Annotated in this window: 56 protein-coding genes and 3 pseudogenes (1 of these 59 running past the window's edge); 28 read left to right on the plus strand and 31 right to left on the minus strand. The window is 70.5% G+C overall.

Annotated elements, in window-relative coordinates; genetic code table 11:
- Both AB0472_RS41480 and AB0472_RS41485 read left to right on the plus strand, forming a co-directional pair.
- Positions 1 to 1,787 (plus strand): alpha/beta fold hydrolase (locus AB0472_RS41480; protein ID WP_366364548.1); only part of this gene is annotated, 1,787 nt, incomplete at its 5' end.
- Between the two features lie 16 nt (positions 1,788 to 1,803).
- The gene (locus tag AB0472_RS41485) at positions 1,804 to 2,409 is read left to right on the plus strand and encodes a class I SAM-dependent methyltransferase (protein WP_366364549.1); all 606 of its coding nucleotides are present in this window, start codon (positions 1,804 to 1,806) and stop codon (positions 2,407 to 2,409) included.
- Positions 2,410 to 2,507: 98 nt separating this feature from the next.
- Here the strand turns inward: AB0472_RS41485 and AB0472_RS41490 are convergent, their stop codons facing one another.
- The 4 genes from AB0472_RS41490 to AB0472_RS41505 all read right to left on the minus strand — a co-directional run bounded on the left by AB0472_RS41490 (position 2,508) and on the right by AB0472_RS41505 (position 6,609).
- Positions 2,508 to 4,289, minus strand: a complete 1,782-nt coding sequence (locus tag AB0472_RS41490; RefSeq protein WP_366364550.1) for an FtsX-like permease family protein — start codon at positions 4,287 to 4,289, stop codon at positions 2,508 to 2,510.
- Positions 4,290 to 4,293: 4 nt separating this feature from the next.
- Positions 4,294 to 5,031 carry an ABC transporter ATP-binding protein gene (locus tag AB0472_RS41495; protein ID WP_366364551.1) on the minus strand — a complete coding sequence of 246 codons (738 nt, stop codon included), beginning with the start codon at positions 5,029 to 5,031 and terminating at the stop codon, positions 4,294 to 4,296.
- Positions 5,028 to 5,552 (minus strand): PadR family transcriptional regulator, encoded by a 525-nt coding sequence (locus AB0472_RS41500; protein ID WP_366364552.1) that lies wholly within the window; start codon positions 5,550 to 5,552, stop codon positions 5,028 to 5,030. Before AB0472_RS41500 ends, AB0472_RS41495 begins: the two co-directional genes overlap by 4 nt.
- Positions 5,553 to 5,733: 181 nt before the next feature.
- Positions 5,734 to 6,609 carry a transcriptional regulator gene (locus AB0472_RS41505; RefSeq protein WP_366364553.1) on the minus strand — a complete coding sequence of 292 codons (876 nt, stop codon included), beginning with the start codon at positions 6,607 to 6,609 and terminating at the stop codon, positions 5,734 to 5,736.
- A gap of 1,002 nt (positions 6,610 to 7,611) precedes the next feature.
- Between AB0472_RS41505 and AB0472_RS41510 the strand changes: the two genes are divergently transcribed.
- The 3 genes from AB0472_RS41510 to AB0472_RS41520 all read left to right on the plus strand — a co-directional run bounded on the left by AB0472_RS41510 (position 7,612) and on the right by AB0472_RS41520 (position 9,436).
- On the plus strand, positions 7,612 to 8,058 hold the full coding sequence (locus AB0472_RS41510; RefSeq protein WP_366364554.1) for a VOC family protein: 447 nt from the start codon (positions 7,612 to 7,614) through the stop codon (positions 8,056 to 8,058).
- 296 nt (positions 8,059 to 8,354) lie between these two features.
- Positions 8,355 to 8,684 (plus strand): oxidoreductase C-terminal domain-containing protein, encoded by a 330-nt coding sequence (locus AB0472_RS41515; protein WP_366364555.1) that lies wholly within the window; start codon positions 8,355 to 8,357, stop codon positions 8,682 to 8,684.
- A gap of 191 nt (positions 8,685 to 8,875) precedes the next feature.
- Positions 8,876 to 9,436: an NAD(P)H-dependent oxidoreductase gene (locus AB0472_RS41520; RefSeq protein WP_366364556.1), complete on the plus strand. Its 561-nt coding sequence runs from the start codon at positions 8,876 to 8,878 to the stop codon at positions 9,434 to 9,436.
- A 157-nt stretch (positions 9,437 to 9,593) separates the two neighbouring features.
- Here AB0472_RS41520 and AB0472_RS41525 read toward each other — a convergent pair whose 3' ends face one another.
- Positions 9,594 to 10,343, minus strand: a complete 750-nt coding sequence (locus AB0472_RS41525) for a TetR/AcrR family transcriptional regulator (protein ID WP_366364557.1) — start codon at positions 10,341 to 10,343, stop codon at positions 9,594 to 9,596.
- Positions 10,344 to 10,434: 91 nt separating this feature from the next.
- On the opposite strand from AB0472_RS41525, the gene AB0472_RS41530 reads away from it, so the two are divergent.
- Both AB0472_RS41530 and AB0472_RS41535 read left to right on the plus strand, forming a co-directional pair.
- Positions 10,435 to 11,943, plus strand: coding sequence for a GMC family oxidoreductase N-terminal domain-containing protein (locus tag AB0472_RS41530; RefSeq protein WP_366364558.1), 1,509 nt, complete (start codon positions 10,435 to 10,437; stop codon positions 11,941 to 11,943).
- An 85-nt stretch (positions 11,944 to 12,028) separates the two neighbouring features.
- A complete protein-coding gene (locus AB0472_RS41535) occupies positions 12,029 to 12,775 on the plus strand; it encodes an alpha/beta hydrolase (protein ID WP_366364559.1) in 747 nt (248 codons plus the stop codon).
- Positions 12,776 to 13,066: 291 nt separating this feature from the next.
- On the opposite strand, the gene AB0472_RS41540 is transcribed toward AB0472_RS41535, so the two are convergent.
- Both AB0472_RS41540 and AB0472_RS41545 read right to left on the minus strand, forming a co-directional pair.
- Positions 13,067 to 14,131 carry a CU044_5270 family protein gene (locus AB0472_RS41540; RefSeq protein ID WP_366364560.1) on the minus strand — a complete coding sequence of 355 codons (1,065 nt, stop codon included), beginning with the start codon at positions 14,129 to 14,131 and terminating at the stop codon, positions 13,067 to 13,069.
- Positions 14,128 to 14,766 carry an RNA polymerase sigma factor gene (locus tag AB0472_RS41545; RefSeq protein ID WP_366364561.1) on the minus strand — a complete coding sequence of 213 codons (639 nt, stop codon included), beginning with the start codon at positions 14,764 to 14,766 and terminating at the stop codon, positions 14,128 to 14,130. Before AB0472_RS41545 ends, AB0472_RS41540 begins: the two co-directional genes overlap by 4 nt.
- A gap of 440 nt (positions 14,767 to 15,206) precedes the next feature.
- On the opposite strand from AB0472_RS41545, the gene AB0472_RS41550 reads away from it, so the two are divergent.
- From AB0472_RS41550 to AB0472_RS41560, 3 genes are all read left to right on the plus strand, one after another.
- Positions 15,207 to 15,401: a hypothetical protein gene (locus tag AB0472_RS41550; protein WP_366364562.1), complete on the plus strand. Its 195-nt coding sequence runs from the start codon at positions 15,207 to 15,209 to the stop codon at positions 15,399 to 15,401.
- A 434-nt stretch (positions 15,402 to 15,835) separates the two neighbouring features.
- Positions 15,836 to 16,417 (plus strand): ester cyclase, encoded by a 582-nt coding sequence (locus AB0472_RS41555; RefSeq protein WP_366364563.1) that lies wholly within the window; start codon positions 15,836 to 15,838, stop codon positions 16,415 to 16,417.
- Positions 16,418 to 16,639: 222 nt separating this feature from the next.
- Positions 16,640 to 17,827, plus strand: a complete 1,188-nt coding sequence (locus tag AB0472_RS41560; RefSeq protein WP_366364564.1) for a glycosyltransferase — start codon at positions 16,640 to 16,642, stop codon at positions 17,825 to 17,827.
- A 42-nt stretch (positions 17,828 to 17,869) separates the two neighbouring features.
- On the opposite strand, the gene AB0472_RS41565 is transcribed toward AB0472_RS41560, so the two are convergent.
- Positions 17,870 to 18,325 (minus strand): MarR family transcriptional regulator, encoded by a 456-nt coding sequence (locus AB0472_RS41565; RefSeq protein WP_366364565.1) that lies wholly within the window; start codon positions 18,323 to 18,325, stop codon positions 17,870 to 17,872.
- Between the two features lie 185 nt (positions 18,326 to 18,510).
- Entirely contained in the window at positions 18,511 to 19,116 is a 606-nt protein-coding gene (locus AB0472_RS41570) for a hypothetical protein (RefSeq protein WP_366364566.1), read from the minus strand.
- Between the two features lie 408 nt (positions 19,117 to 19,524).
- On the opposite strand from AB0472_RS41570, the gene AB0472_RS41575 reads away from it, so the two are divergent.
- On the plus strand, positions 19,525 to 19,923 hold the full coding sequence (locus tag AB0472_RS41575) for a 6-carboxytetrahydropterin synthase (protein ID WP_366364567.1): 399 nt from the start codon (positions 19,525 to 19,527) through the stop codon (positions 19,921 to 19,923).
- Positions 19,924 to 20,061: 138 nt separating this feature from the next.
- Entirely contained in the window at positions 20,062 to 21,093 is a 1,032-nt protein-coding gene (locus tag AB0472_RS41580) for a nitronate monooxygenase (RefSeq protein WP_366364568.1), read from the plus strand.
- A gap of 54 nt (positions 21,094 to 21,147) precedes the next feature.
- On the opposite strand, the gene AB0472_RS41585 is transcribed toward AB0472_RS41580, so the two are convergent.
- The gene (locus AB0472_RS41585; protein WP_366364569.1) at positions 21,148 to 21,861 is read right to left on the minus strand and encodes an SDR family NAD(P)-dependent oxidoreductase; all 714 of its coding nucleotides are present in this window, start codon (positions 21,859 to 21,861) and stop codon (positions 21,148 to 21,150) included.
- Between the two features lie 421 nt (positions 21,862 to 22,282).
- Here AB0472_RS41585 and AB0472_RS41590 point away from each other — a divergent pair, with 421 nt between their 5' ends.
- Positions 22,283 to 22,576, plus strand: coding sequence for a muconolactone Delta-isomerase family protein (locus tag AB0472_RS41590; RefSeq protein WP_366364570.1), 294 nt, complete (start codon positions 22,283 to 22,285; stop codon positions 22,574 to 22,576).
- Positions 22,577 to 22,680: 104 nt separating this feature from the next.
- On the opposite strand, the gene AB0472_RS41595 is transcribed toward AB0472_RS41590, so the two are convergent.
- Positions 22,681 to 23,244 carry a CGNR zinc finger domain-containing protein gene (locus AB0472_RS41595; protein ID WP_366364571.1) on the minus strand — a complete coding sequence of 188 codons (564 nt, stop codon included), beginning with the start codon at positions 23,242 to 23,244 and terminating at the stop codon, positions 22,681 to 22,683.
- 405 nt (positions 23,245 to 23,649) lie between these two features.
- Between AB0472_RS41595 and AB0472_RS41600 the strand changes: the two genes are divergently transcribed.
- Both AB0472_RS41600 and AB0472_RS41605 read left to right on the plus strand, forming a co-directional pair.
- On the plus strand, positions 23,650 to 24,372 hold the full coding sequence (locus AB0472_RS41600; RefSeq protein ID WP_366364572.1) for a molybdopterin-dependent oxidoreductase: 723 nt from the start codon (positions 23,650 to 23,652) through the stop codon (positions 24,370 to 24,372).
- Positions 24,320 to 24,997: a cytochrome b/b6 domain-containing protein gene (locus tag AB0472_RS41605; protein WP_366364573.1), complete on the plus strand. Its 678-nt coding sequence runs from the start codon at positions 24,320 to 24,322 to the stop codon at positions 24,995 to 24,997. The genes AB0472_RS41600 and AB0472_RS41605 overlap by 53 nt, the downstream gene beginning before the upstream one ends.
- A gap of 2 nt (positions 24,998 to 24,999) precedes the next feature.
- On the opposite strand, the gene AB0472_RS41610 is transcribed toward AB0472_RS41605, so the two are convergent.
- The 3 genes from AB0472_RS41610 to AB0472_RS41620 form a co-directional block, all read right to left on the minus strand.
- Positions 25,000 to 26,067, minus strand: a complete 1,068-nt coding sequence (locus AB0472_RS41610; protein ID WP_366364574.1) for an alpha/beta hydrolase — start codon at positions 26,065 to 26,067, stop codon at positions 25,000 to 25,002.
- Positions 26,068 to 26,331: 264 nt separating this feature from the next.
- Entirely contained in the window at positions 26,332 to 26,496 is a 165-nt protein-coding gene (locus AB0472_RS41615) for a hypothetical protein (protein WP_366364575.1), read from the minus strand.
- 54 nt (positions 26,497 to 26,550) lie between these two features.
- Positions 26,551 to 27,168: a TetR/AcrR family transcriptional regulator gene (locus tag AB0472_RS41620; protein ID WP_366364576.1), complete on the minus strand. Its 618-nt coding sequence runs from the start codon at positions 27,166 to 27,168 to the stop codon at positions 26,551 to 26,553.
- A 323-nt stretch (positions 27,169 to 27,491) separates the two neighbouring features.
- Here AB0472_RS41620 and AB0472_RS41625 point away from each other — a divergent pair, with 323 nt between their 5' ends.
- From AB0472_RS41625 to AB0472_RS41640, 4 genes and pseudogenes are all read left to right on the plus strand, one after another.
- Positions 27,492 to 28,670, plus strand: a complete 1,179-nt coding sequence (locus AB0472_RS41625; protein WP_366364602.1) for a YbfB/YjiJ family MFS transporter — start codon at positions 27,492 to 27,494, stop codon at positions 28,668 to 28,670.
- 170 nt (positions 28,671 to 28,840) lie between these two features.
- Positions 28,841 to 29,188, plus strand: a pseudogene (locus AB0472_RS41630) (hypothetical protein); the annotation flags it as partial.
- 28 nt (positions 29,189 to 29,216) lie between these two features.
- Positions 29,217 to 29,993: a nucleotide disphospho-sugar-binding domain-containing protein gene (locus tag AB0472_RS41635; RefSeq protein ID WP_366364577.1), complete on the plus strand. Its 777-nt coding sequence runs from the start codon at positions 29,217 to 29,219 to the stop codon at positions 29,991 to 29,993.
- 98 nt (positions 29,994 to 30,091) lie between these two features.
- On the plus strand, positions 30,092 to 30,643 hold the full coding sequence (locus AB0472_RS41640) for a YbhB/YbcL family Raf kinase inhibitor-like protein (protein WP_366364578.1): 552 nt from the start codon (positions 30,092 to 30,094) through the stop codon (positions 30,641 to 30,643).
- 69 nt (positions 30,644 to 30,712) lie between these two features.
- Here the strand turns inward: AB0472_RS41640 and AB0472_RS41645 are convergent, their stop codons facing one another.
- Positions 30,713 to 31,366 (minus strand): DsbA family protein, encoded by a 654-nt coding sequence (locus AB0472_RS41645; RefSeq protein WP_366364579.1) that lies wholly within the window; start codon positions 31,364 to 31,366, stop codon positions 30,713 to 30,715.
- Positions 31,367 to 31,772: 406 nt separating this feature from the next.
- Here AB0472_RS41645 and AB0472_RS41650 point away from each other — a divergent pair, with 406 nt between their 5' ends.
- Both AB0472_RS41650 and AB0472_RS41655 read left to right on the plus strand, forming a co-directional pair.
- Entirely contained in the window at positions 31,773 to 32,468 is a 696-nt protein-coding gene (locus AB0472_RS41650) for a type 1 glutamine amidotransferase domain-containing protein (RefSeq protein WP_366364580.1), read from the plus strand.
- 147 nt (positions 32,469 to 32,615) lie between these two features.
- Positions 32,616 to 33,251, plus strand: coding sequence for a DsbA family oxidoreductase (locus tag AB0472_RS41655; RefSeq protein WP_366364603.1), 636 nt, complete (start codon positions 32,616 to 32,618; stop codon positions 33,249 to 33,251).
- Between the two features lie 219 nt (positions 33,252 to 33,470).
- Here the strand turns inward: AB0472_RS41655 and AB0472_RS41660 are convergent, their stop codons facing one another.
- A complete protein-coding gene (locus AB0472_RS41660) occupies positions 33,471 to 34,391 on the minus strand; it encodes a helix-turn-helix transcriptional regulator (protein ID WP_366364581.1) in 921 nt (306 codons plus the stop codon).
- 214 nt (positions 34,392 to 34,605) lie between these two features.
- Here AB0472_RS41660 and AB0472_RS41665 point away from each other — a divergent pair, with 214 nt between their 5' ends.
- Entirely contained in the window at positions 34,606 to 35,580 is a 975-nt protein-coding gene (locus tag AB0472_RS41665) for an aldo/keto reductase (protein WP_366364582.1), read from the plus strand.
- 157 nt (positions 35,581 to 35,737) lie between these two features.
- Here the strand turns inward: AB0472_RS41665 and AB0472_RS41670 are convergent, their stop codons facing one another.
- Positions 35,738 to 37,132 (minus strand): MFS transporter, encoded by a 1,395-nt coding sequence (locus AB0472_RS41670; protein WP_366364583.1) that lies wholly within the window; start codon positions 37,130 to 37,132, stop codon positions 35,738 to 35,740.
- Positions 37,133 to 37,428: 296 nt separating this feature from the next.
- Between AB0472_RS41670 and AB0472_RS41675 the strand changes: the two genes are divergently transcribed.
- The gene (locus AB0472_RS41675; RefSeq protein WP_366364584.1) at positions 37,429 to 38,178 is read left to right on the plus strand and encodes a lysophospholipid acyltransferase family protein; all 750 of its coding nucleotides are present in this window, start codon (positions 37,429 to 37,431) and stop codon (positions 38,176 to 38,178) included.
- Positions 38,179 to 38,214: 36 nt separating this feature from the next.
- Here AB0472_RS41675 and AB0472_RS41680 read toward each other — a convergent pair whose 3' ends face one another.
- Positions 38,215 to 38,973, minus strand: a complete 759-nt coding sequence (locus AB0472_RS41680) for a hypothetical protein (protein WP_366364585.1) — start codon at positions 38,971 to 38,973, stop codon at positions 38,215 to 38,217.
- Positions 38,970 to 40,619: a serine/threonine-protein kinase gene (locus tag AB0472_RS41685; RefSeq protein ID WP_366364586.1), complete on the minus strand. Its 1,650-nt coding sequence runs from the start codon at positions 40,617 to 40,619 to the stop codon at positions 38,970 to 38,972. Before AB0472_RS41685 ends, AB0472_RS41680 begins: the two co-directional genes overlap by 4 nt.
- A 275-nt stretch (positions 40,620 to 40,894) precedes the next feature.
- On the opposite strand from AB0472_RS41685, the gene AB0472_RS41690 reads away from it, so the two are divergent.
- Positions 40,895 to 41,911, plus strand: coding sequence for a helix-turn-helix domain-containing protein (locus tag AB0472_RS41690; RefSeq protein WP_366364587.1), 1,017 nt, complete (start codon positions 40,895 to 40,897; stop codon positions 41,909 to 41,911).
- 38 nt (positions 41,912 to 41,949) lie between these two features.
- Here the strand turns inward: AB0472_RS41690 and AB0472_RS41695 are convergent, their stop codons facing one another.
- A complete protein-coding gene (locus AB0472_RS41695; RefSeq protein WP_366364588.1) occupies positions 41,950 to 42,435 on the minus strand; it encodes a hypothetical protein in 486 nt (161 codons plus the stop codon).
- A gap of 380 nt (positions 42,436 to 42,815) precedes the next feature.
- On the opposite strand from AB0472_RS41695, the gene AB0472_RS41700 reads away from it, so the two are divergent.
- Entirely contained in the window at positions 42,816 to 43,265 is a 450-nt protein-coding gene (locus AB0472_RS41700; protein ID WP_366364589.1) for a hypothetical protein, read from the plus strand.
- Between the two features lie 219 nt (positions 43,266 to 43,484).
- Here the strand turns inward: AB0472_RS41700 and AB0472_RS41705 are convergent, their stop codons facing one another.
- From AB0472_RS41705 to AB0472_RS41715, 3 genes are all read right to left on the minus strand, one after another.
- Complete coding sequence (locus AB0472_RS41705) at positions 43,485 to 43,706, minus strand: hypothetical protein (protein ID WP_366364590.1); 222 nt, start codon at positions 43,704 to 43,706, stop codon at positions 43,485 to 43,487.
- A gap of 254 nt (positions 43,707 to 43,960) precedes the next feature.
- Entirely contained in the window at positions 43,961 to 44,371 is a 411-nt protein-coding gene (locus AB0472_RS41710; RefSeq protein WP_366364591.1) for a hypothetical protein, read from the minus strand.
- 135 nt (positions 44,372 to 44,506) lie between these two features.
- On the minus strand, positions 44,507 to 44,770 hold the full coding sequence (locus AB0472_RS41715) for a hypothetical protein (RefSeq protein ID WP_366364592.1): 264 nt from the start codon (positions 44,768 to 44,770) through the stop codon (positions 44,507 to 44,509).
- A 100-nt stretch (positions 44,771 to 44,870) separates the two neighbouring features.
- Between AB0472_RS41715 and AB0472_RS41720 the strand changes: the two are divergent.
- Positions 44,871 to 45,541 (plus strand): annotated as a pseudogene (locus tag AB0472_RS41720) (alpha-L-rhamnosidase N-terminal domain-containing protein); the annotation flags it as partial.
- Positions 45,542 to 45,643: 102 nt separating this feature from the next.
- Here the strand turns inward: AB0472_RS41720 and AB0472_RS41725 are convergent.
- From AB0472_RS41725 to AB0472_RS41735, 3 genes are read right to left on the minus strand one after another with little or no spacing between them, the layout of a single operon-like run.
- Complete coding sequence (locus AB0472_RS41725) at positions 45,644 to 46,216, minus strand: hypothetical protein (protein ID WP_366364593.1); 573 nt, start codon at positions 46,214 to 46,216, stop codon at positions 45,644 to 45,646.
- Positions 46,213 to 47,610 carry a hypothetical protein gene (locus tag AB0472_RS41730; RefSeq protein ID WP_366364594.1) on the minus strand — a complete coding sequence of 466 codons (1,398 nt, stop codon included), beginning with the start codon at positions 47,608 to 47,610 and terminating at the stop codon, positions 46,213 to 46,215. Before AB0472_RS41730 ends, AB0472_RS41725 begins: the two co-directional genes overlap by 4 nt.
- Positions 47,607 to 48,404 carry an ABC transporter ATP-binding protein gene (locus AB0472_RS41735; RefSeq protein ID WP_366364595.1) on the minus strand — a complete coding sequence of 266 codons (798 nt, stop codon included), beginning with the start codon at positions 48,402 to 48,404 and terminating at the stop codon, positions 47,607 to 47,609. Before AB0472_RS41735 ends, AB0472_RS41730 begins: the two co-directional genes overlap by 4 nt.
- A 390-nt stretch (positions 48,405 to 48,794) precedes the next feature.
- On the opposite strand from AB0472_RS41735, the pseudogene AB0472_RS41740 reads away from it, so the two are divergent.
- Both AB0472_RS41740 and AB0472_RS41745 read left to right on the plus strand, forming a co-directional pair.
- Positions 48,795 to 48,923, plus strand: a pseudogene (locus tag AB0472_RS41740) (IS256 family transposase); the annotation flags it as partial.
- 434 nt (positions 48,924 to 49,357) lie between these two features.
- The gene (locus tag AB0472_RS41745; RefSeq protein ID WP_366364604.1) at positions 49,358 to 49,906 is read left to right on the plus strand and encodes an IS5 family transposase; all 549 of its coding nucleotides are present in this window, start codon (positions 49,358 to 49,360) and stop codon (positions 49,904 to 49,906) included.
- Between the two features lie 36 nt (positions 49,907 to 49,942).
- Here the strand turns inward: AB0472_RS41745 and AB0472_RS41750 are convergent, their stop codons facing one another.
- From AB0472_RS41750 to AB0472_RS41770, 5 genes are all read right to left on the minus strand, one after another.
- A complete protein-coding gene (locus tag AB0472_RS41750; RefSeq protein WP_054228305.1) occupies positions 49,943 to 50,320 on the minus strand; it encodes a VOC family protein in 378 nt (125 codons plus the stop codon).
- 215 nt (positions 50,321 to 50,535) lie between these two features.
- Positions 50,536 to 51,648 carry a GlxA family transcriptional regulator gene (locus AB0472_RS41755; RefSeq protein ID WP_366364596.1) on the minus strand — a complete coding sequence of 371 codons (1,113 nt, stop codon included), beginning with the start codon at positions 51,646 to 51,648 and terminating at the stop codon, positions 50,536 to 50,538.
- A gap of 354 nt (positions 51,649 to 52,002) precedes the next feature.
- The gene (locus AB0472_RS41760) at positions 52,003 to 52,581 is read right to left on the minus strand and encodes a carbonic anhydrase (RefSeq protein WP_366364597.1); all 579 of its coding nucleotides are present in this window, start codon (positions 52,579 to 52,581) and stop codon (positions 52,003 to 52,005) included.
- Positions 52,582 to 52,864: 283 nt separating this feature from the next.
- The gene (locus AB0472_RS41765) at positions 52,865 to 53,488 is read right to left on the minus strand and encodes an HD domain-containing protein (RefSeq protein WP_366364598.1); all 624 of its coding nucleotides are present in this window, start codon (positions 53,486 to 53,488) and stop codon (positions 52,865 to 52,867) included.
- An 819-nt stretch (positions 53,489 to 54,307) separates the two neighbouring features.
- Positions 54,308 to 54,875, minus strand: partial view of a TetR/AcrR family transcriptional regulator gene (locus tag AB0472_RS41770; protein WP_366364599.1) — the 3' portion only. The gene runs 32 nt beyond the window's last position; the window shows 568 of its 600 coding nt (coding positions 33–600); its start codon lies off the right edge, out of view; the stop codon is at positions 54,308 to 54,310.

The following is a 54,875-nucleotide window of genomic DNA, read 5'->3' on the forward strand; positions in this document are numbered from 1 at the left end:
TGGGGGGTGCGGGGGTGACGCATGTGACGTTGCCGCCGGCGGTGTTGGCGGTGGTGGATGAGGGGAGTGTGGGTTCGGGTGTGGTGGTGATTGCGGCGGGTGAGGAGTGTTCGCGTGAGGTGATGGTGCGGTGGTCGGCGGGGCGGGTGATGTTCAATTCGTATGGGCCTGCGGAGACGACGGTGGATGTGTCGTTGTGGCGGTGTGTGGGGTCTGCCGGGCGGGTGTTGGTGGGTGGTCCGGTGGTGGGGACGCGGGTGTTTGTGCTGGATGGGGGGTTGGGGTTGGTGGCTCCGGGTGTGGTGGGGGAGTTGTATGTGGCGGGTGTGGGGTTGGCGCGGGGGTATCGGGGGCGTGGGGGGTTGACGGGGGAGCGGTTTGTGGCGTGTCCGTTCGGGGGTCCGGGTGAGCGGATGTATCGGACGGGGGATCTGGTGCGGTGGACGGTTGAGGGTGAGTTGGTGTTTGTGGGGCGGGCTGATGATCAGGTGAAGGTGCGGGGGCGTCGGATCGAGCCGGGTGAGGTGGAGGCGGTGGTGGGTGCGTGTGCGGGGGTGGCGCGGGCGGTGGTGGTGGTGCGGGAGGATGTGCCGGGGGAGAAGCGGTTGGTGGCGTATGTGGTGGGGTCGGGGGAGGTGGGTGGTGATCTGCCGGGTGAGGTGCGGGCTGTTGCTGCGAGGCGGTTGCCGGAGTACATGGTGCCGTCGGCGGTCGTGGTCCTGGACGAGCTTCCCCTGACCCCGAACGGCAAGACCGACCGCACCGCACTGCCCGCACCGGGATACGGAACCGCCGACAGCGGCCGCGTGCCGGGGACGGCGGCCGAGGAGGCCATGTGCGAGGCCTTCGCGGAGGTCCTCGGTGTCGACCGCGTCAACCCGGACGACAGCTTCTTCGACCTCGGCGGGCACTCGCTCCGCGCGGTGGCGCTGACACAACGACTGCGCCTGCACGGTCTCGACCTCTCGGTGCGAGCGGTGTTCGAGGCGCCGACCCCCGCCGAACTCGTCACCCGGCTCGATCTGCCCTACGAAGGCAACGAATTCGACGTCCTCTTCCCGATCCGGCCTTCCGGGAGCAAGCCGCCACTCTTCTGCGTGCACCCGGCAGGCGGCCTCAGCTGGTGCTACATACCGCTGACCCGCTACGTACCCGACGACATCCCGCTCTACGGGCTGCAGGCCCGTGGAGTGAACGACACGGGCGAACTGGCGGCTTCCGTGGGAGAGATGGCCGCCGACTACATCAGGCAGATGCGGTCGGTCCAGGAATCCGGTCCCTACCACCTGCTGGGCTGGTCGTTCGGCGGCATCATCGCCCACGAGATCGCGGTGCAGTTGCGGGCGGCGGGCCACGAGGTCGGTGCGCTGATCTCCATGGACGCGGTGCCGTTCAAGAAGGCGGATCCGGAACGCGACGGCGAGGCCTCCGAGGCCGAGGAGGCACCGGAGCCCGATCGGGCCGAGGCCGACTTCGACAGGGAGGAAGGCAGGCACAGGCCCGGCGCCCTGCGCATGCTCCGCAACGCCGCGACGCTGAGCTTCGAGCACGAGATCGGCATCTTCGACGGAAACATGCTGCTCGTGACCGCGACCGAGGACAAGGCTGAGGACGCTTCGAGTGCGGCCGCGTGGAAGCCGCATGTCTCCGGCGAGGTGGCGGAGTCCTTCCTCGCCTGCAAGCACACGGATATGGCTCGTCCTGAAGTGCTGGCCCAGGTCTGGGCCGGCGCTTCGGACTGGCTCGGCCTCGCCGGCACCGCCGGCGCAGAAGAACCGGGCCGCTAGCGAAGGGGGTCGGCACATGGCGACACGGTCCGCGGACTGGGACTCGATATACCGGGCCACCGAACAGGCACCCTGGGAGGCCGGGCGACCACAGGAGGCGCTCGTGCGCCTCGCCGAGAGCGGCCTGCTGTCCGGACGCGTCCTCGACGCGGGCTGCGGCACCGGGGACCACGCACTGCTGGCGGCCGAGCACGGCGGCGACGTCACGGGGATCGACTGCTCGGCGACGGCCATCGCGAGAGCCCGCCGGAAAGCGGCCGAACGCGGACTGAAGGTCCGCTTCGAGACCGGTGACGTGCTCGATCTCGCCCAGCTCGGAACGACCTTCGACACGGTGGTCGATGTGGGGATGTTCCATGTGCTCGACGACGAGGAGCGCCGGCTGTACGTCAGGAGCCTCACGTCCGTGACGGAGCCGGGCGGCACCTGCCACCTGATGTGCTTCAGCGACCGCCAGCCCGGTGCGCTGGGCCCACGGCGGATCACACAGGCCGAGCTGCGCGAGGCGTTCGCCGACGGGTGGGAGATGCTCGGCATCGCCCCGGAGACCTTCGCCGTCGCCCCGCAGTTCGGCAGGAAGGGCCACGCCTGGCTGGCCGCCATCCGCCGGACGGCGCCCTGAACCGCGGGTACCGGAGCCGGTGCCGTCGGCCCCGGTTCCGGGAGCCCGGCGCCGAACGGGTCCGTCCGGCGGACCCACCGGACGGACCCGAGGGACGATCACGTCGTTTCGGCGCTGAGGGTCAGCGCGACGGACCGCCGGGCCGCCACGCGGGCGGGCAGGGCGGTGAGCGCGGCGGTGGCCATCACGACCGCGAGCGCGGCGGCGAACAGCCACCACGCCGGCGGGTAGATTGTGTTCGCCGCGCTGAAGGGCCAGCAGAACGCGATGCCCAGGGGGATGCCGACGAGAGCGCCGGGCACGGTGGGCAGGAGTTGCGCGGCGGACAGACCGGCCGTGACCTGTCCGGGAGTGGCACCGAGCGTGCGTGCGACGGCCATCGTGTGCCGCGCCTCCAGCGCCGTCGTCCACGTGGTCGTCAGGGTGTTCACCGCGGCGAGGACCCCCAGCGCGGTGGCGACGGCGGTGATCATGTGCCGGCTCTGCGCGTCCTTGAGATTGCCCAGGTGCGGCGAGCTGATCCCGTAACTCACCTGGTGCTGCACGTAGATGATCAGCAGTGCCGTCAGGGTGATGACGGTGGCCGTGATGCTGCACGCCTGCAGGAACGCGCGGCCGGGCCGCCGGGCGATCAGGCGGATCCCGAGCAGGACCGGTACCGGCAGCATGGCGGACAGCCGTGTCAGACGGGCCCGGTGGTCGGGTTGCCGGGCGGTGTCCGCGAGTGCCGCGACGGTCTCGGTGCGCAGGGCCCGCAGGGTCGGCCCGAGGGTGGTGAGGACGGCCACGGCCAGTGCGACGACGGTGGTGAACACGATGGTGCCGCCGCTCGGCCCGTCCGAGGTGGTCAGCAGGCTGGCGGTGGGGTTGGCGATGGCGGGCTGGGTGAACCGGGCGGCCAGCAGGCCGAGTGCGTCGGCGAGCAGCGCCAGGGTCACGTACTCGGTGAGCAGGACGGCGGCGATCAGGCCGGGCGTGGCGCCCACCGCCTTGAGCAGTCCCACCCGGCGGGTCTGCTTGGCGGCGCGTCCCGCGGCGAGGGTGGCCACGCCCGCGATGGCGAGGAAACTCAGCAACCAGCTGCCGATGACCAGGATGGGCTGGCTGGACTCGATGATCGTGGCGTCCTGGCCGATCATGAACTGCCAGCTCTGGAAGTTCGCGTAGACCGAGGGGCCGCGGTGCGCGTTCACGAACGCCTCGGTGGCGGCCGGGTCGTGCAGCTTCAGGTAGAGGAGCGAGGAGACCGAAAGATGCTGGGAGGCCAGCGGCCGGGTGTCCTGTTCGCTCATCCAGACCAGGCCGCTGTAGTCGCTCGGCCCGCCGTCGGGACCCGTCAGCTGCGCGAACGGATAGACGGTGGTGGCCGCGCTCACGGCTGTCCCGATCACCGGAAGGGAGCGGCCGGCGACGGTGACGTGGTCTCCGACCCGGACGCCCAGCGCGGTGGCGAAGCCGCGTTCGACCACGACACCCCCGGTGCGTACCCAGGTGCCGGAGGTCACCAGGGGGCGGTCCACCGGACCCGGCTTCGCGGCGGCTGCCGTCACCACCACATGCGAGGTGGAACCCTTCGCGGAGAGCTTCGAGTAGTACTGGAGATACGGACCGCTGTGGGCGGCGACCGCGGGGTCCCTGGTCAACGCGTCCTGGGTCGCGGCCGTGTGGGCGGAGTTGTCGGGAGAGACGGCCACCACGTCCGGGCCGTCGGTGACCGCACGGGTGTGCCGGTAGAGCGTCTCGGTCGCCCCGCCCAGCGAAGCGCCCAGGGCCAGCATGCCGGTGGCGACCGCGAGGGAGAGGAGCAGCATCGCGGCCTGGCCGGGGTGGCGGCGTACGTCCGACCAGACAAGGCGGAGGACGAGCAGGAAACGGCCCATGACGTCAGCCCTCCCACCCGTGGATGCCGTCTGCCGGCTGCCTGCGGTCCGCCATCCAGGTGTCGTCCACCAGTCTTCCGTCACGCATCGACACCAGCCGGTCCGCGACGGCCGCGACCCGGTCGTCGTGCGTGACGATCACGAGGGTCTGCCCTGCGGCCCGCAGATCCTCGAAGAGCCGCAGCACGTCGAGAGTGGCCGCGGTGTCCAGGTTGCCGGTCGGCTCGTCCGCCAGCAGCACCAGTGGCTCGTTGGCCAGGGCGCGGGCGATCGCCACCCGCTGGCGCTGTCCGCCCGACAGCTGCCAGGGCAGATTGCGGGCGCGATCGTCCAGCCCGACCTGCTCCAGCAACTGGTCCGCGCGACGTCGGGCCGCACGCAGCGAGCGTCCGGCCAGCAGCACGGGCAGTTCGACGTTCTCCGCCGCCGAGAGTTCCTCGACCAGATGGAAGGCCTGGAAGACGAAGCCCACCGACCGGCGCCGCAGTTGGGCCAGCGCCCGTTCGCTGAGATCGTCGATGCGGCGGCCGGCCAGCCACACCTCACCGTCGGTGGGCCGCTCCAGGCCGCCCAACAGGTGCAGCAGGGTGGACTTTCCGCAGCCGCTGGGGCCCATGACGGCCAGCATCTGTCCGGCCTGCACGTCCAGGTCGACGCCGTCCACCGCGTGAACCAGGCTCTCTCCCCGGCCATGTGTCTTTAACAGGTCGCGGGTCTGCAGCACCGCGTCGAACTGGTTCATCCGTCCTCAGCCTTGTTCTCGACTCTCGACCAGAATTGCTCGCATGCCGCCAGCCAGCGCAGGTCCGCCTGCAACCGCAGAGCGACACCCTCCAGCAGCAGGCCGGCGGTCGAGCCGTCGGGCTCGGCCAGCAGCGCGCGCTGCGCCTGCCGCAGGCGTCCGAGTAACTCCCGGCGGTGCACGCCGACCAGCTCCACCGGATCGGCGAGCCTGGCCGCTCTCGCCGCCGCGAGTTTGAGGTGGAGCTCGGCCAGGTCCAGCTTCGGCCAGCTCACCTCGGTCAGCCAGGTGGCCACCCGCTGCTGCCCGGCCGCTGTCAGCGCGTACACCTTCCGGTCCGGGGGGCCTTCGGTGCGCTCGCGGACGACCAGTCCCGCTCGTTCCAGGCGGCCCAGAGTCACGTAGATCTGACCCGCGTTCATCGACTCCCCGAGGGGGCCGAGTGCCTGGCGCAGCCACGCGCGCAGGTGATAGCCGTGCGATGGCTCCTTCGCGAGCATCGCCAGCACCACGTCTTGCATGCGTCCCCCTAACGGCTAGCTCATGAATAGCGGTTATCCGTCACAGGAGTCAACCGAGGCCCCACCCGCTCCGGCGGGGCGTGTCATGAGCAGTACGGGCGACGAACACGTCCGGGGGGGTCCGGCGACCGACGGCCGGCAGGGCCGTCGGTCACAAGCATCATCAGTCAACGTGTGCGGATCAGATGCCCTCCAGCTCCCTCGCGAACTCGTTCCAGGTCTCGGCGTACTGCCGTGCGAGCGTCACCACGAGTTCTCTGCAGTGGGGTGGTACGGCGACGGTCAGTTCGGCCGACATGGCGATCGCGTTCTGCTGGAGCAGCCGCAGCAGGTTCCGTCCTTCCTCGTTGTGGCGCAGTGCGGGATCCCGCAGGAGTTTCTTGAGCACAGGGGCGGGGTCCACCTGCTCGATCCGCTTCGGGGCCCGGTTGTGCCTGACGCCGAGATCCGGGTCGGCCGAGCCGGTCCGTACGGCCACCGGCAGTTCGCCCATGGCGATCCGCTTGCGTACGTCGCTCACCGTCGCCGGTGAGATCCCGGCGATCCGCGCCACCTCGCGTAACGAGGCCTCCGGGCGTTCGGCGAGCACTTCGGCGGCCTTGAGGCGGCCCTCCGCACTGTTGAGCGGACGTACCTTGCCGTCACTCCCGACTCGCACGCTCGCGGATGCCGGACCGTCGTCGGCACTGTGCCGGATGGCTGCGACGGTCTTGGCCCCGAGGCCCGAGGCCCGTGCGATGGCCCGATCGGACAGGTGCGGGTGCGAAGCCACGATCCGCGCGGCCGCTGCCTTCCGGTCGGCGTGCGAGAGCGGAAGTCCATGCGTCACATTGGCCTTGACGCCGTGGAGGAAGGCGTCCTCCGTACTGCCGTCGAAGAACTCGACCTCGATCGTCTCCCGCCCTTTCAGCAGCATGGCGAAAAGACGGTGGATCCCGTCTATCACCCTCATGCTGCGGCGTTCGACGAGGATCGGTGGCAACGGCTCCTCGATCTCGGCGAGTCGGGCGATGTGCTCCTGGTCCTGTCCCTCGGAGCGCGGCGAGTCACCGGGCACGAGGGCGGATATGGGAACCGTGTCGAACCTCGGCCCACGTAGTGCGTCCTGTACCGAAGTCTCGCCCCGATCGCCTGCCCCTCTGCCGTCTGTCAGGCCGAGAGGACTGCTGGATGACTGGTTCACGCTACTTCACCCCCGTGAAAGCAATATTCAGGACACAGTTCTCTGGGGAGCGGCTACGGACGGGGGACAACGGCGATCGGCGCCGCGCGGCACGACAGGTCGCTCCCCTCGGTACCTGCGGTGCGCGGTCGCTGCCGCCAGGGGCTGTTGGGACGAGGTGGAACAGCCCCGAGCCACGGGTGGAACCCTGAGCACCTCCCCCACCGCCGAGGACACGGTGTAATCACGTTGCGGCGGATGTACTAGTTATTCATGTTGAGACTTGTTGGCGCGGGTGTCCAGAGGGCGTCATTCCGTGTGCGGTTGTGCTCCCACGCCCGGCGGACGAGTCCGGCGCTCGACGCGGTCGTGCCCTTCGAGACCGGCGAACGGACCGGCGGTCCGGAGAGGGAAGCGGCGCCGGTCGGGGCGTCCCAGCTCAGGCCCCCTTTCACGGATCTCCGGAAGAAGTCCGGCCGCTGCGGCGAGTTCGAGACGAGGAGGTTCCGAATTGATCCGATCGAAGCGGGGACCGGCCGGTCGGCCCGGAAGCGGTCCGGATCCTGCTCGAGGGCCGGCGCCTACGGATGCACTCGTCCCGGCCCGATCCCGGCGCCCTGGGAGCTCGTGCCTACCACGTGCGAGGAGACGAGTCCCGGCCCAGGCGGTCGCGGGCTTTGACTCCCGCTGCTCGGCCACGTAGGTTCACGACAAGTCGACCGGTCGCTTTGTGGAGGTCGCGGTGCCTCTCGACGCGAAGGCGGTGGAGGCCGGGCGCACCACGACTCCTGGCGCCGTGACGACGCCCCTTCCGTCTCCGTCGCCCGCCGTCGCCGGCCGTCCCGCTCGGCTCCGGTCGGTTCATCCGGCGGCACCAAGAGAGGACCACAACGCACCATGAGCACGTTCACCGGAGTCGCCCACATCGCCATCGTGGTGCGCTCCATGGCCACCAGCGTCGACTGGTACGAGCGCGTACTGGGATTCGAGCCCGTCGGCGAGGTGCGGCCCGGGCCGGCCGAGGCAGGGCATCCCCGGCAGCTCATGCGGCACGCCGACAGCGGGCTCGCCCTGGCCGTCCATGAACCCCTGCGACGCAGCGGCGACATGTTCGATCCTTCCCGCACCGGACTCGACCATTTCTCGCTCGCCGTCTCCGACCGGACCGCCCTGGACGACTGGGCCCGACACCTCGACGATCTCGGAGTGTCCCGTTCGCAGGTGCGGGACGCCGGCTACGCGGAGTTCATCTCCGTGGCCGATCCCGACGGCATCGCCTGGGAGTTGTGGGCCCCCGGACATGTGCAAGGCCCCGCCTCCCGGCAGCGAGAAAACAGGTCGTAGGTGTGCGGTCGCCTGTCATGACAACGTTCACGCGAGGTGCACAGGTGACGAGCCCGTCGAAGTGCGTGCCCGGGCGGGCCTCGGGGTGTGCGCCGGTAACACGTGAAAATGCGCAGAGGAATTGATGACCGTACAGATCGCCGGCTAATTCGACCTGTTCAACTTCAAGGACGGTCCGCGGTCCGGCATCCGTTCCCGCCACCGACTGGTTCGTCGGCAGCGGCCTCTGCCTGGACGACGGCGTCCTGTTCGACGAACGCGGCCGGGCGGCCACCGACGTCTACGCGGTCGGGGACGTGGCCCGCTGGGCGGTGGACCGCGTCCGGGCGGGCCCCCGGCCGGAGAACCGCACCAGCGCCGTGCAGCAGGCCGTCTTCGTCGCGGGCCACATCACCGGCGCCCAGGACGACTACCGGCAGGTGCCGTACTTCCGGACGGACCAGTACGACATCAGGATGCAGGTCTTCGGCCTGCTGCCCGAAGACGCCGAAGTCCGGTTGATCGAGGGCACGGTGGAGTCCCGCCGCTTCGTCATGCTCGCCGAGCGGCACGGACAGGTGGGGGGCGTGGTCGGCTGGAACAGCGCCAAGGCGGTCGTGGCCGCGAAGACCACCCATCTCGGCTGACAGCACCGGCCGCGGCCGACCTCGCGGGCCGCGACACCTGTCCATGCCGTCCGACACACATGTGACTCAACATACGCACATGTGGCAGTTGCTTGATGCGTCAATCATCAATTACGTTTCGTCCCCGCAGCACATTTCGATGCTGAAACAGGCAGTGTCTCCACGCCTTCGTACATGGAAAGAGCAGAGCAATGACCAAGATCGGAATCATCGTCGGCAGCACCAGGCCCGGCCGCAACGCGGAGGTCGTCGCCCGCTGGGTGCAGGAGATCGCCGCCCAGCGCACCGACGCGGAGTTCGAGATCGTCGACCTGCTGGACTACAAGCTGCCGGTCCTCGACGAAGCCACCCCGGCCGGCTTCGGCAACTACAGCCAGCCCCACACCAAGGCATGGGCCGAGAAGATCGGTTCCCTCGACGGCTTCGTCATCGTCACCGGCGAGTACAACCGTTCCATGCCGGGGGCCCTGAAGAACGCGATCGACTTCATCTATGCCGAGTGGAACAACAAGGCCGTGGGCTTCGTCAGCTACGGCTCGGCCGGCGGCGTCCGGGCCGTGGAGCACCTGCGCGGCATAGCGGGCGAGATGCAGCTGGCCGACGTCCGCGCCCAGGTGGCGCTCTCGCTGTTCACCGACTTCGAGAACTTCACCACCTTCAAGCCGGCCGCCCTTCACCTGGACGCACTCGCGACGACCCTGGACCAGGTCGTGGCGTGGTCCAAGGCCCTCGCTCCGCTGCGCGCCAGCTGAATCCGGCCGTGGACCGGCTGATCGGGCACGACGGGTGGCCCACCGAACGGTGAGGGCCATGTGAGTGCCCGGGCGTCACTCCGGCGACCCGTCGCAGGAATGGTCCCCGTGTCCACTGCGGCGGGCGTCGCCCCGGCCGGGAACCGATGGCCCCGGGTCAGCGAGGGGCTGTCCGTACGTCGGCGAGGCGGTTGAGCAGTTCCATGAAGAGCAGCTTCTCCCCGGGGCTGAGCGGAAGCTCCCCTTCCGCGCCGAGGGCCGCGCGCAGTGCCATGGCCGGACCGGCCGGACCGGCACCCGGCACGGCGCTGCCGGGTTCCGCCGCGGGGGAGGCGGCGGCGATGGCTGCCAGGACGACTTCGCGCGTCACGCGGGCCGTCTCCAGGTCGCGGGACTCCGGCGGGGCGCTGATCAGTGTGGAGACCACACCCACGCCCGCCGCGTGCATGACGGCGGTGGCCCGTTCGACACTCATGCGCAGGCGCCCGGCCGCGGCTACGCGCGTGACCATGAGTTGCAGTTCGGCGACCGCCCTGCGCCCGGCGTACGAAAGCCGTCCGGACCGTGACTGTCCGAACACCAGGCCGTAGTACCCCGGCTGCGTCAGTCCGAACTCGACGTGCAGATCCCAGGCGAGGCGCAGGTCGGCCACCGGGTCATCGCTGCGCGGCAGTTGGCTCTTGGCCCGGAGGTAGGTCTCGAAGCCGTACTCGCTCAGTGCCTCCAGCAGACCGTCCTTGTCCCCGAACACCCGGAAGATCGTCGGCGGGAACACACCGGCGCGGGCCGCCACCGCGCGCGTGGACATGGCGTCCAGGCCGTCCTTCTCCAGTACGTCCGCGGCGGCAAGGACGATCTTGTCGCGAAGCGTCCCCGCCGGCTGGGTGTCCACCGTGTCAGCAGTCATGAATCGACGGTAGCAAATCCGCCGATTCGATGGTTTGAACCAGTGTTACTCTCGAAACGGGACCAACGATTCGGACAGGGACGGACCCGCCATGTCTTCACTTTCTGTCTACGACTACATACTCGTAGGCGCCGGAACCGCCGGCTGCGTGCTGGCCGACCGGCTCTCGCGGGACGAGAACGCCCGCGTCCTGCTGGTGGAGGCCGGATCCGCCACACTCCCCGAGGCCGTCACCCACCCGCCGGCCTGGCCGGCGCTGGCCGCCTCGGAGGCCGGCTGGGGAGACACCACCGTTCCGCAGCGCGGCTCGGGCACCCCCGTCGCACTTCCGCGAGGGAAGGGCCTGGGCGGATCCTCCGCCATCAACGCCATGGTGTTCGCCCGCGGCCACCACACCAGCTACGACAGCTGGAGCGACCACGGCGCCAAGGGCTGGACGTTCGAGGACCTGCTGCCCTACTTCCAGCGAAGCGAGACCGCCGTCAGCGGTGCCACCGGCCGCGGAACGGACGGGCCACTCTTCGTCGGCCCGGCCGTCGAGCCCAACGACGTACTGCTCGCCTGCCTCGACGGGGCCGTCGAAGCCGGCCACCGCAGGGCGTTCGACATCAGCGGTGGCCTTGAAGAGGGCTTCGCCCCGGTGGACCTCAACATCGTCGCCGGCCGACGCCAGAGCGCGGCCGACGCCTATCTCGCTCCCGCGCTGGGCCGTCACAACCTCGATGTCGTCACGGACGCGGTCGTGCACCGCCTGGTCTTCGACGGCACGCGCTGCACCGGCGTGGAGTTCCGGGCCCACGGGCAGGTCCGCCACGCGGCGGCCGGTGAAGTGGTGCTGACGGCCGGTGCGATCGGCTCCGCGCAGCTGCTGCTGTGCTCCGGCATCGGCCCGGAGACGGACCTCCGGCGGGCGCAGGTCGACGTTCTCCACCCGCTTCCCGGTGTGGGACAGAACCTGCACGACCACCCGCGGGTCAACGTCGTCCACCGCGCACAGCGCCCGGTGCCGGCGGCGCGCAACAACCACGGCGAGATCCTCGGCCTGCTGCGCAGCACACCCGAGGCGGATGGGCCGGACGTGCAGATCATCTTCATCGACATCCCGGTGCCCAACCCCGTCGCTCCGGTCGAGAACGGTTTCACCATCGGCGTCTCGCCCATGCGCCCGGCCAGCCGGGGCACCCTGCGCATCACCTCGGCCGACCCCTGCGCACCACCCGTGATCGACCCCGACTACTTCTCCGCGGAACAGGACGTCCGGGCCGTGCTGTCCGGCATCACGACGGCCCGAAGGATCGCCTGGTCGTCCGCCCTCGCGGAATGGGGAACCGAAGAGGTCAGTCCCGGACCCGACACCGTGGACAGCCGGTCGATCCGTGATCACGCACGCAGGTACTTCGGCTCGTACTGCCATCCCGTCGGGACCTGCATGATGGGTGAGGACGAGATGTCCGTGGTGGACTCCACCCTGCGGGTCCGAGGGCTCGACGGCCTGCGCGTCGCGGACGCGGCCGTGATTCCGTCCATTCCCTCCAGCAACACCAACGCCACGGTGTACGCGATCGCCGAGAAGGCCGCCGACCTCCTGCGAGGGGCTTGAACTCCGCGGAACCCGACATCCGTCCACCGGCACACAGTCAGGTCGGCGAGCGGCCGGCAGTGCCACCCCACGACACGGAGCCCGCATGCGAACCCCAGCCCTCCCGAATGTCCTGCGGCCCGTCGTCGGCCCGCTCTCGCCCGGCACGCACTCCTTCGCGCTCGGCGGCATCACTCAGCGGTACCACGTGCACGGCACCGGCCCGGTGTGCGTCGCGCACCCCGGGGGGCCCGGCCTGTTCTGGGACTACCTGCGCATGCCCGCCCTGGAAGAGCACCTGACCATGGTCTATGTCGAGCCCATCGGCACCGGCGGGTCGGGACGGCTTCCCTCGCATCCGCACGGCTACACCTACGACCGCTACAGCCGGTTCCTGCAAGTGCTCGTCAACCGCCTCCACCTGCCCGAGGTGCACCTGCTGGGCCACGGGCACGGAGCCCAGGTCGCCGCCCACCACGCGCTGCACCGCCCCGAGCGCCTGGCGGGCGTGATCCTCGTTCCCCCAGACGGCGAACCCGTACCCGGGGTGCGGACCGCCGAGCCGCGGACGGTGTACATCTCGGGGCTGGACGAACACCTGGCCCCGGCAGCCGCCGACGACCCGGCCGACCTCCGAGCGATGGCGGTCCCGACACTGGTGATCGCAGGCCGGGGCGAGCCCTCCCACGGACGCGGTCGGAGCCCGGAGCTGTTCGGCCGCGCAGTGCGTGACTTCGTACGCAGGACGGCCGGGAAAGGCGTCCCGGCCGTCGCGGCGCGAGGCGGCGGCCCGGGAGGCGCCGTCGACGGGCGGCCAGTCGTTCTGCGACTGGTTCCCGACCTGTCCGAGTAGCTGCCGGACCTCTCCAACGAGGAGGAGGCCGGCGTGGAGACGGCAGGGCACCCCCGGAACCGGTCCGGGAACGCGGTGTCCAGCTCCCCGCCTCCGCATGCCCGGACGCCGGTAGCGGCCGTTCACCGAGGAGTTCGGTGTACGAGCAGGCCGCCCGCGACTCGGCGAGCGGCCTGTTTCCCCTGCTGTCGTGCTGCCTGCCGTCAGCTCCGGGCGGCCGTGCGGCGCCCGCGCGCAACGGACACCGCGCACGTGGCGACGTACGTACTGCCCGACATGGCGATCACGTTCTCATGCACGGGTACCCTCCGCGCCGGGACGCTGCTTCTGGGCGTCGACGACAGCTCGCTCCAGCACGGCGGTGGATTCGGTGACCGTGCCGGGCTCGACGCCGTGGGCCTGCTCCACCTGGACGGCACGACTGCCGAGATAGGCGTACGTCTCGGGGTCGAAGATCCACTCGGTGCGGTCGCCGGTCTTCCGGTCGACGTGGGCCAGGGCGATGCCCTCGCGTCCCGCGGCGTCCTTGGCATGCTTCACCACCACGACCCCGGGGATCCTGCCCGCGGCCCGGTACAGCGCCGCGTTCAGCTTCGCCGGTGCGAGCTGCTCGTCGAGGAGGTCGCCGACCGTGGAAAACGCCTGCTGGTCCGGGGAGTTCCCCTGGCCCCTGGTCTCCTTGTAGATCTTCTTCAGCAGGGCGTCCGGGTCGGTGGGCAGGGTCTTGAGGTAGTCGTAGGAGGGAGCGGCCAAGCCGTTCTCGACGGCGCTGTCGATGGTGGTGCCGCCCTTGGCCTGATAGCCGGGCTCGTCCAGCCAGCCGTGCCTGCCGTCGGGGGATTTCCAGACCTCGCGAATGTGCAGGGGCTGGACCCAGGCCTTGGAGTCGTCCGTGTCGGTGTGCGAGACGGTCAGGTAGGAGACCTCGCTCTTCACGTAGACGTACTGGCCCGGGCCGGGTTCGGGCGTCGTGCGGGCCGACGCGGCGGCGGCGATGTGCTCGACGGTGGAGGCGAGCTGGGCCGTGCTGCCGGGTTCGACGCGGACGACCGGTGCTTGGACCGGGGGCGGGGTGGCCGCGGCCGGATCGCGGCCCTCGGAGTTGGTCGGCGCGGTGAGGGCGAACGCGCCGGCCAGGGCGGCGGCGGTGGCCGGGACACCGATCAGCAGGAGACGGCGTGCGGGGCGGCGGGAGGGCGCCGGGACGGCCGCGGTGGGCTGGATCTCGTTCATCAGGTGCTCCTCGAGAAGCAGATGACGGTCGAGCGACAGGTGCGGGTCTCCCGGGGCCGGCAGCAGACGGGCCAGCTCCGCGTAGTCCGGCGGCCCCTCGGGCCGTGACTTCTTGCGGATCATTCGGACCTCTCCCCGTACGACTCGTGTGACCGGACCACGGAACTGCGGCCGCCCTGTACTTGTCCGTTGTGCGGCGGCGGTTCCCTGCGTCTCCTCAGTTCTTCCTCGGCCAGCCTGCTCAGCCGTCTGCGAGCCCGGGACAGGCGCGAGCGCACGGTACCGACCGGGACGCCGAGCGCGGCCGCCGCCTCCGCGTAGCCGAGTCCGGACCACACACAGAGCGTGAAGACCTCGCGCTCACTCCGGTTCATCTTCCTCAGCGCGCGCTGGGCTGCGGCCAGTTCGTCGGCATCGGCGATGCGGCCGACGAGTTCGTCGGCGAAGTCCGGGACCGTCTCCCTGGCCGGCAGGCGCTGCAGGGCCCGCTGGTGGCGGCGCGCGGCGCGGGTGGTGTTGCGCAGTACGTTCACGGCGATGCCCATCAGCCAGGGGCGCGGGCTGTCGCCCTCGTCCCGCAGCCTGGCGCGCAGCCGCCACGCCTCCAGGAAGGTCAGCGAGACGATGTCCTCGGCGCCGCTCCAGTCCCCGGTCACGCGTACCGCGTGCCGGTGGACCAGTCGGGCGTGGTCACGGAAGAGCTCGCGGAACGCCTCGGGGTCGCCGGCCCGTATCCGGGTGTGCAATGAGTAGTCCACGTGAGGCTTTGTCCAATCGGCGGGGCAGGTTCCCGTGGCGTGCGTCACATGGAGGCGGCATGGTCTCCGCGGCCGGCGCGCGCATCGTCGGCTCCGGCCCGGCCTCCCCACCGGGTTCCGGTGCGTCACCCGTGGTCCTGGGAGCGCCTTGCCGGTCGTGCCGCGGTGGAGTGGGTCCGCTGACCGATGTGTGTCACGGGTGTGGTGAACGTTGCAGGGCGCGGTGACCTGGGAGTCGTTTCATCCGTGCCGTGCGTTCCCCTATGACACGTACGAGAGCCCCGTGGCGGTGCCACGTTCTCTGTAACGACTTGGTCCCCGCCCTCCGGCGGTGTGACGCGAACGCAATCGTCACCGCCTTGACTGGTGACGCACTCGGGTGCAGCCTTGTGGTCACCGGGCCGCGCGAAGCGGTTCGACGTGACGAGAGCGAGGACACCGTGGCAAACGACTCAGCGACGGACCCGGCGGCGGCGGCGCGGCTCGCCAGGTTCGGCAAGCTGCCGGAGCGTGTCCAATTCCAGGAGATGGTCGAGGAGAAGAAGGCCGCACCGAGCGGTGCGGAGATCGTCTCCTACAACGCCGAGGGCTCCTGGAACCACTTCTCCTGCCTGGCGTTGGACCTGGGGTTGTGACGGGACGGGCGGTGGGAGCCGCCCGCTCGGCCGCTGTCGGCATGGAATCACACCACGGCCGTCCCGGTGGGAAATGTGACCAGAACGACTGCGGCGGTGATCGAGCGCTCCGGGTTTCTCCTTCGGGGTGAGAGAAACCGCAGGTGGCGGGCGGCGTGCAGGATTGTCGGACCGGTCGACAGCTGCCGTGCCAACCAGTCGGTCGGCATGGGGTGTGTGAGGATGCCGTTAAACTTGCGGCGTCAATCAACTTGGTCGACAGGGGCAGCACTGCTTGCTCGCCGTCCGCGGCCGCTCCGGTGACGGGACCGTCATGTCGGCGGCGGCGCCGCGAAGCGCCTCGCAGGGCCGGGACACGGTGCCAGGTCATGTGAGGGCGGCATCGCCGTCTCCCCGGACGTCGGCCGAACACCCCCAGATGGAGCGTCTACACCATGGGAACGACTGCCACGGACCTCGCCGCGGGGCTCTTCAAAGTGCTTGAGACAGGGGATCCCGCGCTGGCCGTCCGCGTAGTGCACGAGGAATTCCACAACCGCGAGGCGTCCGTGGCACCCGCGGCGTGCCGCATCGCCGGCCCCGCGGGTGTGCTGGCATCGAGCGCGTGGATGCGGTCCGCGTTCGAGGAACTGCGGCTGCCCTTCCTGGAGACGATCCACAACGACGACCAGGTGTGGGTCCGGCTCCGGATGCAGGGCCGGCACAGCGGCGCCTTCGTCCTGTTCAAGGACGGTGCGGTGGACCAGGTGGTGCCGCCCACGGGCCGGGAGATCGACTTCGAGCAGATTCATGTGCTCGACCTGCGGGACGGCAAGGTGATCCGGCACGAGGCGGTACGCGACGACATCGCGATGCTCGGTCAGTTGGGGGTCTTTCCCCCCACGCCGGCGGCGGGGATGACCATGCTCGCCTGGAAGGTCACGGGGCGGGCCTCCCGGGCGGCCGCGGAAGTGACGACCAAGGCGGCCCAGGCGGCCCAGGCGGCCGCCACGACGGCGACCGCGCCGACTGCGTGAGATCACACCTCCGGGCGACCGCCGCCGCATGTCGGGCGGCGGTCGCACACACGCACACGCACAGGGCTCCGCGCCCTACGCATGTGACGAGCCAATCGAAACAGTCGCCTTCGTGGTGATGCCGCCTCGGCGGTACGCCGCGGGCAGCGGGTCGTCACGCCCCCGCGGGCCGGCCAGTGGCCGGGGCGGCCTACGGCGTCGCCGAGTCAGGAAGTCCCCACCGTGCGCGTTCTCTTCTTCAGTACCCCTCTGCGTCGACGTCTCCTGCCGATGCTGCCGCTGGCTCGAGAGCTGAGCCGGCAAGGTCACGAGGTCGCCTTCGCGACTGCCGGGGAGGCGGCCCGCTGGCTTGAACCGGAGGGCTTCGAGGTGATGTCCCTCGGGCCGGGTCCACACGAGCTGACCGCCGAGGTCGCCCGCCGGCTCGGCGCCGACATCCTGCTCAGCTCGGACAGGGAGCTCACGGTGGAGCTCTTCGCCGGTGCGCGGGTGGATCTCATGGCGGACGAGGCTGTGGACCGGGCGCGTGGCTGGGCCCCCGATCTGGTCGTCTGTGAAGACCGCGACTTCGTGGGTCCGTTGGTCGCGAGCATGCTCGGCGTGCTGTGCGCGGTGGCGGTCACGGGTCCCGCGCCGGAACCGGAAGAACTCGACGCCCTCGTGGCGGCGGTACGCCCGCGCTATGTCGACCGGGGTCTTCGACCACCCTCCCGGGTGCCCGCCGGGCACCGGCTGCTGGATCTGTGCCCGCCGAGCCTGCAGCGCGAGGGATGGCAGCATCCCCCTGACCGCATCGCACTGAGACCGGAACCCACCCTGAGGCCGGCCGGGAGCCCGCTGAAGCACCCACGCGCCGCCACCGGACGGCCACTGGTGCTGGTCGGCTTCGGTGCGGAGGCCGAGACGTCGCCGGAACTCGGCCCGGTGGTCGGCTCGTTGAGCACGCTGCCGGTCGACCTGGCGGTGGTCGCGGGGGACAGGCGGGCCGAGGATCTCGGTGTGGAACCGGGCCGGATACGGCTGTGCAGCGGCTTTCCGGCCGACGACGACTGGGAGGCCGTCCGCGCGGTGGTTCACGACGGTGGCCCGGAGATCACGCTGGCCGCCGTTGCTCGCGGTGTCCCCGCTCTCGTCGTCGCGGAGTCGCCCGAGCAGCGGGAGCGGGCGGCGCGGCTCGCCTCGGCCGGGGCGGGGATCGTGTTCCCGGCCCGGACCGCGGACCCCGCGATGATCGCGTCGGGGGTCGAGCAGCTGCTGTCCGAACCACGGTTCGCCGTCGCGGCGGCCCGCATCCGGGACGACATCGTTGTCATGCCGTCGGCGGCAGAGGTGGCCCGACAGCTGGTGGCGTGGGCACACGGGGAGCGCGAGCGCCGGGCGCGGACGAGCGGGGTGGACCGAGCCTCGTGAGTCTTCCGGCATACCCGCGAGGCTCCGTCGGCGTGCTGTCCGTCAGCTGGGCGCTATGCGTTCCAGGACCTCGGCGGCAGCGGCGACGTCACAACCTTCCAAGCGTGAGAAGACGTGACGTCGTACGCTCGCGAGGTTGGTGGGCCATGCCTGCTTCAGCTGCGTCCATCCGTCATCGGTCAGGACGGCCAGCCACGCCCTCCCGTCGTCCGGCGCCTTGCGCCGGGTCACCAGCGACTGCGACTCCAGCCGGGTCACCACCCTGGTCATGCCGCTCAGTGACAGTCCGCACAGGCCGGCGAGCTCACTCATCCGCATCTGGTTGTGCGGCACCTCCGAGAGGTGCACCAGGACCATGTACTCGGTACTGGTGATCGAATGCTCTTCGAGCATGTCCGCGTCGACGACTCGGGGCAGGAGCGTCATCACTCTGCCCAGGGCTCGCAGAAACGCCTCCTCGTCGCTGTTGAGGGGTTCGATGGTCGTCACGTCTGCCATGAGCACAGCCTAAATGGCGCACGCAGGTTACAGCCGCCGTGTGTACGGCCTGAGTGACGCCGAAAGGACCCCCCCAGCGAGCCGCTACATGGTTGCAGGGCGAACTTGGCGATTCTGCCTGGTGCTGTGGCCCGCACGGGTACTGCCCGGCGGCCGCATGGTCTGACCGGGTGGGTCCCGCCCAGTCAGCCTGCGTCCGCGCCGGTCCCGGAGGCGACGCGCTCTTCGGGCTCGCGCCGGGTGTACAACACCGAGCGCTTCTGCCGGTGCCGACGGACGCGTCCTTTTGCCACCAGTGACTCGAGGGTGTTCCGCACCACCTGAGGGGTCGGAGACCGGTCCGGGTGCTTCTCCAGGAGCTCGTCCCGCAGCTCTTTCGCCAGGCGTGGTTCGTCATGGCCGCGCAGCAGGTCCATGAGGAGGTCTCCGAGCAAGGGGTGACGCGGCTTCTCCTCCGTGCCGGACCTGGTCGCGCCCACGGCCTTCCGCCTGCCGGCTGACCGGGACGCCCGCTCCGGTGCCCCGCCGGGCGCGAGGGGGACGGCACCGCTCACCTGCCGTCCCCGGCCGGGCACCGACTCGCTCTGTGTCTCCTCGGGCGGTCGTGACGCGTCCGACAGGCCTTCGTACCGTTCGGCGAGCGACAGGATGTCCATCAGCAGGGCCTCTTCCTGCTGCAACACCGTGATCTTCTCGGTCAGTTCCCGTTGCCGTCGGCGGTTTTCCGCAAGATCCGACACGGCCTGTTCCACATACCGCGACCGGAGCGTGGCGGCTGATTGGCTCGTCACAACCGTTCACTCCCTCTCATCGATGACGCTGCGCATGCTACCTACAGCTGTGGGTGGCGCCATACTGGGCGGTAGCCCGATCATGTCCGTGACGACGGCGATCGTCGAGGTGCTCGCGTGTGGGCCGCAAGACACCTCCAGTGTGCCGTCCTTCCCGACGGCGGGAGGTGGTGTTCGGCCGCCGACACCGAAGGATGTGCTCCTTCCGCTCCGGCGGTCCCGATCGCGAGACCGGCGGACCCGCGCGGATCCGGCGGGCGCGTCGAGATGCACACGTGTCCCGGGGTGCCCGGCCGGCACGTCCCGTGCGCCGACCGCTGCCAGGCGGCCGCACATGTCTTCGGCAGAGGTCGCCATCACCCGCGCGCGGCGCGGGTTCCGACAGCACAGAGTTCGGGGAGAGTTCTGATGTTCAGCATTACCGTCCGTGACCACATGATGATCGCCCACAGCTTCCAGGGCGAGGTCTTCGGACCTGCCCAGCGGCTGCACGGGGCGACGTTCGTCGTGGATGCCACGTTTCGCCGGCCTGAACTGGACGTCGACAACATCGTCGTCGACATGGGCCTGGCCGGAACGGAGCTCCGCGCGGTGATAGCTGATCTCAACTACCGCAACCTCGACGACCAGGCAGAGTTCAAGGGGATCAACACGTCCACGGAGTACCTGGCGGCGCTGATCGCCGACCGTCTCGTCGACCGGATCCACGCGGGCGCGCTGGGGAGGAGTGCGCTCGGCATCTCCCAGGTCGCGGTGACCCTCCACGAGTCGCACGTGGCCTGGGCCTGCTACGAGCGCTCCGTCTGACGGGGTGCCGACGTCCATGGAGGTCGGCACCGCCCGGCATGTCGATGCCCGCCGTGCAGAGGCCTGCCTGATCGGCGATTCACAAGCCGACCTTCCACCGGTTAGCGTCATACGTGTGCCGAGTGGGAGGAACCGAGTATGAGCCGTCTGCTGTCCGACGTGGGAGTCGAGCTTCCGGTACTGGCCGCGCCGATGGCCGGCGGCGCCGGGACGACCGGTCTCGTCACGGCGGCCGCCCGGTCGGGCAGCCTGGGGTTCCTGGCCGGAGGCTACAAGACCGCGGAAGCACTCGCCGAGCAGATCGTCACCCTGCAGGCAGAGAACGTCCCCTTCGGCGTCAACCTGTTCGCGGGCGAGCCGGTGCCCGTGTCGGCCGAGGAGTACCGCCGCTACGCACACACGCTGCAGCCCGAGGCCGACGGTTACGGGCTGAGACTGAACGACGGTCCGCCGGTGGAGGACGACGACGGCTGGGCGGAGAAGATCGACCTGGTCCTCGGAACATCCGTCCCGTGGGTGTCCTTCACCTTCGGCATCCCCGACCGCTCGGTCGTCATGGCGCTGCGCCGGTCCGGTACCACCGTCCTGCAGACCGTCACATCCGCCGACGAGGCACGCCTGGCGGCCGAGGCGGGAGCCGACGCGCTGATCGTGCAGGCATCCGCCGCCGGCGGCCACTCGGGCACGCTCACCCCGGACCGTCCGCCGAGCCCGGCCTCGCTGCCCGACCTGGTCGTGAGCGTGCGGCACACCACCGCGCTGCCGATCGTCGCGGCCGGCGGCATCGCCACCTCCGCCGACGCGGCGGCCGCGCTGCGTGCGGGGGCGGATGCCACGATGATCGGCACCCTGCTGCTGCGCACCGACGAGAGCGGAGCGTCCGCCACCCACAAGCAGGCCCTGGCGGACCCGGCCTTCGCGGCCACCACGGTCACGCGCGCGTTCACCGGCCGGCCCGCCCGGGCCCTGCGCAATTACTTCACGGACCGCTACGACCCCGTGGCACCGGCGGGGTATCCGGCCGTGCACCACCTCACCGCGGCGCTGCGCAGGGCCGCCGCCGAGGCGGGCGATCCGCGGCTGGTCCATCTGTGGGCGGGTACGGGGTACCGCCAGGCGAGGCAGGAACCTGTCGCCCGGACGATGCAGCGGATCACCGCGCGGCTCTGAAGCGGGGGACGGCGGGCGGGCGATGGTTCGGGGTGCCTCAGGCCCGGCAAGGCGTCAGTGTCCGGCGCTCTGGCCGCCGTCGACGTGCAGGACGTCCCCCGTGACGAACGGGGCGTTCTCGAGGTAGAGCACCGCGTCCACGACGTCCTGGACCTCGCCCATGCGGCGCACCGGGTGCAGTGCGTCCAGCGTCCCGTGGTACTCCTCCGGGTGCATGGGCGTCCTGATGACGCCGAGCGCGACGGCGTTGCTGCGGATCCCGCGGGTTGCGTATTCGATGGCCAGGGACTTGGTCGCGGACTGCAGGCCGCCCTTGGTCAGCGAGGCCAGCACCGAGGGCACGTCCGAGCTGGCGTGATCGACCAGGCTGGTGGTGATCTGGACGATGTGCCCGCCGTGCTCGCGCAGCATCTGCCCGACGGCCAGCTGGGTGATGCGGAAGAAGCCGGACAGGTTCACGCCGGTCACCGCGTCGTAGTCCTCCTGCGTGTACTCGTGGAAGGGCTTGGACACGAAGATGCCGGCGTTGTTGACCAGGGTGTCGATGCGGCCGAAGCGCTCGATCGCCGCGTCGGCCACGCGCTCGGCGGTGGCGGGGTCGGCGATGTCGCCCTGAACGTCGAGGACGTCCGGGTCCCCGGAAGGCTGGATGCCACGCGAGGTGGCGACCACGGCGTAGCCGAGCTTGCGGTAGCCCTCGACCAGACCGGCGCCGATGCCCTGGGAGGCACCGGTGATGACGGCGACCTTCTTCGGGGGTGTGCTCATGATGATTCTCCAGGTGGGGAGCGCCACACGTGTGAGCTGTGCTGAGAACCGGTGACTCTCAAACTAGAGCGGTTCGGGCCGCCCGGCCTGCCGAGCGCGAAGGGCGGGGCGGGCGTCCCGGTAGAAGAGCAGCCCCGAGGGGACGCACATGGAGTGCTCGCCTTTGACACGTGACCGTCGGCCGCCTAGCGTAGGCGACCGGTCGTCTACGAGACACCCGACGTGCGCCGCTGTCTGACGGGCGGCCAGGTGCCGGCCGGCTTTCGCGCGGGGCGCCCCGGCCACCCGCGACGGCTCGCCGTCCGGCGACGACGAGCCGACTATGTAGGCCCCGGGCCGGAACCGGCCGCGGGGCATGGCGACGGATTCCGGGCACGGCTGAGGCCCTCGCCCCCGGACCGGTCCGAGAGGAGACGAGGTCATGAAGGAATTCCTGGTCGAGATCACCACCACGGTGCCTGAGGGCACCGATCAGGCCGAGGTCGACCGGATCCGGGCCGCCGAGGCGGTGCGGGCGAAGGAACTCGCAGCCCAGGGGCACCTGTACCGGTTGTGGCGTCCGGTCGGAGAACTGCGGAGCATCGGGGTGTGGTGTGCCGACGACGAGGCGGAGCTGCGGGAGAAGGTCCTCGGAAGCCTGCCCCTGTGGTCCTGGATGACCGCGGTGGTCACCCCTCTGCAGCCCCACCCCAACGACCCGGGCCCCGCGAGCTGACACCCTGGTCGGGTTTCCGGGGCGGTCCCACGTGGGTCACGCGGCGTCGGCTGCCACGGGCGACGGCCGGTGCGGGCCACTGCCGCCGTGCGTGCGGCCGCCGTTCAGCCGGCGGCGGCCCGCGGCGAGCTCTTCTTGCGGGCACGGTACGCGGCGGCCTTGAACTTGTTGCCGCAGGACTCCATGCCGCACCACTGGCGGCGCATCCCCCGGGAGCGGTCGATGTAGACGCGGGTGCACTCGGGGTTTTCGCACTCCTTCATCAGGGGGACGTCCGGGCCGCCGAGCAGTTCCACAGCATGCCGCGCGACCGTGGACAGCGCCTGTTCGGCGGTCGCCTCGGTACGGCGCCCGGTGCGGGTGAGCTGCGGTGTCGCCGGAGGCATGCCGGCGGCCCGGTTCAGCCGGCGCAGCATGCCCTCGTCGTACTTCTGCCCGAGGTGGCGGGCGGTCACCAGGGCGTAGATCGCCTCCCGCACCTCCTTGGCCTGTTCGACGTCGGCCTCGTCGGCGGGCGCCATCTCGTCGACGAGCCCGGACTCGAGGAACCAGGCGTCCAGTCGGTCGGGGGCGGCGAACATCTCGTACCGCACCGTGCGCCGGGCGCGCAGAGTCGCGGCGAAGTCGAGGGCCGGGTTGCCGCAGACGAAAGCATGCTCGTAATTCACGTCACCATTTTGACGGGTGATTGTTGATGGCGGCAAGCGTCGCAGCTCATGCGTGGCCCGGCATGGCAGGACATGGCACTACCGCTCTCGTCCCACGGTCGATGCGCGCCGCCGACACGTTGACACCCTTCGTGGAGCCGTGCCACTATCGTCACCTCTTAAGCCGGTGACGAATTGGCGCCCCGGGGGGGCTGAGAGGCCCAGCCGGCCGGTCCGATCCGAGGGGGCGCACCCCCGGTACGCACTTCAGGGCCCCCATGCGGCGAAACCCCGCCACGTCGTGCCGTCCGGTGCGGGCGGCGTCGCCTCGGAAGCCGACGGCCAACGCCCTCCGCGGTCCGTGCTCGACCGTCACCGACGAGATGGGCCGGCCGAGTGGCCGGCCACTGTGACGAAGGACTGAACATGGCAGGACAGCCGAGACGGAACGCCGACGGCGCACCGGTGGGACGACGTGCGCTGCTGGGCATGCTCGCCACGGGCGCGGTCGGCCTCGCCACCGCCCCCTACCTGCAGCGCGGCTGGCAGAGCGCGCTGGACGCCGCCTCCCGGGTCGACGCGACGGGTCTGACCGGTCTGCTCCCCAACCCCGGCGGCTTCCGCTACTACAGCGTCGTCGGCTCGGTGCCGCGCAGGACCGAGTCCGACTACGAGCTGAGGATCGACGGCCTGGTCGACCGGCCGAGGACCTACACACTGCCCGAACTGCGTGCCCTGCCCCAGACGCGTGTCGTCCACGACGTACTCTGCACGGACGGGTGGCGGGTGGACGACACGCCTTTCGAAGGCGTGCGGCTGGCGGACCTCCTGGACGCGGCCGGTGTGCGTTCCGAGGGCGCGGCCCTCCGGTTCACCTGCTTCGACGGCGCCTACACCGAGAGCCTCACTCTCGGGCAGGCGCGACGCTCGGACGTCCTGGTGGCACTCACCATGCAGGACAAGCCGATCACCCACGAGCACGGGGGACCGGTGCGCCTCTACGTGGCTCCCATGTACTTCTACAAGTCGGCCAAGTGGCTGTCCGGCATCACGGTGACCGACAAGGTCGTCCCCGGTTTCTGGGAGGAGCGCGGTTATGCGGTCGACGGCTGGCTCGACGGGGCGGACCGGAGCGATGGAGCGGCGTGAGCCGTCCGGGCAGGTCCGCCGGTTCAGCCCGGCGGAACGGATGGTCCACCGGGCGACCGGCTGGCTCATGCTGCTGTGCCTGGCGACCGCGGCCTGCCTGTACTTCGGCCCGCTGGCCGAACTGGTCGGCCGCCGCCACCTCGTGGCCGCCGTCCACGAGTGGTCGGGCATCTGCCTGCCGGGCCCGTCCCTGCTGGGACTGCTCTCCGCGGACTTCCGCGCGGACCTGCGCAGGCTGAACCGCTTCGCGGTCTACGACCGGCAGTGGCTGAGGGCCGTCCGCAGACGGCGGACACAGCCGCAGGCGCGTCCTGCCGGCAAGTTCAACGCGGGACAGAAGCTCTACGCGGGATGGATCGCCGGCGCGGTGCTGGTGATGATGTTCACCGGCCTGCTCATGTGGTTCCTCGGCTTCCTGCCGTTCATCTCGCGCACCAGCGCCATCTTCGTGCACGACTGCCTCGCCTGGACGATCGCCGCCGTCGTGCTCGGGCACCTGCGCATGGCGTACCGGGATCCCGAGGCCAGGCGCGGGATGCGAACGGGATACGTGAGCAGGTCGTGGGCCGAGCGGCACCACTCCCGGTGGCGGCCGGCATCGGGTCGCAGAACCCCGGGGGATTGATCTCAGAAGTGGTCCACGTCGACGACCGCCTGGGAGAAGGCCGTGGGGGCCTCCTGCGGCAGGTTGTGGCCGATGCCGGTCAGCGTGCGATGGGCGTACGCGCCCGTGAACCGGTCCCGGTACGTCGCCCCGTTGCCGGGCGCGGTGAACGGGTCGCGCTCGGGGTCCAGGGTGATGGTGGGCACCTCGATGACGGGCCGGGTGGCGAGTTGCCGCTCGTAGCGGTCGTAGCGGCGTTCGCCGTCGGCGAGCCCGAGGCGCCAGCGGTAGTTGTGGATCACGATCGCCGGGTAGTCGGGGTTCTCGAACGCGGTCGCCGTCCGCTCGAAGGTGGCGTCGTCGAAGTGCCAGGTGGGGGAGACGGTGTCCCAGACGAGCCGGCACAGGTCGTGCCGGTCCGTCTTGTCCTCCATGGCGAGACGGCCCCGCTCGGTGCTGAAGTAGTACTGGTACCACCAGGCGTATTCGGCCTTCGGAGGCAGCGGCTTCTTCTGTGCCTCGACGTTGGTGATGAGGTACCCGCTCACGGACACCAGCCCCTTGACGCGTTCGGGCCACAGGGCCGCGATGATGTCGGCGGTGCGGGAGCCCCAGTCGAAGCCGGCGAGCAGCGCCTTGTCGATCTTGAGGGCGTCCATGAGGGCGATGATGTCCAGGGCGACCGCGGACTGCTGGGCGTTGCGGAACGTCCGGGACGAGAGAAAACGCGTCGTGCCGTGGCCGCGGAGGTACGGGACGATGACCCGGTAGCCCTGCGCGGCGAGCAGTGGGGCGACGTCGACGTAGCTGTGGATGTCGTAGGGCCAGCCGTGCAGGCAGATGACGACCGGGCCGTGCCTCGGGCCGTCCTCGGCGTAGCCGACGTCCAGCACACCGGCCCTGACCTGCTTCAGACGGGCGAAAGAGGTGTGCGTACCGGGGGTCACCGTGGGCACCGTCGGCGCCGGGGCGTCCAGTCGCCGACGACGATCGGGTGAGGCCTCCGCGTCTGTCCGGAACCCGGCCAGTGCGGCCGCGGCCGCGCCTGTGCCGATGCCCGCGGCCTTGCTGAAGGTGCGCCTGTCGATCATGAGGAGCCTCCGTCATACGTACATACGTGGTGAGTGCGCGATGACTGTTCCACAGTATCCGTCACCGGTCAAACAGGTGACGGATGGAAATCGGTGCGCTGCTGGACGGAGTGGTCGCGAGGACGAGGTGACGTCGGCTGCCGACACACATGTCGACACAGGTGCGACCGGGCGCCTGATACGTGTCGACCACCTGCTGTCCCGGTCGTTCAGGAGGACGGCGATCAGCCGCGCAGCGCGTGCGGTCCGGCCCCGCTCGCCAGGTCACGGCGACATGCGCGACGTACGGCTGCCGGAGCCCGCGGCGAGGGACAGGTGCTGGTACGGGCGCCGTGGTCGGGCGTGGGCCGCGGCGATCCGGCCCTGGACGCCCTGATCGCCGGTGAGGGTGTCTGCGAGGTCGGCCGGAACGCCGGCGCGGCCTGTCATGAGGCAGCCGCGGGCACCGCCGTGCACTACTGCGCGGCGGTACTCACGGCCGGGTCAGACGTGGGCCGGAACCTGCTGGTCCTGCACGCCCAGCAGGGCGCGGCAGTTCGGCCAGAGCGTGCCGAGCTGAGCGGGGTCGTTGTGCAGCTTGGCGAAGAGCAGCTGGCCCTCGGTCAGGGCGACCATGGAGCGGGCGACGGCGTGCGCGTCGGCCACGGTCACCTCGCCCCGCTGCTGGGCCTCGACGACGACCGAGGTGACCAGTTCCACCTGGGTCTCGAAGATCTCCTGCAGCCGTCGGCGCACGGCCTCGGCGTGGTTGCTCATCTCCAGGGAGAGATTCCCGAACATGCAGCCGAGGACCGATCCGCAGCCGTCCTGCCCGGCCCGCTGCTGCGTCTCCATGGACTCGAAGAGCTGCCGCAACCGCTGCAGGGGCTCGGCGTCGCCGTCCAGCGCGCACTCCCACTCGCGCTGCTCGTCGGCCCAGTGCTGGTCGATCACGGCGAGCGCCAGAGTTTCCTTGGAGTCGAAGAAGTAGTAGAAACTGCCCTTGGGCACGTCGGCCGTCTTGCAGATCTCGGCGACACCCAGAGCCGAATAACCGCGCTGCTCCATCAGTGACTGAGCGGCGGTAAGGATCTTGTTCCTGGCATCACTCGTCCGTCCCATAGCGGAAGTATACGACCGATCGACTACTTCTCCCGGGCCGGTCCACAGCAACCGTTCGGCCCCCGTGCCCGCTGGTCACGAGGCCGCCGCTGCCGGTGGGAGACCGAGGTTCGCAGCAGCGAGGAAACAGGTCGTGGATTTCGCCGGGCCGGCGTGCGCAACCTGTCCTCATGGCAAGTAGGCGAAACATCGGCTCCACGGTTCCCGGCACCGGCCGTGAACCGGTCACCGTACCCCTGCGTGACATCTCCTCCGCCGCGAGGGACGTGCCGCGGTCACCGTGGGGCCACGTCCTTCAGGCCGCGGCCGCGCTGGCGACGGGAATGGGCGTCGGCCGCTTCGTGTACACCCCCATCCTTCCGCTGATGCACGCCCAGGCGGGACTGTCGACCGGCGGTGGAGCGAACCTGGCGACCGCGAACTACGTGGGCTACCTGGTCGGAGCACTGGCCGGCACCCTCGTCCCGCGGCTGGTGCGCTCCACCGCGGTACTCCGCGGCAGCCTGCTGGCACTGGTCGCCACGCTGGCCGGGATGGCGCTCACGCACAGCACCACCGTCTGGCTGCTCCTGCGGCTCGGCGCGGGCGCCTTCAGCGCGATGGTCTTCGTGATCGCCGCCGGCTCCCTGCTCAGCCATCTGCGCGAGCACCCGGCCCACCTGCCCGGCTGGGCCTTCGGCGGAGTCGGGGCGGGCATCGCGCTGTCCGGCGCGCTCGTCCTCGTGCTGCGCACGATCGGCAACTGGCAGGCCGCGTGGTGGGCCTCGGCGGCGCTGGCCGCGGTGCTCACCGTCGGCGCCTGGGGCCTGCGCCCCGAGCCGGCTCCCCGGCCGGTCCCCTCGGCACCGGCAGCCCGGGCCGGGGCGGCGGGGCCGCGGACCCACCGCTGGTTCGGTGCCCTCTTCGCGTCCTACACGCTGGAGGGAATCGGCTACATCATCGCCGGCACCTTCCTGGTCGCGGCCATCAACCAGACGTCGCCCGGCTGGATCGGCAGTGGCGCGTGGGTGCTGGTGGGGCTGGCGGCCATTCCCTCCGCCGCTCTCTGGGCCGGTCTCGGGCGGCGCTGGTCGCGGCCGGACCTGCTGCTCGCCGCGCTCGGAGTCCAGGCCGTGGGCATCGCCCTGCCCGCGCTGGTCGGGGGAGTGGCGCCCGCGCTGATCTCCGCGGTGCTGTTCGGCTCCACCTTCATCGGTGTGAGCACCCTGGCCCTGGGGGCGGGGACGCATCTGCGGTTCCCGCGTGCCGTCGCCCTGCTGACCGCCGGGTACTCGGTCGGCCAGATCCTCGGCCCACTGGTGGCGGCTCCGCTCCTGCACCACGGTTACCACCGCGCCCTGCTCCTGGCCGCCGGCATCGTCCTGGCCGCGGCACTGGCCGCCCTGGCGCTCCGCGTCAGGTTCCCGCACGTCATGCCGGCACCGAACGCTGCTCCGCGCACCGGATCCACATCCGGCCACGAGCGGCTCGTGGTCGAGGCGCAGGCGGCTTCCGAGGCCTGAAGCGAACCTCCCGGAGGGCAGCACCCCCGCGACGCGGGGGTGCTGCCCGACACGGCGTCCGAGTTCGCCCCGCCCGGTGTGCATACACACTTGACTGTGCAATAAGGAGGTGTCTTACTGCTGTGCGTATTCTCATGTTCTGCAACCCGATGCCTGGTCATCTGCTGCCGATGTTGCCGCTCGCGCGGGCGCTGCGGCAGCAGGGGCATGTCGTCGGCTTCGTGACCTCTGCCCACATGGTGGGTTCGGTCGAGCCGGACGGCTTTCGTCTGATCGCCGCCGGTCCGCCGACGGAAGCGGTGGTCGCCGAGGTGGCCCGGCGGTCCGGCAACGACATCCTGGCCCGGCAGTCGCCGGAACTGGTCGGACAGTTCTTCGCCGGAGCCCGTGTCGACCTTTGCGTGGACGAGGCTCTGGCGAAGGCGCGGGAGTGGGAACCCGGCATGATCGTGTCGGAGCTCTGCGACTACGTGGGGCCGCTCGTCGCCGCCACGCTCAAGGTGCCGTCCGCGGTGATGGCCATCGATCCAAGCGCTGGAGCCGGAGGTGCTGGCTGCCCTCGCGGAGACCGTGGGATCCCGGTACCTCGAACGCGGCCTGGCGGCACCGGCCGACACACCGTCCGGGCGCCGGCTGCTGGACCTCTGCCCGCCCAGCCTGCAGCGCGGCGGTGCGCTGCCGCCTGCGGACCGCATCGCGCTGCGGCCGGAACCCCACCAGGCTCCTACCGGCTCCCCACGTGCGTCGCGTGCCGCGCACACCGGCCGGCCCCGGGTTCTGGTCGGCTTCAGCACCGCCCCGGGCGCACCAACTCGGCTCGGGCCGGTGCTGCGGTCCCTCGCTGCCCTGGACATCGACCTGGTGGCGACATCGGGGGGCGTCCCCGTCGACACTCTCGGCCTGGACCCGGAACGGGTGGAACTGGTGACCTTCCTGCCGGCTGCGGAGCTCCTGGACGACGTGTCGGTCGTCGTCCATCACGGTGGTTCCGGCACCACGTTCGGCGCGGCGGCCCGTGGCGTCCCGGCGGTCGTGATCCCGGGCACGCCCGGCCAGGCGCGTCAGGCCGCCCGTCTCCAGGCGGCGGGAGCCGGACTGGCACTCCCCGCCGGGGAGCAGGGGCCGGAATCGGTCACCTCCGCCGTCCGCAGGCTGCTGACGGAGCCTGCCTTCACCACCGCCGCGCATCGCCTGCGCGACGAGATAGCCGCCATGCCCTCTCCCGCGGAGGTGGCGGCGCGGCTGGTCGCCTCGACCGGCGTGCAGACGACGCGGGAGGCATCTGCCCGCGTGCGGGCGTCCGGAGCCGCACCTAGCCTGTAGGGCGTTGCAACCGGATATCGGGCCGAGGCTCGCACATCCGCACACGACGAGCACTGGACGGTGCGACCCCGGTCGGGTGGAGAGTACGGAGACGAGCAATGCCTCACTCTGCCGATCCCTACGGCGCGCTGCCCCCGGTGCCGGCGTTCACGCTGCGCAGCGACGACATCGCCGACGGGAAGACCCTGGACGTGGCGCAGCGCAGTGCCATCTTCGGCCGGCCCGGCGGGGACCGCTCCCCGCATCTGGAGTGGAGCGGGTATCCGTCCGGGACGAGGAGCTTCGCCGTCGCATGTTTCGACCCGGACGCGCTGACGGTCAGTGGTTTCTGGCACTGGGTCGTGCACGACATCCCCGCGTCGGTGAACGGACTTGCCGCCGGCGCGGGAGACGTCGACGGAGCGAGCCTGCCCGCCGGGGCGCGGGCGCTGACCAACGACGCCGGCCGGCGCGGGTTCCTCGGCGCCGCACCAGCGCCCGGGGAGGAGCCTCACCGGTACATGTTCGTCGTCCACGCGCTCGACGTGCCCGCTCTCGACGACGTGACGACGACGGCGAGCCCCGCCTGGCTCGGCTTCCGACTCGTGGCCCTCGGTCTGGCGCGGGCAAGGCTCACACCGGTGTACGGCATCCCCGGCGGATCGGACTGATGAAGTCGGGGGCGTGCGCGCGGCCACCCGACGACTTGAGCCGTCACCGGAAGCCGTGGGGCACGCGCGTCAGCTGAAGTCGGGACCGCCGGTGCGCGTGCGCTTGATCTCGTAGAAGCTGGGCGCGGAGGCCACGGCGAGCACGCCGTCCCAGAGCCGGGCCGCGTCCTCGCCCTTGGGGGCGGGGTTCACGACGGGTCCGAAGAAGGCGACCGGATCGCCGCTCGGGTCGGTGCCCGGCACGGCGATGATCGGGCTGCCGACGTCCTGGCCGACGAGGGTGATTCCCTTGGCGTGCGAAGCGCGCAGCTCCTCGTCGTAACGGTCCGTGTCGCCGGCGCCCGCCAGTTCGACCGGCAGCCCCGCATCCCGCAGGGCCGCTTCGAGCGTGGCCCGGTTCTTCGGCTGCTGCTCCAGGTGGTACCGGGCGCCCAGGGCGGTGTACAGCGGTTCCAGCACCTCGGATCCGTGGTGGAGGCGGGCGGCGGTCAGTACACGCACCGGCGCCCACGCCTCGCCCATGAGCACGCGGATGCGCTCGGGCAGTTCGTCCAGCCGGTTCTCGTTCAGGATGGAGAGGCTCATGACGTGCCAGGACACCTGCAGAGGGCGCCGGTCGGCGACGTCGAGGAGCCAACGTGATGTCAGCCAGGTCCACGGGCAGACGGGGTCGAACCAGAAGTCCACGGGGGTCGGGGACTCGGGGGAGGCGGGCGCGGTCATGGGAACTCCTCTTGCCGGTGCTGGGGGTGTTGTGTCGGCCCAGGGAGAGTCGGTCGTCGGCGCGCAAGCCGATGGCGGCCGACAGCTCGGACCAGGCGGCCAATTGCCGCTGCCTCTGAGCCACCAGGCGCACGGCGTCACTGCCGAGACGAGACGGACGGGCGGCCTGTTGGCAAATATTAGCCGACCGGTCGACTATTGCACTAGGTGACCACTTCACCAGTGTCAAAAGTGAGTACACGGTGCGAGGCCGGGACCCGGTCCTCGCCGAGTTGCCCGGCCGTGGGGCCGGACGTGCAATGAGAGGAGCGGCTCGGTCGTGCCTGGTCGGGCATGTGTCCCGAGCTGAATCCCACACATCCTCCGGCTCGTTCGAGCAGTTCCGAGGATCAGGAGGTCAGGTGCCATGGCGAGAGTCCTCTTCATAGTGAGTGGGGCGACGTACTGGGTGCTCAAGGACGGCACCAGGTATGCGACGGGGTACTGGGCGGAAGAGTTCGCGATGCCCTACAAGGCGATCACGGAAGCCGGCCATGATGTCGTGGTCGCGACGCCCGACGGTGTGGTCCCGAACGTCGACATGATGAGCCTGCGGCCTTCGATGGCCGGTGGTGAGGAGGGGGCCCTGGAGCTTGAGGCCATCATCCGCTCCGCCGAGGTGATGCGGCGGCCGCTCAAGCTGTCGGACGTGCGCCTGGAGGACTACGACGCGGTGTACCTGCCCGGCGGTCACGGTCCGATGTCCGACCTGGCCTTCGACGCCGACGCCGGCCGGTTGTTGACGGCGCAGTTGGCCTCGGGCAGGCCACTGGTCATCGTGTGCCACGCCCCGGCCGCGATGCTGGCCACCAGGATCCACGGCGAGTCCCCGTTCAAGGGCTACCGGGTCACGTGCTTCACGGACGAGGAGGAAGAGGGTGTCGGTCTGGCCTCCCGGGCGCCGTGGCTGCTGGAGACCGACCTGAAGGCGAAGGTCGGCGTCGACTTCAGCCGGGGCCCGATCTGGGAGCCGTACATGGTGGAGGACCGCAACCTCATCACCGGACAGAACCCCCACTCGGCGGCCGTCCTCGCCGACCGGCTTCTCGAGGTCCTCAAGTGATCGTGCAGAGGGGTGGGGGGTAGGGCGGTGGGTGTCGGCGAGTTAGTAGACGTCCGGTCGTCTATTATGGCTGTCCGGTCGGCTGTCCTGTGTGTGTCGGGTGGCCGACGAGTCACGACGGTCAACGGACGACGGGATATGTCGAACATGCGTGTCGAAATATGGACTGACATCGCCTGCCCCTGGTGCTACGTCGCATCGGCGCGCTTCGATCGGGGTCTTGCCGCCTTCACCCACCGCGACCAGGTCGAGGTGGTGCACCGGTCGTTCGAGCTGAACCCCCGGGCGGAGAACGGTTCGGTGCCGATCATCGACGCGGTCGCCGCGCAGTACGGGCGCACCCGTGAGCAGCAGGTCGCCAGGGAAGAGCAGGCTGCGGCCCTGGCCCGGGAAGTCGGTCTGGCATTCCGCGTCGGTGGGCGCGTCTTCGGGAACACCTTCGACCTGCACCGGCTCATTCACCTCGCCAAGTCCCGTGGCAGACAGGCCGAGCTCATGGGCCTCGCCTTCCAGGCGAACTTCGCGGAAGAGCGTTCGGTCTACGACCGGGAGACGCAGATCGCTCTCGCCGTCGAGGCCGGGCTCGACGCGGATGAGGCACGCGCGGTGCTCGACGACCCTGACGCGTTCGCCGCCGAGGTGCGGGCCGACGAGCGACTCGCGGCCGACCTCGGCGCCACCGGCGTGCCCTTCTTCGTGCTGAACCGGCGGTACGGGGTGAGCGGTGTGCAGTCGCCGGACGCGTTCACGCAGGCGCTGGACCAGGCTTGGGCGGACCGGTGAACCGTCGGCGGACGTGCTCGGCGGACAGTTGCCGTCGTCAGTTCGCCGACCCGACGCACGACCCCGGCACGTGGCGGACCTGCCGGTGCGGTGTCCACGGCGGCGACGCCGCGCGTCCCATGGCGGGCGTCCGCCTCCCGTCCGCCGTCGGCGCCCGGCCGCGTCGACGGCGTACCGCACCGGCCTGACCGGGCAGTGCGCGCACCTCGGCAGGTCCGGTCAGCGCCGTCCCGGTTCGCGGCGCTGGTCAGGAGAGGGCGCTCCGGCGTGGTCGACGGACTCGGGGGTGTGCTGGGTGCCGAGCATGTCGAGCAGGAGCATCGCGTCGTGGTCGGGTGTCGCGGGGTCGGCGTAGTAGGCGACGAGACGGTGCCCCGGGGTGCCTTCGAGCTGCATGGTCTGGTAGCCCAGGGTGAGGTCGCCGACCTGGGGGTGGCGGAAGTGCTTGGTGCCGGGGCGGTGCGGGCGGACGTCGTAACGCTCCCACAGGCGGGCGAAGTCCGCGCTCTTGAGGAGGAGTTCGCCGACGAGCTGGGCGAGGTCGGGGGCGTCGGGGTCGGTGCCGGCCAGAGCGCGCAGGCGGGCGACGCAGCCGCGGATGCGGGTCTCCCACTCGGGGAACACGTCGCGGGCGGCCGGGTGGAGGAAGTAGTAGCGGGCGAGGTTGCGCTGCCTGGACGGCCAGCTCTCGATGCCCGCGTAGAGGTGCAGGCCGCCGGGGTTGGCGGCGAGTATGTCGAGGGTGCGGCTGAGGACGTAGGCGGGGCCCGGCCGCAGGTTCTCCAGCAGCAGGCGGACGCCCGGCCGCACAGTGCGGCTGGGTGCGGTGGGCGGCTCGGGGACGGTCCGGGCGGCGCGGGCGGCCAGATTGCGCAGATGCTCGTGCTCCTCCTCCTGCAACTGCAGTGCACGGGCCAGGGACTCGACGACCGAGGGACTGGGCCGCGTCTCCCTGCCGCGTTCGAGGCGGGTGTAGTAGTCGATGCTGACCCCGGCCAGGGTGGCGAGTTCCTCGCGGCGCAGCCCCGGGGTACGGCGCAGCCCCGGGCCGGTGGGAAGACCGGCCTGCTGGGGGGTGATCTGGGTGCGGCGGGCGCGCAGGAACCCCGCCAGGTCGTTGCTGTGCTGGTCAGGGCTCATACAGCCAGTGTGCCAGTCGCGGTGCCCGGGCCAGGCGGCCCTTGGGGGGCCGTGCCACTCCCTGGAACGCCGCTCCCCGGCACCCTCCGGCCTGCCACCCGACGCCCAGGAGCGTGACAGTGGACGAGCCGCCGAGGACCGTCGATCCGGCGGCTTTCCGTCCACGGGCTGCGATACGGCAGCCCTCCGCTCCGGTACGAAGGCAGAACACAGCATGCGCACCACCACTCTGGGCAACCACGGGCCGAAGGTCGGCGTCATCGGCCTGGGCGCCATGGGGATGAGCTTCGCCTACGACATGGCCACCCCCCGTGACGAGGCCACCTCGGTCTCCGTCATCCACCAGGCCCTCGACCTGGGCATGACCCTGATCGACACCGCCGACGTCTACGGCCCCTACACCAACGAGGAACTCGTCGGCCGGGCCCTGGCCGGCCACCGCGACCGTGCGGTGATCGCCACGAAGGTCGGCATGGAGTGCCTCGACCCCACGGGCGGTCCCGGCGGTGCCCCACTGGTCCGGCCCAACGGCAGGCCCGAGCATGTGCGGGCCGCCATCGACGCGAGCCTGAGCCGGCTGGGCACGGACCACATCGACCTGTACCAGCTCCACCGGGTCGACCCCGAGGTTCCCCTCGAGGAGACCTGGGGCGCCCTCGCCGAGGCCGTCACCGCCGGCAAGGCCCGACACATCGGCCTGTCCGAGGTGAGCGTGCAGCAGATCCAGCGCGCCCAGGCCATCCACCCCGTCACCACCGTGCAGTCCGAGTTCTCCCTGTGGACCCGCGACGTCCGGTCCGAGGTCCTGCCCTACTGCGAGGCGCACGGCATCGGCCTGCTGCCGTACTCGCCGCTGGGCCGCGGCTTCCTCCTCGGCCGCTTCTCCTCCTTCGACGAGCTCCCGGAGAACGACCAGCGCCGGCGCCTGCCCCGCTTCCAGCAGGAGAACCTGCGCGCCAACCTCGACATCGTGGGCAGGGTCCGCGAGGTCGCCGACCGGATCGGCGCCACCCCGGCCCAGGTCGCCCTCGCCTGGCTCGTCGCCCAGGGCGAGCACGTGGTGCCCATTCCCGGCACCAAGACCCCGAAGTACCTCGCGGACAACGCCGGCGGCGCCGAGGTCCGGCTCTCCGCGGCCGACCTCGCCGACCTCGACGCCCTCCCGGCCCCCGTCGGCTCCCGCTACTGACGGCCCGCGGCCACGGCACCGACCGGCACGCGGCCCCGTTCGGGGGCGCGGGTTCTGTCCCGCCCTCCGCGCGGGGCCGCGGGGCGGCCGGGGAATGCGGCCGCCTGGGATCGGGGCCGCCGGAACGGCGCGTCACCGGCGACGTGTCGGCAGGGTGTCAGTTCGCTGCGGCGGCTCGCAGCAGCAGGCTGGCCACGGTGGCCGACAGGACGAGCAGGGCGGCCGCCAGAAGGCTGGTCCGCAGCCCGTCGTGGAAGTCGCCCGCGTCCGCGACCAGGGCACCGAAGGCGGCGACGGCCAGGGCGCCGCCGAGTTGCCGGGAGGCGTTCAGGACGCCACTGGCGATGCCCGCCCGCTCGGCCGGAACGCGGTCCAGGAGCAGGGCGGTCACCGAGGGCAGCGCGAGCGAACCCCCGGCGCCCACCGGGACCATCAGCGCCACCAGCGTCCACACCGGCACGGACACCGGGACGAGACCGAGCACCGCCAGGCCGGCGGACATGACGAGCAAGCCGGTGACGACGGGCACGCGCGGACCGAACCGCACAGCCAGCCAGGCCGAAGCCCGGCTGACGAACGCGGTGAGCACCGTCATCGGCACGAAGGCCAGGCCTGCGGCCAGTGCCGACAGCCCCCGGTTCTGCTGCAGATAGAGGCTGAACAGGAAGATCATGCCGTAGAAGCCGACGTTGATGGCGAAGCCCGCGGCGGCCGCCACGCGCATGGTGCGTGAGCGCAGCAACTCCGGCGGCACCATCGGGTGCGCACCGCGTGCCTGCGCCGTGAGGAACACGGGGCCCGCGACCAGCGCCAGCGCGAAGGCCACCAGCACACGCGGCCTGCCGAATCCGGCGGCGCCTGCCTCGATGGCCCCGTAGGTGACGGCGCCGATCGCGACCACGGCCGCGATCTGGCCGGTCCAGTCGAACGGTGCCGGACGGCGTTGCGAACGGGCGGTGCGCGCGAGCAGCAGCAGCGCCGCAAGCCCGACCGGCACGTTGACGAAGAAGATCATCCGCCAGTCGGCCTGGCTCAGCAGGCCGCCCGCCACCGGCCCCGCGGCCGCGCCCGCCGAACCGGCCATCGCCCAGACCGAGACCGCCCGCGCTCGACGGACGGAGTCCGGGAACGCCTCGCGGATCACTGCCAGCGAGGCCGGTACCACCACCGCCGCGCCCGCTCCCTGGACCAGCCGGGCGGCGACGAGTACCGCCAGGTTCGGCGCCAGGCCGCAGATCGCCGAGGCGGCCACGAACACGGCCAGTCCCGCGCCGAACGCACGACGCGCGCCCACCTTGTCGGTCACCGACCCCGCCGACAGCAGCAGCGCGGCGAACATCAAGGTGTAACCGTCCACGACCCACTGCAGGCCGGACATGCCGCCGCCGAGCCCGCGCCCGATGGCGGGCAGGGTCACGTTGACGATCAGCGCGTCCAGCGTCATCACGAACGTGCCCAGCAGAGCGGCAGCCATGGCCGCGCGCGACCCTCCAGGCGTGGTGGTGGCGTCGTCCGGCGCCACAGCGGAGCGGACGGAAGTGGAACCGGGCACGGCGGATCTCCTGGGAACGGAACTGATCATCGTCCGCCGGCCTGTGTGCACGATGCGTGGCGTGGCAGGCCGGGCCGTTCCGGGGAGCGGCACGGCCCCTCGCCCATGCGCGCCGCCCCAGCCTGTCACCCGCCGGTCGAGGGGGGTTCCCGGCGGTCGGCCATAGGTCCCTCGGCCGGAGGAAATTGCAGGATCAAGTACATTCGTCGGTGCGACCAGCGCCCGCACCTGTCAGGAACCCAGGACGACAGGGGGACCTGGCCTGTACGCACCGCACGCACCCAAGGAGGACCCGAGTGCCCCGCAACCCGCGCAGCCCCTACGGCTTCTGGTACCGGCTGGCAGCCGCCATCGTGAAACCGGTGCTGACCGTGTTCGTCAAACACCATTGGCGCGGGCACGAACACATGCCGGCGGAGGGCGGCTTCATCACCGTGGTCAACCACATCTCGTACGTCGACCCGCTCACCTACGGGCACTTCCAGTACGACAGCGGCCGGCCGCCCCGGTTGCTCGCGAAAGCCTCGCTGTTCACCATTCCCTTCGTCGGCATGATGCTGCGCAGGACGGGCCAGATCCCGGTCCACCGCGGAACCGCCGACGCCGCGCTCGCGCTCCGCGACGCGGTGGACGCCGTCAACAACGGGGACTGCGTCGCCGTCTACCCCGAGGGCACCGTCACCCGGGACCCCCGGATGTGGCCGATGACCGGCAAGTCCGGTGCGGCGCGGATCGCACTGACGACCGGCGTGCCCGTCATCCCGGTCGCCCAGTGGGGTGCCCACCGGATAGCGCCGCCCTATGCGCGGGGCGGCCGCGGCGACCGGCGGCTGAGGTTGGCCCTCCGCCAGCCCGTCCACGTGGTGGCGGGACCGCCCGTCGACCTGAGCAGGTTCGCGGGCAAGCCGCTCACTCCGGATGTGCTCAAGGCCGCCACCGAGGACATCATGACCGCCATCACCGCGCTCCTCGCCGACATCCGCGACGAACAACCCCCCGTGGAACGCCACACGATGCGCGGCTCCACCCGTCAACGGGCCCGGTGACCTCTGCCGGAGACGGCCGACGATCCCGGTCGGCCGTCAGTGGCAGTCGTACGAGAAGCGGGCGGCGGTCGCCCGGTGACCGGGAGACAGGATGCGCAGTTCCGCCCGTGCGGCACGGTGGCCCGGTCCCTGGAAGGTCCATCGAAGGTGCAGGCGCGCGTGTCGCTCCCCGGCGACCGTCACCTCGTGCAGGACGCCGGACTCGGTGCCGTCGCTACGGACCCAGCGGTAGGAGAGGGTCCCCCGACGGCCGTTGGTGGTGACCAGACCGAGGATGTCCGCGGTGCCGTCGCATCCCAGAACCGTCGGCCTCGCCGTGACGGCGACCTGGGTGACCGCCACGGACTGCCCGAAGCGCTGCCAGGCCAGGAAGACGAGGACGGCCACCACCAACAACGTCGGCAGAGCGTTCTTGCGCAGCCTCCGACCGGAGGACGGCGCGGGAGCCGACGACGTGGCGGGAAGGCTCTGGACGGTGCGGTGCGCGACGGCGGCCGTCACCCCGGGCCCGAAGCGCAGCACGCTGCCCTCGACGCGGTCGGGCCGGGTCGGGGGAGCGCTCGCCGGGACCGGTTCGACGAGGGTGTCGTCCGTCTCGGGTCGCTGGATCCAGTGGCTGGCCAGCACGGTGGCGCTGTACTCGCTGTCGGGGCTGGAGGGCCGCTCGTCGGGGACGTGGTCTGCGATGGGCCCGAGATGGAGTGTGGTGCCGTGCGCGTCGGCGGGTGAGAGCGCCCGCGTGGGTTCCTCACCCGTCACCGCCGGTATGGGCGTGTTGTCGCTCTGAGCGGTCATCCGATCTCACACTGCCTGGTCAGGATCTGCTGCGAGGCGCCGCCGGAAGCCGGCGCCGGAGTGGTCGTGGCCCGGACCGTCCAGTAGCAGCCGTCGTTCTGGACGGCGTGGTCGACGGTGATCGTGTACTGGGTGGCTCCGCTGCGCTCGAAGGTCTGGGGCGCACCGTCGGGGGAGCCGGCCCCTCCGCCGGCCTGGTCCGTGAACCACGAGACGGTGACGGAGATCGGCCCGCTGCCGTCCGTGGTGACGGTGACGGTCGCGGTGGAGGTCGTGGGGCCCGTCTGCCGGAAGGCCGACACCGTGACGTTCTTGACGGCGGGAGCGACCGGCGGGGTGGAGGAGGCGGTCGTCGGTGTCGCCGAAGGGGACGTGGTGGCCTGGCTGGACGTGGGTACCTCGCTGGGCGTCGTCGACTGCGTGGGTGATCCGGTGGCGGAGCCGGAAGGCTGACCGGTCGGGGTGGCCGACGGGCCCGAGGGGGAGACACGGGGGGTCGGCGACAGGTCACCCGACGGGGTGGGCGCCGTGGGCGGGGCGGTGGGCGGCGCCGCTTCGGTGCCGGCCCGGGCCGTGGTGGTGGCCAGGGCATCGGCGGTCCGCTCGGCGGCGCCTGACGGACCGTGGCGCATTCCGTAGGTCAGCAGGAGGCCCAGGATCACGGCGGCAGCCGAGACGAGCATGCCGGGTCGGCCGGGTCGCCATGACCGGGCCCAGTCGTGGCGCGGTGCCTGGCTCAGGACCGTACGTGCGGTGTCCGTGGTGGACCGGGGGGAGCGGGCCGAGGGCAGCAGCAGCGCCAGCAGGGCCACCAGGGCGGCGAGCCGGGCGCGGCCGCGTTCCTCCCAGTCGGCCCCGTAGACGGCGCCGGCGATCGCCTCCAGCTCCGCCACGAACGCCCCCGCCTGTGCCGGCCGCTGGTCCGGTTCCTTGGCCAGCCCGCGACGGACCAGCTCGCGCACCGCGGCGGGGACCTCCTCCACCGGGACGGGGGCGTCGACGTGCTGCAGGGCCAGTTCGGCGATGTTGTCACCCGAGTACGGCTTGTGCCCCGTCAGGCACTCGAAGAAGGTGGCCGTGGCGGCGTACACGTCCGCGGCGCAGGAGGCGGGGGCGCCGGTCCACTGCTCGGGGGCCATGTAGGACGGGGTTCCGGCCACACCCGCGCTGCTGCCGGCGTCCACCGCGATACCGAAGTCGACGAGCTTGGACGATCCGTCCGTCCCGACCAGGACGTTCTCCGGCTTGTAGTCGCGGTGGACGACGCCGACACGGTGTGCGTCGGCGAGACCGAGCAGCGATCCCTTGAGAAGGACGAGCGCGGCCTCGGGACCGAGTGGACCCTGACGGGTCAGCAGCGTCCGCAACGAGACACCGTCCACCAGTTCCATGACGATGGCGGCGCCCTGCGGGCTCTCCACGTACTCGTACAGGCCCGCCACGTACAGGCTCTGCAGTCCGCCGAGCAGGCGCGCCTCCGCCCGGAAGTCGTGCACGAAACCGGGCCGCGTGCGCAGGGACTCGCTGAGGTACTTCACCGCGACCCGTACGCCGGTGTCCGCGTGCACGGCCAGCACGACGCGACCGCTCGCTCCCGACCCGAGTTCGAGAGACTCGGTGTATCCGGGCACCACCCATGTGCTCACGTCATCCCCCCAGACGCCGTGCCGCCGAACCTGACCAGCTCCCGAAGCGGCTGGACCACGCGTTGAGAGACACATTTCCGGCCGCGGCGGTTGCGGAACAGGACAAAGCCGGTCCTCCGCCATCGGCGTGAGCGGCCGGTCGGGCCTGCCGGTGGCGACAGCCCAGTCATACCAAAGGCGTTCCCCACGCGTCCCCATTGATGACCCGTACCGCTTCGTCGACCTTTGTCGCGCACCGCCTCGGCCTGCCCCCCACCGTCATGAAAGAGGCCTGCATGCTCCGCATCCACTTCACGCCGCCCGACTTACAGAGCATCCGCGTGGCCCGGAGTCCCGATCCGCTGTGGGAACTCGTCTGCGCCGCCTGCCGGCTGGGCACCCATCAGGGGCCGCTCGAGTTCGGGGCGTGGCGCCGCGGCGTCCTCGAGCGCACGGTACGGGACCTGGAGACGCGCCGTGCGCTGCACCTGCTGAGGACGCTCGTCCCGCCCGTCGGCTACATCCCCGACTTCCTGACCCCGTCCGTCCCGGACGGGGGTCTGCCCGCTGCCCTCGCTCAGGTACGCGCGACGCCCCGCCGCCGTCTGCAGCGGGAGCTGGGCGTCCTCGGCGGCGCCCGCCCCCTCCCGGCGTGGACGACGGCGCTCGGCAGGCCGGGAGACCGCGGTATGGGATCGCTGGTCAGGGCGTTGGAGGTGTCCTCCAGGGCGCTGCTCGAACCGCGGTGGGGGCAGGTTCGCCGGGCCGTGCAGGACGAGGTCGACCTGCGGGCCCGCATTCTCCTGGACGGCGGTGTCCGCGCTCTGCTGGAGAGCCTGCCGTTCGCCCGCTGGCATCCCCCGGTGCTGGAGGTGGACTACCCCGTCGACCGGGACCTGCATCTGGAGGGCCGGGGTCTGCTGCTCCTGCCCTCCTACTTCTGCTGGCGCAGGCCCACCGCGCTCGCCGACCCCACCCTCGGGCCGGTCCTCGTCCATCCGGTCGCCGCGCGGCCGTTGGAGGCGGTGGCCCCCGAGGGCGGCGGACTGGAGCGGCTGCTGGGCCGTACCCGGGCCACCGTGCTGGTCCAGGTGGCGCGTGGCCGTACCCGCACCACGTCCGAAGTGGCGCAGGCCGTGGGCATCGCCCTTCCCAGTGCCAGCTACCAGCTCGCCGTCCTGCGGGACGGAGGACTGGTGGCGAGCCACCGGGAGGGCCAGTTCGTACGGCACTCGGTGACGTCCATGGGCCACCGGCTGCTGGACGCGGACACCGGACGGCGGACGGAGTTCGATCCGGCCTGCGGTCCCTGAGTCCTGCCCTGTGTACCGGGCCGACGAGGCGGTGCGGCTCAGCAGTTGCGGATCGAGTACACCGGTGACCAGTTGACGGCGTAGACCGCGCTGTCGGCCGGGACGGTCTGCAGCAGGCCGCCTCCGGAGCCGTAGAGACCGGCGACGGCACCTCCGGTCTGGCTGTTCTGGGCCTCGGCCCAGTCGATCCAGTTCGAGAGGGTGTAGCGGTTGCAGGAGTAGAAGAAGAAGATCTTGAACTTGCCGGCCGTCGGGTCCCAGACCGAGGCGCAGAAGTAGCCGCTCTGGCAGTACACGCCCCCGCCGGCACCGGCGTAGGCCGTGCGGACGGCCGGAGAAGTGGACGGGGCCACGGCACGCAGCGGCGCGGGGCGGGCCGTCTTCGGCACTGCGGGCATGGTCATGGCATGCCCGTAGGAGGTGCCGTGCGAGGCCGGGGTGGCCTGCGCGGTTCCGGTGGTGAGGAGGGCCGCCCCCATCGCGAGGGCGGCACAGAGTCCGACAAGTGAGCGCTTGGTAGCCACGGTTCGGCAGTCTCCCGTCCGGCACGGCGGTGTTCGCGCATGCCCTTGTCATGGTTGTCCCCGGTCCGACGACCGCGTCCGGGTCGCGCACGGCCTTCATGCGTGGCCGGACCACGGTGGCGTCCGGTGGGGGCGACGTCAACGACGCCCATGGGCCGTACCGATGCCGTCCGGTGAGCCGATCACGCCCCAACGAGCCTGCGACCTGGAAGAGTTGGCCGTCTCCGGACGTGATGCCGCCGTGCTCGGGGACGGCGCCCTTTCGAGGAGGTTCGAAAGGCTTCTGCCGGGCGTCCGCGATCGGCGATCGTCGACGCCAGGGCACGGTTCCGTGCCGCTGTCCCAGATGTCCCGCTGCCGTCTCGACGGAGGTCTCATCCATGCGCGCGAAGCGTTCGCTGCTCGGCATCATCGGCGTGTTGGTCTGCATGCTGATGGCTGTCCTCGCCACCGGTCCGGCACAGGCGGCAACCGCCTCCGGCCCCCGTGCCGGCCACCATGCACAGGCCGCGGCCGCCGTCTCCCCGACGATCTCTCCGTCCACCACCGTCAGTTACCGCACGGACGACCAGACGTTCACCTGTGGACCGGGGAACCTCTGCCTCGAGGTGTGGGATCCGACCGTGTCCAAATGGAAGATCTTCTACCTCTACAACTGCAACCGCTACTACCTGTCCAACTGGTACGGCAGCGGCTACTACCTCAACAAGCAGACCGGGTCGGTCACTTCCTACCTCTACGACGCCAACGGGAACGTGCTGCGCGCCTTCTCCCCGCCGCAGGTGGGCGACCAGGACTGGAACCCCGTCTGGTCCGTCCGCAACTGCTGACACACGGGCCGTGGCCGGCCCCTCCGACGGCGGCCGGCCACGACACGTTCCGCTTCGGCCCTGTCCGGACCAGGGAGTTGTTCCCGGCACCCTGGTTCACACAGACCGCGAGGCGGATTCGCCCTCGTGGCGGCCTGGTCGGTCCTGACAGCCGGTCCTTCGGACCCGCAGCCGCCGGCATCGCGGTGCCGGGTCGCGGTGGCCACGCCGGCGCCGTCGTCAGCACACGGGCGGCGGGTCGGTCTCGCTGGAGTCGGACGTGTCCTTCATGTAGCCCCACTCACCGCTGTCGGCTTCGGTGAACACCCACCGGTTCGGGTGCGGTCCGCCGACGTAGGGGCCGTCGTCGCGGCGGCAGCGGAACCAGCTCGGAGCGGAGTACAGGTACCCGACGCCGACATCGGCGTGCGGGTATCCGTTCGTCTCCGACGACTCGTACACGGCGGCTCCCCGCACGTTGTCGCACCACCACTCGCCGCCGGAGTGTCAGCAGCCGGAGGCCGCGGACGAGGACGGCGCCGCCGCCACCGTGAGGGTGGCGGAGAACGCGGCGGTTGCCAGGGCCGTCAGGGCACGCCTGCTGAACTTCACGTCTCTTTCCGTGTGTCGTCGGCTGTCCACCCGCAGGCCGGCAGCGCGTTGGCCCCACTGCTGACGGCGGTGTCCTTCGTCCGGCCCCACCGACCCGCCACCGGTCACCCGAAGCAGTCGGGGAGCGGGTCCGTCTCGCTGGAGATCGCCGTGTCCTTCATGAAGCCGAGCCGGCCGTTGTCCGCGACCGTCATCTCCCAGCGTGTGGAGTGCGGCCCGCCCACCCACGCCTGGTCGTCCTCCTTGCAGTAGAACCAGCTCGGGTTGGAGTACATGTAGCCGACGACGGTGTTCGGGTCCGGGTAGATGTGGTTGTCCCCGACCGTGCCGTACACCCGTGCGCCGGAGACGTTGTTGCACCACCACTTGGTGGAGCCGTCGTTCCAACACGGGTTCGCGGCGGCCGCGGAGGGCGCCGTCGCCACCGCGACTCCTACGGTGAGCGCCGTGGCCGCCAGCAGTGCGCCCACGCTCCTGGCCCTCGTGCCCCTGCCCGGCCGGTTCTGCTTGCGCATGTACTCCCCCTCGGTTTCACAGGTCGATTCCGTGCGTCCGAGTCTGGAACGGTCACCGCACTCCGGTCACACCTTTCGACCACGGTCGAAAGGGTCGCCTGATTCCGCACGAGACACTCGCAACGCCGGTGATGCTCACGGGTGAGGCGCCGCGGAGCTGCGGCGGATGACGAGCCGTGGGGTCATGGTGGTCTGCACTGCGTGTTTGCGCCTGCCGTCGACGCGTCCGGCGCGTTCGACGAGCAGGCGGACCGCGTCGCTGCCCATGCCGTGCCCGGCTTGGTCGACGCTGGTGACCGTACCTGACGGTGTCGCCGAGACCACCGGCCGTGCCGACGGTTGCGCGCAGGTCCTCGTGGCGTGGCCGGGACGGCCGGTGGTCTCGCGGGAACGGGCCATCGTCCGGGTGCGTGTGTGGACGGCCGATGCCGGGCCCTCCGCGTGGAGCGAACCCCGTGCGGTGGAGGCGGGACTTCTCCAGCCGTCCGACTGGAGTGCCGTGCCGGTCGGCGGTGCCTGGCCCGAGGGCCCAGCCGGTGACCGCCGCCCGGCCCGTGTCCGCGAGGACTTCGTCCTCCCCGCCGCGGTCGTCCGGGCCCGGCTCCACGTCACGGCGCAGGGCCTGCACGAGGCGGAGATCAACGGCCGGCCCGTCGGCGACGACATCCTCTCCCCGGGTGGACCGTCTACGGCCGGCGCCTGCTCCCCTACACCCACGACGTCACCGGTCACCTCACCCTGGGCGCCAACCCGGTCGGCGCCTGGCTCGGTGACGGCTGGTACCGCGGTCACATCGGATTCGACGGCGGCTACCGCAACTCTACGGCCGCCCTGAGGGGGCCCGCGGTCCGGTGCACACAGAGCCTCAGTCCCGTCAGCGTGACGACCACGGCCGGCGGGCGCCACCTGTCCCACACGTCCTTTTCCTGCAACCAGGTGATCAGTACCGGACGCCGCACCGACACCGGACAGGTCTGCGCGACACTGCCGAAGCCCACTGGTGAGCCGGGCAAGCGACTGGCGGCCTTCCTGGAGGTCGAGCCGCGTCCGGGACAGCACAGGCAGATCACCCTCACCGTCGCACGCGGCGCCGCCGCCCACCCGCTGTCCGTATGGGACACCCGCAAGGGCACCTGGACCACCCGGTCCAGGACCTTCACCATCGAGACCGGCTCCTCTGCCCGCGAGTCGGCAGAACCGGACGAGGTCACGTCCTGCCCGTGGCCGGAACGACATCCGGCGTCGCTGGCCGATGGTCGTGCCTCGGTCCAGCTATCGTCTCGGGCCGGCGACGGCGTAGGCGGCGGTGCCCGCACCGGCGAGAACCAGGGCCGTCCAGGTACCGGCTGCCGTGCCGGGTGGCACCAGCATCCAAGCCGCCACCTGGGTCCGAGGACTCGTCGGCGGTGGGAGGAAGAAGGACAACGCGAGCCAGGAGAACGGCAGAGTCCAGGCGTACTGACCGCCCGGGAAGGACGCACCCAAGGCGGCCAACCCCATCAGGCCGGCGCTGTCCCGGACAACGAACCCGGCACTGGCCGAGTTCCCGCTCAGCGCCGGCACAGCCAGCAGTGCCGCGTCGATCACCACGCCGGCGAGCAGGACGTGTGCCGCCCTGCGTGGCACCCAGCGGATCGCCGCCGTCCGGTCCAGTGCGAGGTCCTGCCCGCTCAGCCCGACGGAGGCCGCCATCGCCCCCGCCCCGAGGCAGAGCACGCACAGCCGCGGATCACCGGCCTCTCCTCCGTCCCGTGTGAATATCCACAGGGCCACCGCGCCCAGCACCACGGCCGCGAGCGACGCGGGGACCTGCCGCGAACGCGCGTACAAGGTCAGCCACCTCACCGGGACGCACCGCCCTTCAGCGCGTCGAAGGCGTCGCCCCGGCAGGAGAGCGCGGCATCGCGCATGGCCTCGATGCGCGAGAGCTGCCGGGCCCGGGGCAGAGCCGTGAACTGCTGCCACACCGGCCGGGCCACCGCGAACGACTCGTCCGATACGAGGGAGATGACGCCGAGCGGTTTGAACTCTCCGAGGACCCAGCTCACCGCGATGGTCTGTGCAGCACTGTCACCGACACTCACTTCGGCGCCCAGGCCGAGCGGGGAGCACCCCGGCACCATGGCTCCGGCGATCAGAAGCCGGGTCAGCTCCCTGCCTTTCGCCGAGGCCATGACCGGGTCGGCGTAGTCGACGGACACGGTCTCGGGTGACCACCTCGGGGTCGAGCCGGCTCTCGGTACGGTGGCGATCTCCTGGACCGAGACCGGTGCCCGGTGTCCCAGCGCGCGGCGCAGCAGGTGGATCGCCTCCTTGCCTGGACCCGCGAGGTCGGCGAGGCGTGTTTGGTGCACCTTCGTCACGCATACGGGGCCGTCGCAGACCAGCTGTGCGGCGGTCCTGTCCACGACGTACATGCGTTGCGGGTCGGAAGGCAGGACAGACAGTGCGGTCACCAGGCCGACCAGGACCGGCGCCAGGGCCAGTATCCGGCTGCGCGCCGTCGCGGAGACCAACAGCGCGAAGCCGGTCGCGGCCATGCCGAGCAGCCAGACGGTCTGTCCGACCTGAACGGACGCGGCGAGCGTGACCAGCACGTTGCGCACTTCGTCCACTGCCGGTGACAACAGAGAGATCTGATTGGGTTCCTCGACAGGGAACCCTGTCGCCGTGAACGTCTGCGTATGCCCAGGCGGCAGCTGCATGAGGGTCGTGAAGACGAAGGCCGCCATGGCCACCGCGGGTGGGGTGAGCGCGGACGGCAACGTCCGCCCCACTCCCATCCCCAGCACCGCCCCGGCGACGAGGGAGAGAGCCCCCACCAGCGAGATCGGCAACCATCCCAGGTGCGTGTAACCGGTGTGGGGGAACACCTGGACCGCGCCCACCAGGACGAGGAGGGCGAAGGCCGTGACGAGCGCGGCCGCCGTCGCGACCGCGGACGCGAACGCGCGGTGCAGTGCGGGCCGTGGTGTGCTCGTCAGCAGTTCACTCATCTTCGAGCGAGGGTCGCGCAGGCCCTGCAGCGCCCCGAAACCGACAGCGAGCGGCCACAGGTAGAACAACTGGGCCCGGGTCCACAGGGCCATGGAGGTCCACTGAGCCGTCCACGCCGTGACGCCCTGCGACCATGCGGCGTCGACCAGACACAGGAGCGCCAGAGCTGACGTCAGGAGCACCGCTCCGACCCACGGGGCGCCGGATCGCTTCAGCTCGATGCGAAGAGCACGGGTGCTCACCAGGTACCCCCTTCCGGGCCAGGGCCCTGCAACAAAGCGGAGTATCCGCGCTCCAGCGGGCTCTCTCCCGCATGCCGGGGGCCGCCGGCCGCAGCCAGCTCGTCCGGTGTGCCCTGGAAAACCAGCCTGCCCTCGGCGAACAGCACCACGTCTGTGCACGCGGCGGCGACATCCTCCACCAGGTGGGTCGACACGAGCACGCAGCTGTCCGTGCCCAGTTCCTGCAACAACTCGCGGAATCGCAGCCGCTGCGCCGGGTCCAGCCCCACCGTCGGCTCGTCCAGCAGCAGGATCGACGGGTCGTTGACGATGGCTTGGGCGATGCCCACGCGCCGCACCATGCCGCCCGACAGCGTCTTCATTCGTGAGTCGGCGCGGTCGGCGAGTCCCACCCGTTCCACAGCACGCTGAACCGCCCCGGGGATGTCCGCTTCGGGCACCTCCTTCAACCAGGCCATGTACTCGACGAACTCGCGTACCGTGAAGCGCTTGTAGTAGCCGAACTCCTGGGGCAGATAGCCGATCCGCCGGCGCAGCGCCCGGTGTTCGTGGGTACCGCCCACGGACTCGCCGAGCAGTTCAAGGGTTCCTTGAGTGGGACTGAGCACGGTGGCCAGGGTCCGGATGAGGGTGGTCTTACCCGCCCCGTTGGGGCCGAGAAGCCCATGGACACCGGTGCCCAAGGACAGATCGAGGCCGTCGACGGCCATCCGGCTTCTGCCGACTCTGACCTTCAGCCCGGTGGCCCGGATCTCCCAGGCATGGGAGGTCGGCGCGATGTCGGCCGGGTTCATGGCGGATGCGGTCCTCCTGGGTTCCGCCCAGCGGCGGACCGGCCACTCCGGGCTCCGCGCGGCCGAGGGTGAACGACTGGCTCTCGATGACCTCCGAACGCCGCTCCCCGACGCCGGATCGAAGCGACAGGATCGAAGTCGTCACATGGCCGTTGAGTCATCCGCGTGCCGACTCTCCTCACACGCATCGGATCACGGGACGGGGCGCGGGAAAGGCGAGGGCCGCATGGCCAACGAGAGGCGCGGCCGAAAGGGCCGGCTGCGTCCAGGGGAGTGGTGTACGGCTTCGACCGGATCCGGGGGTTTGCTCCGGCGCCGGGGTGAGGACCGCATGGATGAACGACCACCGGCTGGTCTTCGAGGTGTCGAAGCCCGAAGGAGATCAGCACGATGGCCGCACCTGACAGTGCGCCCCTGCACGTCCTCGCCGAGGACAACCTCGCTGCGGCGAGTCCCGATCTGCTGCGCGCGATGGTCACGACGTTCGCCGACGCACTCATGGCCGCGGAGGCGGACGCCGCTACATGGGACTCGACCTCCTCGCCAAGGCCCGCCTCCACCCGATCGAGTCAGAAGACGACGACACCAGCCTGCCCACCGAACTCACCGCATAGCCTCAAAGAAGAGATCACCGAGTCGCCGTCGATACACCACTTCGGCGGACGTGACCCCGTCACGCCCGCCCTGGTACGCCCAGGCGCAGCGTAATCCGATCCGCGGGTACTGCGGCGTGCCCTGTACTCGTGGGCATTCAACAGGAAGGCCTGCGAGTGCGAGCCCACCGAGGAGTGGCATCACGCGCTGGACTGGATGAAGCGCAACTCGCTGCCGGTACTTCGCAGAGAACCCCTCAAGGGGCTCCGGTGGCAAGCGCCGGCAGTCGATGAGGAGGCCGGAGCACCCACGAACCCGCCGCCTGCGGCACCGGGTTCCTCAAAGGGGGCGCCTCGAAGATCAGTTCACCCGCGCGCGTACGTGAACCTGCGACTCCTATGGGAGGAGGCGGTGCGCCAGGGGAGGCCCTCGGCCGCTCCCGCGGCGGACTGACCACCAAGATTCAGGTCGCTGCGGAGGGCCGCTGCCGCCCCTTGTCCCTGCTCATCACGCCCGGGCAGCGGGCGGACTGCACCCAGTTCCAGCCGGTCATGGACAAAATCCGCGTTTCCCGCGCGGGGCTCGGCCGCCCCCGCCGCACCCCGGACAGCGTGGGCGCCGACAGGGCATACAGCAACCGGAAGATCCGCACCTACCTCCGCAAGCGCGGTATCCGGCACGTGATCCCGGAGAAGAAGGACCACAAGGCCACCCGCCTGCGTCGGGGTTCCCGTGGCGGGCGGCCTCCGGGATTCGACAAAGCAAGGTACAAAGATCGCAACACGGTGGAACGAGCCGTCGGAAAGCTCAAGCAGTTCAGAGCCGTGGCCAACCGGTATGACAAGCGCGGGTACGTCTACCTCGGCACCGTGACTGCCGCCGCCCTCCTCATCTGGCTCCGCTCATGATCGTGCGCCGGCGCGACCGCAGCCGGTTCCCTGTCTTCAGTGCCGCACCAGGCAGAATGGATGCCCTGCCGGATCGGCATAGACGCGCCAGCTCCGTTCCCCTGAACCCTCGTCCAGCAGCCTCGCCCCCGAGGCCAGCACCTGTTCCTGGGCTTGGTCCAGGTCCGCGACACCGAAGTCAAGATGGAACTGCTGAGGCCGGGTCGAGTCGGGCCACTGCGGCGGCATGTAGTCAGCTACCTGCTGGAAGGCCAGGACGAGTCCGGACGGCGTGTGCAAGGTCGCCCAGCCGTCACCCAGGGCCCATCGCCGATCCTCCTGATTGACAGCCCCACCGAGCAACGCCTGGTAGAACTCAGCGAGTTCCGTCGGCTCGGAGCAGTCCAGCACCACACACTGCACGTCAGCGATCACGGGCTGATCCTAAGCGCCGGCCGAGAGCCCCGACCATCGAATCCAAGATCGCAGCGACAGGCCCGAGTAGGAGGGCAGGCCGTTGAGACGGTGTCACTTCGAACGGCGTAGCAACTTCGGTCATGTCCGGTGCCACACTCAGGCGCGTTCACGGACAGGCAGCGTGACGTTCGGACGGCAGGACTGCTCCCTTTCGGCAAGCTGCCGTGGGTGTGTCATTTCCGCTCTGAGTCATATCCGCAGGAGGCTGAAGCCGTGCCCGCCGGACCCTCGGCCAGGTCGAGAAGCTCGTCCTGGTGGGGCAGCCCGAACCGGTTGCGGTAGTCCTGCGGGGATACGCCCAGGGCCTTGACGAACGCGCGTCGCATACGTTCGTCGTCACCGAAACCTGTCCGCCTGGCAACGACCCGCACGGGTTCTCGGGTGGCCTCAAGAAGACGCCTGGCTGCTTCGAGGCGGAGTTTCTCGACGGCTCGTGCCGGGCTGTCGCCGGTTTCGCGCAGGTAGACGCGAGCGAAGTTGCGAGGGCTCATGTGGGCGGCGTCGGCGAGTGCCGGTACAGACAGGTCTCCGTCCAAGTTTGCTCGGATCCAGTCGTGGAGGTCATCGAACAAGCCTCGTACGTCCTGGATCTGCTGTCGCAGTTCGATGCTGAACTGGGACTGCCCGCCGGGCCTCTTCAAGAAGAGCACCATCGCGCGCGCGACGTTGAGGGCCATCTCGCGGCCGAGGTCGCTTTCGATCATCGCCAGTACCATGTCGATTCCCGCGGACACTCCGGCTGACGTCCAGATCCGGCCTGAGGTGACGAAGATGGCGTCGGGGTCCACGCTGACTGCAGGATGCTCGTGCTCGAGTTGGTGGCAGAAGGCCCAGTGTGTGGTCGCCCTCCGGCCGTCGAGCACTCCGAGGTCGGCCAGGATGAACGCCCCGGTGCAGATGGATCCGAGCCTTCTCGGCTGGTCGACGTATTCGGCCAGGCAGGAACGCAGGGACGCCGTAGCGGCCGGCGGCAGTCGGAAGTCACCGCCCGACACCAACAGGGTGTCGACTCCCCGGAGGGCGACGTTGTCCAGCCGCGCGGTCTCCAGCCGTACACCGGTGTCGGTGGTGACGGCTCCGCCGTCCTCCGAAGCGAGGATGACGTCGTAGGCGGGACGGCCGTCCAGGAAATTCGCCTCACTGAAGGCCTGCAGCGGGCCGGCGACGTCCATGAGCTTGGCGCCGTCGTAGGCGACCACGACAACCTTCCTGGTGTCGCCGGTGCCGACCATGGCTGTTTCTGAGGGCATAGCGAATTTTACGCCAAAGGCTCTGGTGACGTCCACAACAGCGACCTCCCTCGCAGCATGATCGAGAAACGGATCCGGTGGCGTCCTGCCCGAGGAGGTAGACCCGAGCGGAGGACGCGCCTGCCCGCACTCTGCAACGATCGGCGCGAGCCGCTCCGGCGGGGCAACGGCTGCCAGAGCGGCGGCGGAGAAGCTCTTCTGCGGGACTGGCTCCGCCGGTGGTGCAAGGCATCTCCCGGGCGGGCATGCGGGGTCCGAGCTGCCCTTCGGCAGGGAGGGCTGATCGCATACCCCCGGGAGTCCTTGCGCCCGCCGGCTGAAGCCGGTGACGATCACCGTCGGCGAGGAAGAACTACACCGTGGCGTTTCGTCGTCGACGCCGGCTCGGGATTACGCGGGTACGTCCCGAGCGACCTCGACGAGCTCCCCGGTGTTCATCTCGTAGAAAAACCCGAAGAGCCTCGTCGCCTTCGGCACTGCGGGGTGGCTGCGGAGCAGTGCGAGGTCGTGCTTGATCGACTCGTCGAAATGCGGAATGGACAGGCTCTCCTTGGTGAAGACGTCCGAGATGTCCACGCCGTGCTCGTCGCGGTAGCGGTTGAGGAGCTGGTCCGGCTTGAACGCGGTCGCACCGCAGAACGAGTGGTGCACCACCGCGACGGTCTTGAAGCGGAACAGGTAGTCCATCGTCGCGACCGCCTGCAGCGCGTCGACGGCGCGCCCACCTGCGTTGGTGAGGGGGAACAGCGTGCGCGTGTGGCCGACCCGGTTGCCCTCTTCGTCGAGGATGTTCTCACCCGGGAAGACCTCGTCGCCGAAGTGCTTGGCGACGGCTTCGGGGATCTCCGTCGCTCGCGGGTCGAAGCAGTGGATGACCATGGTCTTCATCGGGATCGCTTCGTTGAATCCCTGGAAATTCTCCTGGTCGAACCACGGCTGGTTGCGGAACTCATAAGGGGTGAAGTCCATTTTTTCCTCGCTTGATGATTGTTGATTGGGCTCGACCGGGCGTCGCGTCCGATGCACTTGGGATCGGCCCTGACGGTGACGGAACTGGCGCTCGCCCGGACGTAATTGGGCGGCAGCCGATGCCGGCGGCCGCGGTCGTTCGGCCCGCGATCAGGTGGCCGCTGTCGCTGCCATCGGGTCATCTGCCGGCGGGCTGTGAGATCCAGCGGTAAGAGGGGTCATCTGCCCTGCCGCGGCATCGATGCCTCAAGGCGCAGGCGGTGCGCGGCAGTTCGGAGGCGCCCTATTCGTCGAACGGGGCCCAGTCCAAGACGACCGGGGCGTCGACGATCTGGATCGGTGATCGGTTGTGAGCCACTCGCGTGCAGATGTGCACCCAGTGGTCGTACGGCTGCTTGGTGTCGACCTCGCGGTTCAGCATTTCGTTGAAGGCGCGCTTGAACTGCAGCCGGGGATAGCGCCGAAGCACCTCGGCCACGTCCGCCGGGTCCAGGCCGGCGTCCTGGACGCCGGAGACGTCGTAGCTCAGTCCGAGCTGCATGAGGCGGCTGGTGTCGCCCCGGAACGGGTTGACGTCCCACGTGTGCAGAGCGATGTTGTCCCAGACAAGCTGGGCCCGCTCGGCCGACACGCCATTTGCCTCGAGGAACGACCGAGCCACGCCGGCACCTTCGACCTCGAAGCGATGGGGGCCCGGAGCCTCTTCCGTCAGGCCGAGATCATGCAGCACTGCCGAGAGGAACATCAATTCGCTGTCAACCTTCGTGCCCTCCTGCTGCGCGAAGAGTTCGGCGAACCAGTAGCACCGCATGACGTGGTTGAAGAGTGTGTCGCTGGAGACCCGGCGAGCAAGCTCCTCGGCCTGTCGCGCGATGGCGCTGTCCGGCGCGGTGATGTCGGCGATCACGGTGATGCCTTTCCCTTGTGAGTGGCTCCGATTCGACGCTAGGGGCCAGCCGGGTTGGCTGCAATGACAGATATACCTCGAATCCTGCCACCCGCTGATTGCATCCGGATCTTGCTGATGCGTGAGGGTGCGGGGCGTCGTCGCCCGCCCCTCGAAGGCCGCCGATGCCCCGCCTGAGCTGCACAATCTCCAGCCGGCGCTGAGGGACGTGTCAGCTTTCCCTGCCAGGCGCCTCGGAGCCCGGCGGCTTGGCTACGCCGAATGGCTCGCCTCGACCGCATCACATCGGCGCTACGGCAGCGTCCACCCGTGCCGTCACCTTCCGCGCCCGACCGGCTTGCTCCCGGGATGCTTCTCACTCTGATCGTTTCGGGGCATGGTGCGGGTGGCGCCGCAGGACTTGCCCTGCGGCACAGCGGGTTGCGCACGGAGATGTGCCGTGTGGCCGTCCTTCGTTCCGGATCGGCGCGCCCTCGGCGCCGGCCGGGGCCGACGTGCACCGTCCGGCAAGGCGGGAGGCCACCCCGCTGGGCTGCGTGGCGCACGTGTCACGACCTCCGCCAGCTGCCGGTCCGCCGGCCGGGGCATCGACGAGCTGTACTTGCGTGATCCGTTCTGCCGTGCGTCGGCGAAAGAACACCTGCCGCCTCCGACGCCGGGCGAGCGAACCACTGCCACTGGCGCGGGGCGACGCCCGCGGGTCGGCCCGGGGATACGAAGTCCCTCCGAGAGCCGACCCCACCGCGGGGGCGGTGTGACGGTTCTGGAGGAACTGCTCAGCCTCCGGCGGAAGATGCAGAAAGGTTCCGACCGTGAATATCAGCTCGGCTGCGTCAACGGCAGGGCCGCGAACGCGTGTGCGGCGACGCGTTCCAGGGCGCTCAGCTCGAGCCCGGCCCTGGCCATCACTTCCATTCCGCGGTTGACGGCCATCAGCAGCTGGCTGATTTCAGAAGCGTCGGCTGTCGGGTCGAGGTCCCCGTTGCGTTGTGCGGCCATGACGCATTCGGACAGTGAACGGCTGATGGTCGAGATCGCCTGGCGGACACGCGCGTCGGCAGCCGCATTGCCGTCGACGCCCTCGACGGCGAACCCGGTGACCATGCAGCCGAGCTGTTCGGGGTCTTCGTGGACCACTCGTGCCGACCGCAGGAGGTACGCGTGGAGCCGCTCCAGCGCCGTCGCGTCGGGTCCGTCGAGTACGGCCGCCCACTCGGCCTCGTTGCGTTCGCAGTAGTCCGCGAGTGACTGCGAGTACAGCTTGCCCTTGTCGCCGAAGGCGGCGTAGAGGCTTCCGCGACCCAGTCCTGACACCTTTGCGATCTCATCCATGCTCGTGCCTGCATACCCGGTCCGGCGGAACTGCCGCGCAACGAGCTGTATGACC

Source organism: Streptomyces sp. NPDC086777 (assembly GCF_040702065.1).
Taxonomy (GTDB): domain Bacteria; phylum Actinomycetota; class Actinomycetes; order Streptomycetales; family Streptomycetaceae; genus Streptomyces.

Coding starts and splice junctions, on each gene's coding strand:
- AB0472_RS41485 (WP_366364549.1), top strand. CDS start 1,804: ATGGCGACACGGTCCGCGGACTGGGACTCGATATACCGGGCCACCGAA.
- AB0472_RS41490 (WP_366364550.1), bottom strand. CDS start 4,289: ATGGGCCGTTTCCTGCTCGTCCTCCGCCTTGTCTGGTCGGACGTACGC.
- AB0472_RS41495 (WP_366364551.1), bottom strand. CDS start 5,031: ATGAACCAGTTCGACGCGGTGCTGCAGACCCGCGACCTGTTAAAGACA.
- AB0472_RS41500 (WP_366364552.1), bottom strand. CDS start 5,552: ATGCAAGACGTGGTGCTGGCGATGCTCGCGAAGGAGCCATCGCACGGC.
- AB0472_RS41510 (WP_366364554.1), top strand. CDS start 7,612: ATGAGCACGTTCACCGGAGTCGCCCACATCGCCATCGTGGTGCGCTCC.
- AB0472_RS41520 (WP_366364556.1), top strand. CDS start 8,876: ATGACCAAGATCGGAATCATCGTCGGCAGCACCAGGCCCGGCCGCAAC.
- AB0472_RS41525 (WP_366364557.1), bottom strand. CDS start 10,343: ATGACTGCTGACACGGTGGACACCCAGCCGGCGGGGACGCTTCGCGAC.
- AB0472_RS41530 (WP_366364558.1), top strand. CDS start 10,435: ATGTCTTCACTTTCTGTCTACGACTACATACTCGTAGGCGCCGGAACC.
- AB0472_RS41535 (WP_366364559.1), top strand. CDS start 12,029: ATGCGAACCCCAGCCCTCCCGAATGTCCTGCGGCCCGTCGTCGGCCCG.
- AB0472_RS41540 (WP_366364560.1), bottom strand. CDS start 14,131: ATGATCCGCAAGAAGTCACGGCCCGAGGGGCCGCCGGACTACGCGGAG.
- AB0472_RS41555 (WP_366364563.1), top strand. CDS start 15,836: ATGGGAACGACTGCCACGGACCTCGCCGCGGGGCTCTTCAAAGTGCTT.
- AB0472_RS41565 (WP_366364565.1), bottom strand. CDS start 18,325: ATGGCAGACGTGACGACCATCGAACCCCTCAACAGCGACGAGGAGGCG.
- AB0472_RS41575 (WP_366364567.1), top strand. CDS start 19,525: ATGTTCAGCATTACCGTCCGTGACCACATGATGATCGCCCACAGCTTC.
- AB0472_RS41580 (WP_366364568.1), top strand. CDS start 20,062: ATGAGCCGTCTGCTGTCCGACGTGGGAGTCGAGCTTCCGGTACTGGCC.
- AB0472_RS41585 (WP_366364569.1), bottom strand. CDS start 21,861: ATGAGCACACCCCCGAAGAAGGTCGCCGTCATCACCGGTGCCTCCCAG.
- AB0472_RS41590 (WP_366364570.1), top strand. CDS start 22,283: ATGAAGGAATTCCTGGTCGAGATCACCACCACGGTGCCTGAGGGCACC.
- AB0472_RS41600 (WP_366364572.1), top strand. CDS start 23,650: ATGGCAGGACAGCCGAGACGGAACGCCGACGGCGCACCGGTGGGACGA.
- AB0472_RS41605 (WP_366364573.1), top strand. CDS start 24,320: ATGCGGTCGACGGCTGGCTCGACGGGGCGGACCGGAGCGATGGAGCGG.
- AB0472_RS41610 (WP_366364574.1), bottom strand. CDS start 26,067: ATGATCGACAGGCGCACCTTCAGCAAGGCCGCGGGCATCGGCACAGGC.
- AB0472_RS41615 (WP_366364575.1), bottom strand. CDS start 26,496: ATGACAGGCCGCGCCGGCGTTCCGGCCGACCTCGCAGACACCCTCACC.
- AB0472_RS41620 (WP_366364576.1), bottom strand. CDS start 27,168: ATGGGACGGACGAGTGATGCCAGGAACAAGATCCTTACCGCCGCTCAG.
- AB0472_RS41625 (WP_366364602.1), top strand. CDS start 27,492: ATGGGCGTCGGCCGCTTCGTGTACACCCCCATCCTTCCGCTGATGCAC.
- AB0472_RS41640 (WP_366364578.1), top strand. CDS start 30,092: ATGCCTCACTCTGCCGATCCCTACGGCGCGCTGCCCCCGGTGCCGGCG.
- AB0472_RS41645 (WP_366364579.1), bottom strand. CDS start 31,366: ATGACCGCGCCCGCCTCCCCCGAGTCCCCGACCCCCGTGGACTTCTGG.
- AB0472_RS41650 (WP_366364580.1), top strand. CDS start 31,773: ATGGCGAGAGTCCTCTTCATAGTGAGTGGGGCGACGTACTGGGTGCTC.
- AB0472_RS41655 (WP_366364603.1), top strand. CDS start 32,616: ATGCGTGTCGAAATATGGACTGACATCGCCTGCCCCTGGTGCTACGTC.
- AB0472_RS41660 (WP_366364581.1), bottom strand. CDS start 34,391: ATGAGCCCTGACCAGCACAGCAACGACCTGGCGGGGTTCCTGCGCGCC.
- AB0472_RS41665 (WP_366364582.1), top strand. CDS start 34,606: ATGCGCACCACCACTCTGGGCAACCACGGGCCGAAGGTCGGCGTCATC.
- AB0472_RS41680 (WP_366364585.1), bottom strand. CDS start 38,973: ATGACCGCTCAGAGCGACAACACGCCCATACCGGCGGTGACGGGTGAG.
- AB0472_RS41690 (WP_366364587.1), top strand. CDS start 40,895: ATGCTCCGCATCCACTTCACGCCGCCCGACTTACAGAGCATCCGCGTG.
- AB0472_RS41700 (WP_366364589.1), top strand. CDS start 42,816: ATGCGCGCGAAGCGTTCGCTGCTCGGCATCATCGGCGTGTTGGTCTGC.
- AB0472_RS41710 (WP_366364591.1), bottom strand. CDS start 44,371: ATGCGCAAGCAGAACCGGCCGGGCAGGGGCACGAGGGCCAGGAGCGTG.
- AB0472_RS41715 (WP_366364592.1), bottom strand. CDS start 44,770: ATGGCCCGTTCCCGCGAGACCACCGGCCGTCCCGGCCACGCCACGAGG.
- AB0472_RS41735 (WP_366364595.1), bottom strand. CDS start 48,404: ATGAACCCGGCCGACATCGCGCCGACCTCCCATGCCTGGGAGATCCGG.
- AB0472_RS41760 (WP_366364597.1), bottom strand. CDS start 52,581: ATGGACTTCACCCCTTATGAGTTCCGCAACCAGCCGTGGTTCGACCAG.